Origin of the sequence: Kamptonema sp. UHCC 0994, from assembly GCF_029167235.1 — a bacterium.
GTDB lineage: Bacteria > Cyanobacteriota > Cyanobacteriia > Cyanobacteriales > Microcoleaceae > Kamptonema.
Genome location: NZ_JARFTR010000078.1, coordinates 1 through 57671, shown reverse-complemented (window position 1 = coordinate 57671; position 57671 = coordinate 1). Strand labels below are relative to the sequence as shown.

The 57671-nt window shown below is 42.8% G+C and carries 58 protein-coding genes, 1 tRNA gene and 1 pseudogene (1 of these 60 running past the window's edge); 29 read left to right on the top strand and 31 right to left on the bottom strand.

Annotated features, from left to right (window positions below):
* On the bottom strand, positions 1-943 hold the 5' portion of the coding sequence (locus PY364_RS07760) for a DUF1565 domain-containing protein (RefSeq protein WP_275521667.1). The gene continues 587 nt to the left of window position 1, outside the view; 943 of the gene's 1530 nt are visible here — the first part of the coding sequence; its start codon is at positions 941-943; its stop codon lies off the left edge, out of view.
* 35 nt (positions 944-978) lie between these two features.
* Between PY364_RS07760 and PY364_RS07755 the strand changes: the two genes are divergently transcribed.
* Positions 979-1179, top strand: a complete 201-nt coding sequence (locus PY364_RS07755; protein WP_275521666.1) for a hypothetical protein — start codon at positions 979-981, stop codon at positions 1177-1179.
* Between the two features lie 303 nt (positions 1180-1482).
* On the opposite strand, the gene PY364_RS07750 is transcribed toward PY364_RS07755, so the two are convergent.
* Positions 1483-1611, bottom strand: coding sequence for a hypothetical protein (locus tag PY364_RS07750; protein WP_275521665.1), 129 nt, complete (start codon positions 1609-1611; stop codon positions 1483-1485).
* A gap of 65 nt (positions 1612-1676) precedes the next feature.
* On the bottom strand, positions 1677-2291 hold the full coding sequence (locus tag PY364_RS07745; protein ID WP_275521664.1) for a hypothetical protein: 615 nt from the start codon (positions 2289-2291) through the stop codon (positions 1677-1679).
* Between the two features lie 280 nt (positions 2292-2571).
* Between PY364_RS07745 and PY364_RS07740 the strand changes: the two genes are divergently transcribed.
* The 9 genes from PY364_RS07740 (at position 2572) to PY364_RS07700 (ending at position 12071) form a co-directional block, all read left to right on the top strand.
* Positions 2572-3714, top strand: coding sequence for an ABC transporter ATP-binding protein (locus PY364_RS07740; protein WP_275521663.1), 1143 nt, complete (start codon positions 2572-2574; stop codon positions 3712-3714).
* Complete coding sequence (locus PY364_RS07735) at positions 3704-3874, top strand: hypothetical protein (protein WP_275521662.1); 171 nt, start codon at positions 3704-3706, stop codon at positions 3872-3874. Before PY364_RS07740 ends, PY364_RS07735 begins: the two co-directional genes overlap by 11 nt.
* A 45-nt stretch (positions 3875-3919) precedes the next feature.
* The gene (locus PY364_RS07730; RefSeq protein WP_275521661.1) at positions 3920-4717 is read left to right on the top strand and encodes an ABC transporter permease; all 798 of its coding nucleotides are present in this window, start codon (positions 3920-3922) and stop codon (positions 4715-4717) included.
* 122 nt (positions 4718-4839) lie between these two features.
* A complete protein-coding gene (locus PY364_RS07725; RefSeq protein WP_275521660.1) occupies positions 4840-6663 on the top strand; it encodes a Gldg family protein in 1824 nt (607 codons plus the stop codon).
* Positions 6664-6774: 111 nt separating this feature from the next.
* Entirely contained in the window at positions 6775-7398 is a 624-nt protein-coding gene (locus PY364_RS07720; protein WP_275521659.1) for a DUF4340 domain-containing protein, read from the top strand.
* A 174-nt stretch (positions 7399-7572) separates the two neighbouring features.
* On the top strand, positions 7573-8703 hold the full coding sequence (locus PY364_RS07715; protein ID WP_275521658.1) for an ABC transporter ATP-binding protein: 1131 nt from the start codon (positions 7573-7575) through the stop codon (positions 8701-8703).
* A 104-nt stretch (positions 8704-8807) separates the two neighbouring features.
* Positions 8808-9938 carry a spermidine/putrescine ABC transporter substrate-binding protein gene (locus tag PY364_RS07710; protein ID WP_275521657.1) on the top strand — a complete coding sequence of 377 codons (1131 nt, stop codon included), beginning with the start codon at positions 8808-8810 and terminating at the stop codon, positions 9936-9938.
* Between the two features lie 280 nt (positions 9939-10218).
* Positions 10219-11154 (top strand): ABC transporter permease, encoded by a 936-nt coding sequence (locus PY364_RS07705; protein ID WP_275521656.1) that lies wholly within the window; start codon positions 10219-10221, stop codon positions 11152-11154.
* 68 nt (positions 11155-11222) lie between these two features.
* The gene (locus PY364_RS07700; RefSeq protein WP_275521655.1) at positions 11223-12071 is read left to right on the top strand and encodes an ABC transporter permease; all 849 of its coding nucleotides are present in this window, start codon (positions 11223-11225) and stop codon (positions 12069-12071) included.
* Between the two features lie 65 nt (positions 12072-12136).
* On the opposite strand, the gene PY364_RS07695 is transcribed toward PY364_RS07700, so the two are convergent.
* Positions 12137-12316 carry a hypothetical protein gene (locus PY364_RS07695; RefSeq protein WP_275521654.1) on the bottom strand — a complete coding sequence of 60 codons (180 nt, stop codon included), beginning with the start codon at positions 12314-12316 and terminating at the stop codon, positions 12137-12139.
* A gap of 304 nt (positions 12317-12620) precedes the next feature.
* Here PY364_RS07695 and tkt point away from each other — a divergent pair, with 304 nt between their 5' ends.
* From tkt to PY364_RS07665, 6 genes are all read left to right on the top strand, one after another.
* The gene (tkt, locus tag PY364_RS07690; RefSeq protein ID WP_275521653.1) at positions 12621-14630 is read left to right on the top strand and encodes a transketolase; all 2010 of its coding nucleotides are present in this window, start codon (positions 12621-12623) and stop codon (positions 14628-14630) included.
* A 406-nt stretch (positions 14631-15036) separates the two neighbouring features.
* A complete protein-coding gene (locus tag PY364_RS07685; protein WP_275521652.1) occupies positions 15037-16401 on the top strand; it encodes a protein kinase in 1365 nt (454 codons plus the stop codon).
* Positions 16402-16573: 172 nt separating this feature from the next.
* On the top strand, positions 16574-16897 hold the full coding sequence (locus tag PY364_RS07680) for a hypothetical protein (protein ID WP_275521651.1): 324 nt from the start codon (positions 16574-16576) through the stop codon (positions 16895-16897).
* Entirely contained in the window at positions 16894-17259 is a 366-nt protein-coding gene (locus PY364_RS07675; RefSeq protein WP_275521650.1) for an aspartyl protease, read from the top strand. Before PY364_RS07680 ends, PY364_RS07675 begins: the two co-directional genes overlap by 4 nt.
* 115 nt (positions 17260-17374) lie before the next feature.
* Positions 17375-17599: a hypothetical protein gene (locus PY364_RS07670; protein WP_275521649.1), complete on the top strand. Its 225-nt coding sequence runs from the start codon at positions 17375-17377 to the stop codon at positions 17597-17599.
* Between the two features lie 12 nt (positions 17600-17611).
* On the top strand, positions 17612-17854 hold the full coding sequence (locus tag PY364_RS07665; RefSeq protein WP_275521648.1) for a YgiT-type zinc finger protein: 243 nt from the start codon (positions 17612-17614) through the stop codon (positions 17852-17854).
* An 80-nt stretch (positions 17855-17934) separates the two neighbouring features.
* Here PY364_RS07665 and PY364_RS07660 read toward each other — a convergent pair.
* Positions 17935-18006 (bottom strand) — tRNA-Gly (locus PY364_RS07660).
* A gap of 220 nt (positions 18007-18226) precedes the next feature.
* On the opposite strand from PY364_RS07660, the gene PY364_RS07655 reads away from it, so the two are divergent.
* Positions 18227-18511: a hypothetical protein gene (locus tag PY364_RS07655; RefSeq protein ID WP_275521647.1), complete on the top strand. Its 285-nt coding sequence runs from the start codon at positions 18227-18229 to the stop codon at positions 18509-18511.
* 388 nt (positions 18512-18899) lie between these two features.
* Here PY364_RS07655 and PY364_RS07650 read toward each other — a convergent pair whose 3' ends face one another.
* Positions 18900-19226 carry a transcriptional regulator gene (locus PY364_RS07650; RefSeq protein WP_275521646.1) on the bottom strand — a complete coding sequence of 109 codons (327 nt, stop codon included), beginning with the start codon at positions 19224-19226 and terminating at the stop codon, positions 18900-18902.
* Positions 19198-19542 carry a type II toxin-antitoxin system RelE/ParE family toxin gene (locus PY364_RS07645; protein ID WP_275521645.1) on the bottom strand — a complete coding sequence of 115 codons (345 nt, stop codon included), beginning with the start codon at positions 19540-19542 and terminating at the stop codon, positions 19198-19200. The genes PY364_RS07650 and PY364_RS07645 overlap by 29 nt, the downstream gene beginning before the upstream one ends.
* Positions 19543-19682: 140 nt before the next feature.
* Here PY364_RS07645 and PY364_RS07640 point away from each other — a divergent pair, with 140 nt between their 5' ends.
* The 4 genes from PY364_RS07640 to PY364_RS07625 all read left to right on the top strand — a co-directional run bounded on the left by PY364_RS07640 (position 19683) and on the right by PY364_RS07625 (position 25104).
* Positions 19683-19910 (top strand): type II toxin-antitoxin system HicA family toxin, encoded by a 228-nt coding sequence (locus tag PY364_RS07640; RefSeq protein WP_275521644.1) that lies wholly within the window; start codon positions 19683-19685, stop codon positions 19908-19910.
* A gap of 222 nt (positions 19911-20132) precedes the next feature.
* A complete protein-coding gene (locus PY364_RS07635; protein ID WP_275521643.1) occupies positions 20133-21821 on the top strand; it encodes an NAD-binding protein in 1689 nt (562 codons plus the stop codon).
* A 200-nt stretch (positions 21822-22021) separates the two neighbouring features.
* Entirely contained in the window at positions 22022-23800 is a 1779-nt protein-coding gene (locus PY364_RS07630) for an N-acetylmuramoyl-L-alanine amidase (protein WP_275521642.1), read from the top strand.
* Between the two features lie 116 nt (positions 23801-23916).
* Entirely contained in the window at positions 23917-25104 is a 1188-nt protein-coding gene (locus tag PY364_RS07625; protein ID WP_275521641.1) for a CapA family protein, read from the top strand.
* 3 nt (positions 25105-25107) lie between these two features.
* On the opposite strand, the gene PY364_RS07620 is transcribed toward PY364_RS07625, so the two are convergent.
* From PY364_RS07620 to PY364_RS07595, 6 genes are all read right to left on the bottom strand, one after another.
* Positions 25108-25623, bottom strand: coding sequence for a DUF29 family protein (locus PY364_RS07620; RefSeq protein ID WP_275521640.1), 516 nt, complete (start codon positions 25621-25623; stop codon positions 25108-25110).
* Between the two features lie 63 nt (positions 25624-25686).
* Positions 25687-25911, bottom strand: a complete 225-nt coding sequence (locus PY364_RS07615) for a hypothetical protein (protein ID WP_275521639.1) — start codon at positions 25909-25911, stop codon at positions 25687-25689.
* Positions 25904-26098, bottom strand: a complete 195-nt coding sequence (locus tag PY364_RS07610; RefSeq protein WP_275521638.1) for a hypothetical protein — start codon at positions 26096-26098, stop codon at positions 25904-25906. The genes PY364_RS07615 and PY364_RS07610 overlap by 8 nt, the downstream gene beginning before the upstream one ends.
* Before the next feature lie 68 nt (positions 26099-26166).
* The gene (locus PY364_RS07605) at positions 26167-26391 is read right to left on the bottom strand and encodes a hypothetical protein (RefSeq protein WP_272037210.1); all 225 of its coding nucleotides are present in this window, start codon (positions 26389-26391) and stop codon (positions 26167-26169) included.
* Positions 26384-26578, bottom strand: coding sequence for a hypothetical protein (locus PY364_RS07600; RefSeq protein ID WP_275521637.1), 195 nt, complete (start codon positions 26576-26578; stop codon positions 26384-26386). The genes PY364_RS07605 and PY364_RS07600 overlap by 8 nt, the downstream gene beginning before the upstream one ends.
* Before the next feature lie 72 nt (positions 26579-26650).
* Positions 26651-28765 (bottom strand): TIGR00300 family protein, encoded by a 2115-nt coding sequence (locus PY364_RS07595; protein WP_275521636.1) that lies wholly within the window; start codon positions 28763-28765, stop codon positions 26651-26653.
* A gap of 610 nt (positions 28766-29375) precedes the next feature.
* Here PY364_RS07595 and PY364_RS07590 point away from each other — a divergent pair.
* A complete protein-coding gene (locus tag PY364_RS07590; protein ID WP_275521635.1) occupies positions 29376-30083 on the top strand; it encodes a transposase in 708 nt (235 codons plus the stop codon).
* A 119-nt stretch (positions 30084-30202) separates the two neighbouring features.
* On the opposite strand, the gene PY364_RS07585 is transcribed toward PY364_RS07590, so the two are convergent.
* The 6 genes and pseudogenes from PY364_RS07585 to PY364_RS07560 form a co-directional block, all read right to left on the bottom strand.
* On the bottom strand, positions 30203-32416 hold the full coding sequence (locus tag PY364_RS07585) for a nitrate reductase (RefSeq protein WP_275521634.1): 2214 nt from the start codon (positions 32414-32416) through the stop codon (positions 30203-30205).
* A gap of 1315 nt (positions 32417-33731) precedes the next feature.
* A pseudogene (locus PY364_RS28815) lies at positions 33732-34562 on the bottom strand (nitrate ABC transporter ATP-binding protein); the annotation flags it as partial.
* A gap of 143 nt (positions 34563-34705) precedes the next feature.
* Positions 34706-36727 (bottom strand): nitrate ABC transporter ATP-binding protein, encoded by a 2022-nt coding sequence (locus PY364_RS07575; protein ID WP_275521632.1) that lies wholly within the window; start codon positions 36725-36727, stop codon positions 34706-34708.
* Between the two features lie 202 nt (positions 36728-36929).
* A complete protein-coding gene (ntrB, locus tag PY364_RS07570; protein ID WP_275521631.1) occupies positions 36930-37802 on the bottom strand; it encodes a nitrate ABC transporter permease in 873 nt (290 codons plus the stop codon).
* A 65-nt stretch (positions 37803-37867) separates the two neighbouring features.
* On the bottom strand, positions 37868-39193 hold the full coding sequence (locus tag PY364_RS07565; protein WP_275521630.1) for a CmpA/NrtA family ABC transporter substrate-binding protein: 1326 nt from the start codon (positions 39191-39193) through the stop codon (positions 37868-37870).
* A 57-nt stretch (positions 39194-39250) separates the two neighbouring features.
* The gene (locus tag PY364_RS07560) at positions 39251-40804 is read right to left on the bottom strand and encodes a ferredoxin--nitrite reductase (RefSeq protein ID WP_275521629.1); all 1554 of its coding nucleotides are present in this window, start codon (positions 40802-40804) and stop codon (positions 39251-39253) included.
* A gap of 594 nt (positions 40805-41398) precedes the next feature.
* Between PY364_RS07560 and PY364_RS07555 the strand changes: the two genes are divergently transcribed.
* On the top strand, positions 41399-41641 hold the full coding sequence (locus PY364_RS07555; protein WP_275521628.1) for a hypothetical protein: 243 nt from the start codon (positions 41399-41401) through the stop codon (positions 41639-41641).
* Between the two features lie 99 nt (positions 41642-41740).
* Here PY364_RS07555 and fmt read toward each other — a convergent pair whose 3' ends face one another.
* Positions 41741-42742 (bottom strand): methionyl-tRNA formyltransferase, encoded by a 1002-nt coding sequence (gene fmt / locus PY364_RS07550; RefSeq protein WP_275521627.1) that lies wholly within the window; start codon positions 42740-42742, stop codon positions 41741-41743.
* A gap of 291 nt (positions 42743-43033) precedes the next feature.
* Positions 43034-43978, bottom strand: coding sequence for an OmpA family protein (locus PY364_RS07545; RefSeq protein WP_275521626.1), 945 nt, complete (start codon positions 43976-43978; stop codon positions 43034-43036).
* A gap of 316 nt (positions 43979-44294) precedes the next feature.
* On the opposite strand from PY364_RS07545, the gene PY364_RS07540 reads away from it, so the two are divergent.
* Positions 44295-44984 (top strand): hypothetical protein, encoded by a 690-nt coding sequence (locus tag PY364_RS07540; RefSeq protein WP_275521625.1) that lies wholly within the window; start codon positions 44295-44297, stop codon positions 44982-44984.
* Between the two features lie 67 nt (positions 44985-45051).
* Entirely contained in the window at positions 45052-46272 is a 1221-nt protein-coding gene (locus PY364_RS07535; protein WP_275521624.1) for a class I SAM-dependent methyltransferase, read from the top strand.
* Positions 46273-46304: 32 nt separating this feature from the next.
* Here PY364_RS07535 and PY364_RS07530 read toward each other — a convergent pair whose 3' ends face one another.
* The 6 genes from PY364_RS07530 to PY364_RS07505 form a co-directional block, all read right to left on the bottom strand.
* Positions 46305-46649 (bottom strand): hypothetical protein, encoded by a 345-nt coding sequence (locus tag PY364_RS07530; RefSeq protein ID WP_275521623.1) that lies wholly within the window; start codon positions 46647-46649, stop codon positions 46305-46307.
* Positions 46650-46734: 85 nt separating this feature from the next.
* The gene (locus PY364_RS07525; protein WP_275521622.1) at positions 46735-47325 is read right to left on the bottom strand and encodes a Uma2 family endonuclease; all 591 of its coding nucleotides are present in this window, start codon (positions 47323-47325) and stop codon (positions 46735-46737) included.
* A 13-nt stretch (positions 47326-47338) separates the two neighbouring features.
* The gene (gene hisS / locus PY364_RS07520) at positions 47339-48622 is read right to left on the bottom strand and encodes a histidine--tRNA ligase (protein WP_275521621.1); all 1284 of its coding nucleotides are present in this window, start codon (positions 48620-48622) and stop codon (positions 47339-47341) included.
* Positions 48623-48870: 248 nt separating this feature from the next.
* Complete coding sequence (locus tag PY364_RS07515; protein ID WP_275521689.1) at positions 48871-49176, bottom strand: hypothetical protein; 306 nt, start codon at positions 49174-49176, stop codon at positions 48871-48873.
* Between the two features lie 28 nt (positions 49177-49204).
* Positions 49205-49480 (bottom strand): helix-turn-helix transcriptional regulator, encoded by a 276-nt coding sequence (locus tag PY364_RS07510; protein WP_275521620.1) that lies wholly within the window; start codon positions 49478-49480, stop codon positions 49205-49207.
* 39 nt (positions 49481-49519) lie between these two features.
* Positions 49520-49663, bottom strand: coding sequence for a hypothetical protein (locus PY364_RS07505; protein WP_275521619.1), 144 nt, complete (start codon positions 49661-49663; stop codon positions 49520-49522).
* Positions 49664-49668: 5 nt separating this feature from the next.
* On the opposite strand from PY364_RS07505, the gene PY364_RS07500 reads away from it, so the two are divergent.
* Positions 49669-50649, top strand: a complete 981-nt coding sequence (locus PY364_RS07500) for a carbohydrate kinase (RefSeq protein ID WP_275521618.1) — start codon at positions 49669-49671, stop codon at positions 50647-50649.
* 243 nt (positions 50650-50892) lie between these two features.
* Here PY364_RS07500 and PY364_RS07495 read toward each other — a convergent pair whose 3' ends face one another.
* Positions 50893-52212 carry a 3-isopropylmalate dehydratase large subunit gene (locus tag PY364_RS07495; RefSeq protein ID WP_275521617.1) on the bottom strand — a complete coding sequence of 440 codons (1320 nt, stop codon included), beginning with the start codon at positions 52210-52212 and terminating at the stop codon, positions 50893-50895.
* Positions 52213-52485: 273 nt separating this feature from the next.
* Between PY364_RS07495 and PY364_RS07490 the strand changes: the two genes are divergently transcribed.
* Positions 52486-53286 (top strand): hypothetical protein, encoded by an 801-nt coding sequence (locus tag PY364_RS07490; protein WP_275521616.1) that lies wholly within the window; start codon positions 52486-52488, stop codon positions 53284-53286.
* A 72-nt stretch (positions 53287-53358) separates the two neighbouring features.
* Here PY364_RS07490 and PY364_RS07485 read toward each other — a convergent pair whose 3' ends face one another.
* Positions 53359-53601, bottom strand: coding sequence for a type II toxin-antitoxin system HicB family antitoxin (locus tag PY364_RS07485; RefSeq protein ID WP_275521615.1), 243 nt, complete (start codon positions 53599-53601; stop codon positions 53359-53361).
* A gap of 101 nt (positions 53602-53702) precedes the next feature.
* Positions 53703-53894, bottom strand: a complete 192-nt coding sequence (locus tag PY364_RS07480) for a hypothetical protein (protein ID WP_275521614.1) — start codon at positions 53892-53894, stop codon at positions 53703-53705.
* Positions 53895-54350: 456 nt separating this feature from the next.
* Here PY364_RS07480 and PY364_RS07475 point away from each other — a divergent pair, with 456 nt between their 5' ends.
* Together PY364_RS07475 and PY364_RS07470 are read left to right on the top strand one after the other, a co-directional pair.
* Positions 54351-55568, top strand: coding sequence for an NB-ARC domain-containing protein (locus PY364_RS07475; protein ID WP_275521613.1), 1218 nt, complete (start codon positions 54351-54353; stop codon positions 55566-55568).
* A 55-nt stretch (positions 55569-55623) separates the two neighbouring features.
* On the top strand, positions 55624-56691 hold the full coding sequence (locus PY364_RS07470) for a serine/threonine-protein kinase (protein WP_275521612.1): 1068 nt from the start codon (positions 55624-55626) through the stop codon (positions 56689-56691).
* A 106-nt stretch (positions 56692-56797) separates the two neighbouring features.
* On the opposite strand, the gene sfsA is transcribed toward PY364_RS07470, so the two are convergent.
* Entirely contained in the window at positions 56798-57517 is a 720-nt protein-coding gene (gene sfsA, locus PY364_RS07465) for a DNA/RNA nuclease SfsA (protein ID WP_275521611.1), read from the bottom strand.
* Positions 57518-57671 lie beyond the last annotated feature (154 nt).

Sequence of the window (57671 nt, the reverse complement as noted above, 5' to 3'; positions counted from 1 at the left end):
GGGTTGGTGTTGGACTTGGCGTTGGTGTTGGTGTTGGACTTGGAGTTGGCGTTGGTGTTGGACTTGGGGTTGGAGTAGCTGTACCGCTAAAATCCACTAAACCCTTAACCCGCGTTGCCGTTAGCTGGTTTCCTACCGAAAGGATCTTAAACGAAGTAGCATTTTGCAAGTCAAACTGACCATTATCTAGCCAGATATTACCGCCAGCATCTTGACCAGTACCGATATCTGGCAGTGATTTAACTGTCACCGTCAGACCGTCTTGTACATTCTTCTCAATCCGGTTTTTACGCAAAATCGGTCGCGAATCGCCAGAAAGGACAATTCCTGAGCGATTTTCCAAAATTTGGTTCTCAGCAATTAAAGGTGCTGCATTATCTTGGATGGCAATACCGTAACCTGTGTTTTGAAACTTGTTGCGGCGAATTTCCCCTTTAGCGCTACCTGCCATTGCCAAACCGTTACCGACATTTTCGATAAACACGCTATCGAAAATTGCTGGTTTAGCGCTACCAGTGGCAAACACTCCCTCCCGCTTGGATTTGGAGAGAGTGCAGTTAGCGACTGTGGCGGCTACTGATTCTATCCAAACTCCCGTACCTCTGGTGTCGCCATTGGTGACAGTTGCACCGCGCAGTTCCGCACCTTCTGCCAGTAAGACTGTAACGTTTTGACCCGCTGCGGTGGGACTGACAAATTTGCCGCTACCTTGAATCAGAACGGTGCTGCCTTTGTTAGTTTCGCTGCCTATGACTTTCACTCCGGCAGGAATTTGTAAGGGGAAGGCTTCGCCGGAAGCAGCGCTGTAAGTTCCCGCCGCTAGCTGAATTATGGTTCCCGATGGAGCTTGCTGTAGAGCGCGGCTGACGGTTTTGAATGGGGCCGATTGGCTGCCGGAGGCTGAATCGCTGCCTGTACCCGGATTGACGTAAAGTGTTGCCATGATTTTGTTTGCTAGAGATTTTTTCTTAAGGCTACGTGCAATCTGAATCTTTTGCAGCCGCTAAGGGTATTACTTTGCACATTGCCTCATTAGTACAGTTTCACTTTGCCTTTGAGGTGAACCGGATTAAGTTCAATTTTAATCCTGGAAGTGCAGTTATAGTTTGTTGGACATCATGTTTGCGATCGCCTCAAAAATTTTTCTTCCAGAATTTACTCAAATCTATATACATATAAATAGTATTTTGTCAATGACGCTTTACAAATGCTTAACACTTCGCTGCAAAAATATATTTTTTTAAGTTGATAGAAAAATTTTTTACCTTTGTGAAGCTTGGGTACGGCACGGTAAATATGGATTTCAGGCTATTTTTTGCAATTTGTCAAACGTCGCCAAGATTATGAAAATCATACCATAGCCTTCAAATGACGTAAAGTGGTAAAATAAATGAGAATAGTGTCAATAAACAGACAATTGTAAAGGTCATGTTTACAAGCAAATGTTTTAATATTTAAAACTGTCTGCTCAAATAAATTAATTTAGTTTATCTGAGATGTCAAAATTAACCTACTTTCTGCGGCAGCGAAGAGTTGTAAGTTGTGATAAATTGAGTTGCTGCATAACTGCGATCGCCAAGCTGCAATCAAATTCTTAATTGGTGAAACCACTGCTTTTATTGCATTTTCTCTCTTTCTTCTTTCCTCTTCTTTCTTCCTTAGTAAGGAAATTTTATTTAGCCATCTTTTTCCAGGCTAAATTCCACGAAAGGCAAGCGCACTTTCCCAGTCCATATATTCTCTATTTGCTTGTTTTCTATAAGTTGGGGCATATTTCTTCCACTCTTGGAATAATTGACTTCAGCTTTGTCGATCTCATTTTCATACTCAAACCGAATTCGATATTTTTTGAGTGGGCGTAAACCAAAGAGTCCACTAAATATCCAATAACTACCATCTCCAAATGGGATCTTCAAGTCAAATATTTCCCCTTTGACTGTCGTAATAAGTGCATCGGTTAAAAAAGTAACAGTTTCTCCAGGCTGTGCCAATAAAAAATCATTATCGAAAAGCTCCCATCGACACCAATCTGACCATCGACCAGTCAACCTGAAAATTTGCTGGTCTATCATTAGTTCTGGAGTAAGCGAACTAAAAAAGCAGAAGTTAAAAGGATTAGATGTATTGTTAGTAATCTGAATTCCTAACTCCACATCGATCATTGTTCCTAGTTGTTCTGCGGGTACCTGCAAAATTCGTTTCGGCATAAAAACTTTAAACTGGACACCATCGACTTCAATGGCATCGTCTTCATTAATTGAGTGGTAATCTTCTTGTATAACATAAGCCATTATTTACGTGACATTCCTAATTTTTGACGATTTCCCGAACCTTGCAGGAAAGATGTAGGCGGTTAGGTCACAGATACAGAGCATAGAATTTAAAGACCTAACAACTTATCTAATTTAATCCTAAGCCACAACTACGGCTTGGGGTCGCAACGAGTTGCAACTTGTGATACATTAGGTGGTTGCAAGGCTACCCACCCAAAGGCTAACATTACTCTACCGTTGGGTTTGTTCAATCCTGAGCCAAAATCCACCCATCCAAAGGACTTATCAGTTCTGACCAATGATTGAAGTAGAACACTTAAGCAAAAACTACGGTTCCACAACCGCGATCGCGGATGTCTCCTTTAAAGTGGAACCGGGAGAAATTATGGGATTTTTGGGGCCCAATGGTGCCGGCAAAACCACAACAATGCGGATTTTATCGGGTTATTTACCCGCTTCTGGAGGTACGGCCCGCATTGCAGGTTACGATGTCCATGAAAACTTAATGGCAGTACGGCAAAAAATTGGCTATTTGCCAGAAACACCGCCGCTATATCCAGATATGACGGTTGAGGGTTTTTTGTACTTTGTTTCCCGAATTAAGTTAGTGCCGGCTGGCGATCGCACTCGTCAAGTAGAATCGGCAATGCAGCGTACCAGTTTAGTAGACAAACGCAAAGTTTTAATCCGTAAACTTTCTAAAGGATTTAGACAACGAGTTGGCATTGCACAGGCGATCGTTCACGACCCACCAGTGATTATTTTAGATGAACCGACTGTTGGTTTAGACCCCCGACAAATCATCGAAGTTAGGAATTTAATTAAAAGCCTTGCAGGTCAGCATACTATTATTTTGTCTACCCACATTTTGCCTGAAGTTAGCATGACTTGCAGCCGCGTAACGATCGTCAATCGCGGTCAAGTTGTGGCGACGGGTAGTCCTGATAACTTGATGGGACAGTTTCAAGAAGGCTACGAATTGGAAGTTGAAGGGGATACGGAGGCTTTTGAGAGGTTAGTACCAAATCTGGAAAATGTGGTGGGTGTGCGATCGCTAGAATTGATGTCAATGGTAGAGTCAGAAAATCGCCGCCGAGTCCGAGTGGCCTGTGAATCAGCAACGGAACCAGGCCGAGAAATTGCCGCTGCGATCGTCTCTTCTGGGTTGGGGTTGTATGAAATGCGCCGCACTCGCGCTACTCTGGAAGATGTGTTTTTAGAGTTGACAAGAGCCGAAAAGAAAGGGGAAGGGGAAGGGGAAGGGGAAGGGGAAGCGATCGATCGGATAAAGGAAGTAGAGCAAGAACAGGAACAGCAAGGGGAACAGCAAGGGGAACAGCAAGGGGAACAGCAAGGGGAAGCGATCGCACAAAAGGAAGAAGAATCAGAGGTAATAACTGAAACTCAAGAGGAAGAAACTTTAAAAAACAATGAACAGTAAAATTTTAGCCGTTAGCAATTTAAACACGGATTTAACTAATTGCACCGTTTTTACAGATTTAAGTTTTAGGTCTTATGCAAAACCATCCGTAACGCCGCCATCTTGGCGGTATTATTACTTCCAAGATGGCGGCGTTACCTCAAGCGTGCATAAATTCTGACTTACTTACCAATTAGCCATCAGCCATTAGCCATTAGCAACTACTATGTTAATAACAATTAGTAATATTATAGCCATCTACCGCAAAGAATTACAGAGTTATTTTGCCTCACCATTAGCTTATGCGATCGCCGCCATCTTCTGGTTCGTGACAGGATTATTTTTAGTCGCAATTCTCCTATCACCAGACGGTTTAATTCCCCAAGTTGCCAGACTAGATCAACAAGGAATTAGCGAAACGATAGACGTTCCCTACGAATTTTTACAAGCCTTCTTAGGACTGATGGGTTCAATATCCCTATTCATCCTACCCATGTTATCAATGGGACTGTATGCAGAAGAACGCAAACGCGGTACATTAGAATTATTAGCAACATCACCCCTCACAAACTGGGCAGTTGCCGTCGGCAAACTGCTAGGAGTATTGACATTTTACACCACAATGCTCATACCATTAATCGCCTGCGAACTCATCGCCCTTAGTGCATCAAGTCCCCCTCTACCTCCCGCAGTATTTTTGTTAGGACACGCCGGATTAATCTTATTAGCAGCCTCAGTTTTATCATTAGGAATGTTTATCTCTTCTCTCACAGAAAGTACAATTTTATCCGCTATACTCACCTTCGCTTTAGTGCTATTCCTGTGGATAATTAAAGTAGCATCTAGCAGTATCAGCGGCCCTGTAGGGAAAGCAATAGGTCATCTTTCTCTGCTAACACATTACACTAATCTTGTCAAGGGAATAGTTGATACAAGCAGTCTAGCAATGTTTGCTACCTACATTTTTTTGGGAGTATTTTTAACCGCTCAATTTATTGATGTCTTGCGTTTCCAACGCTCTTGATTTATTAATAGAAATTACCATCGTTGTACCGCCGCCCTCTGGGCGGTATCATTATTAAGCATTCTTCATTACTTCTTCCCTCTTCCTTCTTCCTTCTTCCTTCTTCCTTCTTCCTTCAACTCATGAAAATCGTTAAAAAGAATTGGAAATACATCTTTTTGCTAGGCCCAGCCTTAATCGTTGCCGGGATTACAGCGGGTTTTGTAGCCGGTAGTTGGGAACCCATACCTTTAGGAATTATTATCGCCGGATTTGTGATAATAGGGTTGTGGTTGCTTTATGCTGCTTATCAACAAAATTTTTGGGGACGGCGATCTACTCAAGTTAGTAGCAACGCGATCGCAGCGACCCTATCTATATTATTAATTCTGGCCCTAATAAATTTTCTGGCCGCACGCTATGCCACTCGTTTAGATGTAACTGAAAGCCAACAATTCACCTTAGCACCCCAGACGCAGCAAGTATTAAGAAATTTGCCGCAACCTGTGAAACTTTGGGTATTTGACCCTACCCAAAATCCCAGAGTCAGAGAATTTTTAGAGAATTATCAAAAAGAATCCAGAGGCAAGTTTACTTTTGAGTTTGTTGACCCGCTAACAGAACCAGGAAAAGCTCAAGAATATGCTATTAACGGCCTTGGAGAATATCAATTAGAATCTGGTTCTAAGCGGCTATTGATTCAAAAAGGTGTAGTAGTTGGCTTTAACCCTAGTCAGATACCGACAGAAGCGAAGCTAACAAATGGCTTAGAAGAGATTTTGAGTACGCGATCGCCAAAAGTTTATTTTCTTCAAGGTAACGGCGAACGTGCAATCCAGGAAGGTCAAGGAGGGCTATTTGAAGCTGAAAAATCCCTTAAAGACAAAAATTATACCACCGCAGTAATCAACCTGAAAGAAAGCATAAATGTCCCCCAAGATGCCGATGCTGTAATAGTTGCAGGCCCACAAAAGGCATTTTCCGAGGAGGAAGTTAAAGCATTAACCGCTTATCTCGATCGCGGCGGTAGTTTGATGCTAATGCTAGACCTCACCCCTAATAATGCAAATACAGGATTAGACAGTTTGCTTAAAGATTGGGGCGTTACCTTAGACAAACGCCTAGCCATAGATCCTTCTGGCGACGGTCAAAGATATGGTCTGGGTGCGACTGTTCCACTAGCCAAGCGTTACGGCGACCATCCTATTACCCAAAGTTTCGGTAGCGCTACTTCATTTTATCCCCTTGCGCGTCCCTTAGAGACAACTGCGGTGACTGGAATTGACCAAAAACCTCTCGTTTGGACAAGCGATCAAAGTTGGGCTGAAAGTGATTTGAGTAACAGCAGATTGGAGTTCGATCCAAAGAGCGATCGGCAAGGGCCGTTATTATTAGGTGTAGCTTTAACTCGTTCTGCGGCTACAACTACCCAAGCAACGCCAACACCATCACCGACAAGTTTTCCAAGTGCATCGCCAACAAGTTCTCCTACTACATCACCAACAAGTTCTCCTACTACATCACCAACAAGTTCTCCAACTACATCACCAACAAGTTCTCCTACTACATCACCGACAAGTTCTCCAACTGTATCACCAACCAGTTCTCCAACTACATCACCGACAAGTTCTCCAACTGTATCACCAACCAGTTCTCCTATTACTCCTTCCCCTTCCCCTTCCCCTTCCCCTTCTTCCACCAAAGAATCTCGTATGGTTGTGTTAGGAAATTCTCAATTTGCTACTAATGGCTGGTTTGAACAACAACTTAACGGAGATGTCTTTATTAACTCAGTTAGTTGGTTAAGTAAGCCAGATCAGAAAACACTTTCTATCAGTCCTAAAAAAGTGACAAATCGCCGCATCAATATGACTCTTGTACAAGCAGCAGTATTAGTTATTACATGGCTAGTCTGGCCTTTAATTGGATTAGCAATTGCCGCGTTTTTATGGTGGCGGCGGCGGTAGGGAGATGGGAGCAGGGGAGCAGAGGAGCGGGGGAGATGGGGAGATGAGGAGGCTTTTTTTTCAATTAGCAATTAGCCATTAGCAATTAGCCATTAGCAATTAGCAATTAACATGAAATTCAAGAATAATACTTTAGCATTGATAGTCATAGCTTTGAGCTTAACAGGGTTTGTTTACTTCTATGAAATTAAAGGAAAACCAGAGAGAGAAGCGGCTAAGGCGAAACAAGAGCAAATCTTTGATTTCAAAACTGAGCAGGTAAAATCTTTTACCTTGACAGTTAAAGAAAAAGTATTGACAATTGAGCGAAACAATGATATAAAAAATCAGAAAAGTAAATGGCAAATAAAAGTACCAGTTCAAAAAGCAGCTAGTCAAGCATCCGTAGACTTCTTGCTGGACAGACTGACAACAGGGAAAAGCGATCGCACCTTTAGTATTCCTGCTGCGACGATCTCGGAATTCGGCCTCGACCAACCCCAAGCTAAAGTTGAGATTAACCTAGACAATAAACAAAGTCATCATTTAATTCTAGGAAAACCAGAATTTAGCAATCGTTTTTTATACGCTCAAGTCGATCCGCCATCGCCGCCACCTCAAAATTTATCTGTTATCCTAGTGCCCATAGACTTTAAAACGGCTGTAGATCGCCCATTACCAGAATGGCAAGAGCAAGACAAACAGGAGACCCCAACTGCAACCCCAACTGCAACCCCAACTCCCAAGGATAACTAATCCAGCTCATCAGAGGCTTATGCACCGTCCCTGCGGAGCAGTAGAAAAATCAAAATCGGAGGTAAAGGAAAACTCTTTACACTGATTTATCGTTACACACCTCCCCTAAAATACAGAAAAGTCTAAACTAAATTGTATTGAACTAGCGTGCATTACCGTCAGGAAAAGCCACTTATGTTTCAGACTGCACTCAACCAAGGTACAACAGTAGCGGAAACTGGATTCGACGTTGAACTCCGCAAAGTGTTCAAAGTGTTTAACGGCGAGACGGCAGTACGAGGAGTTGACCTCGATATCCGTCAGGGAGAGTTTTTCAGTATTCTGGGGCCTTCCGGCTGCGGTAAAACTACGACGCTGCGGTTAATGGCCGGATTTGAGACTCCCTCGGCTGGCGACGTGATGATTCGGGGTCAGTCGATGACCAATACTCCCCCCTACCGCCGCCCAGTAAATACAGTGTTTCAAAGTTATGCTCTATTTGGCCACATGAGCGTATGGGAAAATATCGCTTTTGGCTTGCGAATTAAGCGACAGAGTAAAGCCGAGGTTGAGGAAGGAGTGCGAGAAGCCTTGAGGCTGGTGAAAATGGAATCTTTTGCTAACCGCTTCCCGGCTCAACTTTCAGGAGGTCAGCAGCAGCGGGTAGCTTTAGCAAGGGCCCTCGTAAATCGCCCAGCGGTGTTGTTGTTAGATGAACCCCTAGGTGCTCTAGATTTGAAGTTGCGAAAACAGATGCAGGTAGAATTGTCTAATTTGCATCAAGACTTGGGCTTGACTTTCGTGATGGTAACGCATGACCAAGAAGAGGCAATGAGCCTTTCCGATCGCATCGCCGTGATGCACGAGGGTCGAATCGAACAAATTGGTTCTCCAGAGGAAATTTACGAGTGTCCTCAGACGGCCTTTGTGGCAGATTTTATCGGGGATACGAATTTATTTCCGGGGAGAGTAGAAGCAAGCGATCGCTCAACTCTGACTATTAGGACTAAGAGTAATCTTAAAATAGTGGTACAGCAGTCGGATATGTGGAATGGCGGGACGGGCGAATCAGCAGTGGTAAGCGTGCGCCCTGAGAAAGTATATCTAAATCTTTATCAGCCTGATGTATCGGTAAATTGTTTTGAGGGACGGCTGAAACACACAATGTATATGGGGACTCACGTTCACTACGTAGTCGAGTTGCTTTCTGGCGATCGCATTACAGTCCGTCAGCCAAATACAGGCGGCTCGTTTCCCGATGCTCACACACCCATCTATGCTTATTGGGGAACCACCGATTGCCTTGCTTTAAGCGATCAAAGGTAATCGCCACAGTTAACAATTAACAGTTAACAGTTAACAATTACCAGTTAACAGTTAACAGTTAACAGTTAACAGTTAACAGTTAACAATTACCAATCTTTCAATCTGTGCCTCCGACTAATTTACCCACTTATAGGCTCAACAGCACAAGCTCAACTCGGCGTAAATTCCTACAAACGTCAGCAGCGGCATTGTCAGGATTGACGCTTTCTAGCTGCGGCTGGCGGCTGGCAGACGTGCAATCTGCTCCCATTGTTAAGAGTGCTTCTAACAAACTCTATATCTACACTTGGTCTGGCTACACAGATGAGGCTCTAATCAATCGTTTTGCCGAGAAAACTGGTATCCAAGTAATTGCAGACGTATTCGATTCCAATGAAGGAATGCTAGCTCGAATTCAAGCCGGTGGCGGCGGGGCTTACAGCATCATTTACCCGTCTGACTACATGGTGCTCCAAATGAGCAAACTGGGCTTGCTAACTGAACTCGATCACTCACTTTTAGCAGGTTTAGATCGACTTATAAAGAAATTCCAAAGTCCTGTTTATGACCCCGGAAACCGCTATAGTGTACCTTTTGCATGGGGAACTACTGGGTTAATTTACAACACAGAACAAATTAACGGTAAGATAGAGGATTGGGATTATCTCTGGAATAATCAGAAGAAATTATCTAAGCGAATGACGCTGCTCAACGATCTCCGAGAAGTAATGGGGGTTTCGCTACGGATGCTGGGCTACTCTCTGAATACCACGAATGCTGATGAAATAAAAAAAGCTTATGAAAAATTAGCACAATTAAAACCAGACCTTGCTTCTTTTAATACAGATGCTTGGCGACCTCAGATATTAGCTGGGGATCTAAAGGTGGCAATGTGTTTTTCGTCAGATGCTAATGAGGTGATTCCAGAAAATAATAAATTACAGTATGTTGTACCTAAAAGTGGTTCTTCCCTGTGGACTGACACGCTGGTAATTCCCAAATCTGCTCCCAATCCCGAAGCTGCTTATAAATGGATAAACTTTATGCTGCAAGGGGATATAGCAGCATCTATAATAGAGCGGCTGAGCTTTGCGACTCCTTCGCAAGAAGCTTTTGAGTTGTTACCACCAGAAGTCCGCGAAAATGAGATTTTGTTTCCCTCTGAAGAAACTTTGAAAACGTGCGAAAGCATCGCTCCAGTAGGGAAATTTACTGCAATTTATGATCGATATTGGACTAAACTTACAAGTGAATAGTTAGTGGTTAGTGGTTAGTGGTTAGTGGTTAGTGGTTAGTGGTTAGTTGTTAGTTGTTCGTTGTTAGTTGTTAGTTGTTAGTAAAAAAACACAACACAACAACCAACAGCTAATCATTACAAATCATCAATTACCAATTGCCAATTACCAATTACCAATTACCAATTACCAACTATTAATTACCAATTACCAATTAACCACTAACCACTAACCACTAACCACTAACCACTAACCAATTAACCACTAACCACTAACCACTAACCACTAACCACTAACAATTATGGCTGTATCGACTAAAAATTCTCCGCAATCTGCTTCAGGATTTAAAACTATTGCTGGTCAAATTTGGTCAAAATTAATAGGGCCTTTCACATTGCTAGGCCCTTCTGGCTTATGGTTAGCTCTATTGTTGGTGTTACCAACTCTGGTGATCTTAGAATTAAGTTTAGTACCCAATATTAAACCGGGAGAATTGGTAAATCCTTCTGGGATTGAGAACTATTGTCGGGTTTTTGGCTTTGATAAATGCCAGTTATCTAGATTCTCTTGGACAAACTTAAGAGTAATCGGTAGATCGTTGTCTTTCGCAACTGGTACGACTTTTTTCTGTTTGCTGTTGGGATTTCCAGTTGCTTACTGGATTGCCATCAATGTCTCGAAGCGGTGGCGAAATTTGATTTTGCTAGGCTTTGTGCTGCCGCTGTGGACTTCTTCTCTGCTACGCTCTTATGCCTGGATTACAATACTGCGACCTACGGGTGTTCTCAATACTATACTGACAGTTGTAGGACTCCCCGCTGTGGAGTTGCTTAACCGCAGTCCCGCTGTTTTGATTGGCATGACTTATAGCTATCTGCCCTATATTGTTACAATTCTCTACGCTTCTCTGGAAAAACTAGATAGACGGTTGTTGGAGGCATCTGCTGATTTGGGTGCGAATCCTGTAGAAACTTTCTGGAAAGTTACTGTACCGCAAACAATGCCTGGAATTGCGGCTGGTTCTTTGCTAGTATTTATCAGTTGTTTGGGAGATTTTGTCGATCCAGAGTTGTTGGGGGGTGCTTCTAGCATGACTTCGGCTAGATTGATTTATAATCAATTTTTGGGAGCGACTCAAAATTGGGGTCTTGGCTCTGCGATGAGTATGGTGTTAATTTTTGCTGTAAGTATCGCGATCGCGCTTTTGCTGAAGTATGGCGATCGCAAAGCAATCTAAATCTGTTAACGGTTAACTGTTAACGGTTAACTGTTAACTGTTAACTGTTAGAAATTTAAAATCACTTGATGGGAGAAGCTGTGAGCAATCAAGAGGAGGAATTACCATTAGATATGTTGCACCCCAAACCTAAATTTCGGGTTTCTTGGCAGGTTGTATTTGCAGTTTTGATGTTTTTCTATATGTACCTGCCAATCTTTGTGCTGACTTTTTATAGTTTTAATAAGTCTGCATTTAGTGCGGGTTGGAAAGGATTTACATTAAACTGGTACGTCAAATTATTTAGCGATAGTCGGATTTTAAGTGCTTTGCAAAATAGCTTAATTGTGGCTTTTTGTGCTGTGGGAATTTCGGCAGTTTTTGGTACTCTAATGGCGGTAGGTTTGGCTCGTTACAAGTTTCCAGGTAAGAGTTTGTATCAGGGGGTTTCCTACTTGCCTTTGATTATTCCCGATATCGCGATCGCAGTTGCTACTCTAGTATTTTTAGCCGCAGTGGCTATTCCTCTCAGTTTGTGGACAATTGTAGCGGCTCATGTAGTATTTTGCCTCGCTTATGTTGGGTTAGTTGTCTCTACGAGGTTAGCAGACCTTAATCCCTATTTAGAAGAAGCTGCTCTTGATTTAGGAGCAACTCCTGTGGAAGCTTTTGTCAAAGTTTTGTTGCCGCAATTAATGCCTGGAATTATATCTGGATGCTTGTTGTCTTTTGTGCTCAGTATGGATGACTTTTTGATTGCCAGTTTTACCGCAGGAAGCGGTTCAACAACTCTACCGCTAGAAATTTTTAGCCGGATTCGGACTGGAGTTAAACCTGATATTAATGCTTTGAGTGTAATCTTGATGGTAGTATCGGGAGGCATGGCTCTGATCGCGGAATTTCTGAGGATGCGAAGCGAACAGAGACGAGCCAAGTAAAACAACTGAAACCTTTGCTATAATTCTCTCTGCCTTCTGCCTCCTACGTCCTCCTATAATTTAATTTAAACATGAGAGAGAGATGGTTCTAATTGCCGATCTACCCACTTCTCAGTACGGTGTAAAATATCCGTACTTTGTTTGATGGTGATGCAGACTTCTAGACTCAATTTCAGAGTATTTGGGGAAGGAGATAAACTTCTTAGCGGTGCTATTTCGGTGGGAGAACAGCCTAACATTTCCATATAAAATTTTATAGCCTTCAAGCTAAAAGGTTAGCTTATTTTCGATGGCGATCGCACCTTGCCTCCTTACCGGCGAAGCGCTTTTATCTCCAAATCGCACTTAACCTTCATACTGCCAGACATTTATCCCCTCGATCGAAGGATAACAAGCCCTGAAATCATCTTGCTTGGCTGTCCAACTGGTGGGATGATCTGTAATGCAGCCTCACGGCGATTCCAGAGCAACTGAAACTGTAGAGACGCAAATTAAACAATCTCTACTATCGGACACTCACACACACACTCGGCATATATAAAGACAACTATGGCTGTTGCAACCCAAGTATCACTCGAAACACTCTGCATCAACTCGATCCGCTTTCTAGCCATCGACGCTGTAGAAAAGGCAAAATCTGGCCACCCCGGACTACCGATGGGCGCAGCGCCTATGGCGTTTGTGCTCTGGGATCGCTTTATGCGGTTTAATCCCAAAAATCCTAAGTGGTTCAATCGCGATCGCTTCGTGCTCTCGGCGGGTCATGGCTGTATGCTTCAGTATGCCCTACTGCACTTAACTGGCTACGATAGCGTCACTATTGATGACATTAAGCAATTCCGTCAGTTGGAGTCCAGAACCCCCGGCCACCCAGAAAACTTTATGACTTCTGGGGTGGAAGTCACCACTGGCCCTCTGGGACAAGGAATTTGTAATGGTGTAGGTTTAGCGATCGCAGAAGCTCACTTAGCTGCTAGGTTTAACAAGCCTGATGCCACAATTGTAGATCACTACACCTACGTCATCCTGGGCGATGGCTGTAACATGGAAGGCGTTTCTGGTGAAGCTTGTTCCTTTGCGGGACACCAGGGATTAGGCAAATTGATTGCCCTTTATGACGATAACCACATCTCTATTGATGGTTCTACCGATATCGCCTTTACTGAAGATGTCAGCAAGCGGTTTGAAGCTTACGGCTGGCACGTTCTGCACGTAACTGAAGGTAACACGGATTTAGAAGCAATTGCTAAGGCGATCGCAGAGGCAAAGGCTGTCACCGATAAACCATCGATGATTAAGGTGACAACAACTATCGGTTATGGTTCTCCTAATAAACAGAATACCGCCGATGCTCACGGCGCGGCTTTAGGCACAGACGAAGTGAAACTTACCCGCGATAAATTGGGCTGGGAATACGAACCCTTTGTTATACCTGAAAATGCCTTAAATCACTTCCGCAAAGCAGTCGATCGCGGTGCAGCAGCAGAGGCAGAATGGAATCAAGCTTTAGCTCAATATAAGGCTAAATATCCCGCAGAAGCCGCTGAATTTGAGCGGATGAGTAGCGGTAAATTGCCTGAAGGTTGGCAGAAGGCTTTGCCTGTTTATACCCCCGCTGATAAGGCTTTGGCAACTCGGAAGCATTCAGAAATTACGCTGAATGCGATCGCGAAAGTTATACCAGAATTAATCGGTGGTTCTGCTGACCTTACCCACTCTAACTATACAGAGTTAAAAGGAATCGGTAACTTCCAAAAAGGACATTACGAAAACCGTAACATCCACTTTGGAGTCCGCGAACATGGCATGGGCGCGATTTGTAATGGCATTGTCCTCGACAACTCAGGATTAATCCCTTATTGCGCTACCTTCTTAGTATTTGCTGACTATATGCGGGCAGCAATTCGCCTCTCTGCATTATCGGAAGCTGGCGTGATTTATGTAATGACTCACGACTCCGTTGCATTAGGTGAAGATGGCCCCACTCACCAACCAGTTGAAACAGTTGCTTCTTTGCGGGTAATTCCGAATTTGTTAGTAATTCGTCCTGCTGATGGCAATGAAACATCAGGCGCTTATAAGATCGCAATTGAAAATCGTCATCGTCCAACTTTGATGGCTTTCTCTCGTCAAAACTTGCCTAACTTGGCTGGTGCTTCGATTGAAGGTGTTGCTAAGGGAGCCTACATTTTATCAGATGATGGTGGTACTCCTGACATCATTTTAATCGGTACTGGTGGCGAAACTCACCTCTGCGTAGATGCGGCTGAAAAGTTACGTGCAGCAGGTAAGAAAGTGCGCGTTGTTTCCTTCCCTTGCTGGGAATTATTCGAGGAACAAGATGCTGCTTATCGCGAATCTGTGTTACCAAAAGCTGTGAAGAAGCGCTTAGTAGTTGAAGCTGGCGTTAGCTTCGGTTGGGAGCGTTATTTTGGCTCTGAAGGTGCGATGCTTAGCATTGAACGTTTTGGTGTTTCTGCACCTGGTAATGTGGCCTTGGAGAAGTTTGGTTACACGGTTGATAATGTGGTAGCTAAGGCTAAAGAAGTTCTAGGTTAATTTTAACCGATCGTACCAAATCTGGGTTAAATATTCTCTCGATCGAAGATCCAGCAGTAGTAGCAGCAGCAACAGTAGTTCGGCGGTTGAAACCGCGACTACACAAACGAAGTCCGCCTACGCGGACTAAGAAATAACGGGGATATTTAACTCGGATTTGGTCTAAATTTCTTATGGGGTGGGTATTTTACCTACCCCATTTTTGTTGTGCGATAATGGTAAGAAATCGCCAGGAAAGTAGGTTGGGTGTAATACCAAATCTGGCTTAAATACCTCCTTTATTCTTTAGTCCGCGTAGGCGGACTTTGTTTGTGTAGATGCGATTTCAATCGCCGAACGCTCGAAACTGTTAAAATACAGGCTAATAAGCTGAGCTCAACATTAATATTGGCTGGCGGTGAGGGGAATGGTTTGGGTACCAGGGCAGAGGTTATACGGCGATCGCTATACTATTAAGCACAAGATAGGCGAGGGCGGCTTTGGGGTTACTTACCTAGCGAAGAAGGCGCAAAGCGAGCAGCGGGTTGTCATCAAAACGCTGAAAGATGAATTATTGAGCGCTCCAAATTTTACCCAGTGTCGGGACAACTTCCTGAAAGAGGCGCTAACGCTATCTTTATGCAGACATCCCAATATTGTACAAATAGACAACTATTTCACTGAGGGTAATTTGCCTTGCATTGCGATGGAATATGTGGCAGGGGAAAATTTGTGGAATTGGGTAGAAAAGCGCGGTATTCTGTCGGAAATAGAAGCTTTAAGCTACATCTGTAAAGTGGGAGAAGCACTGATTGTTGTTCACGAAAAAGGTTTGCTGCATCGGGATATTAAGCCACAAAACATTATGGTGCGCGATAATCACGATGCAGTTTTGATTGACTTTGGTTTGGCACGGGGTTTTATTCCAGATCGCACTCAGCAAATCACTTTTGGGCTAACACATGGTTTTGCTCCTCCCGAACAGTACCGCGAAATTGGCAGATTTGGTGACTACACAGATGTTTATGCTCTGGCAGCAACGCTTTATTATATGCTCACAAAGAAACCACCAACTGCTGCATCTTTGAGAGCTTTAAATCATCCTTTAAAGCCGCCGTTTCAGCTCAATCCTAATATTAGCGATGCTGTACAGCGAGCAATTATGAAAGGGATAGAAATGGAGGCAACAAAGCGTCCTCAATCGGTTGAAAAATGGTTGGCTATGCTTCCCCAAGCTTCCCTTCGCAATACAGGAAGGGTTATTCCACCAAAGATTTTTAGCCCGCAGCTACAGCCACAACCTGTAAAATTGATTTCAGCAAAAGGAGTCGATTATAATCAACTCGATCGGCTATTGGCTAGCAGAAAATGGAAAGAGGCGGATGAGGAAACGGGTAAAAAAATGCTGGAAGTAGCAGGGAGAACCAGCGAAAAAAACTGGGAATTTCTGCTACAGAAAGAGGGCGATCGCCGCTGGTTTCCTCTGGAATCGGGCGATGTGGAAATTATAGAAGGCCGCTACCGCGTTGTGGCCTGTTCTATGCTTGCCAATGCGGAGATGGAAGTTCGCATTACTCATCAGCTTACGGATGAAGTACCTTCCCAGCGACGAGTCCAGAAGCGTTCGACTCGGACTAACCCCGAAGGGTTAATGGTTGTCATTCCTTACACTAGCCTTAAACCTGGGATTTGGGAACTATGCTGTTTAGCAAATTTAGAGGCAGATTCAGGGGCAACTAGCCAGCATACGGTTCAGTTGCAAGTTTTGCCAGTCGAGACTTGTAAAGTTTAACATCTAAGCGTTTCGGGCTTTCATTAAGATTTATACAGAGGCTTTCACCACCAACCACGCCAATTCTACAATACTTCGTTACGGCCTGCGGATTCGCCAAAAAACCTCGGTTTCTGGGCCCCAGGAGATATAAATTTTTGCTAAAATGGAGATATACCCACTACAAATACCTATGATCGCAGCACCTCCTGGATGGAAACCCCGCCGCATCCCCAAACAATACATAAAACCCCCAATTTCTCCCGAAGAAAAAGCCAAGCAAAAAGCAGAAAGTCAAGCGCGGTGGCAGCGATGTCGCCCTATTTTTGAACGAGTCCGCGACGAACTGATGCCAACTCACTACAATTGGTATATTGTTATCGACCCGGATAGCGGTGAATACTTTATTGAGAAAGATCAACTCGTTGCTTTTCAAAAGCTACTGGCAAATCCTCCTCAAAAACTTATGGTTGTACGCCGCTTGAATGAAAGCGGAGTTTGTGGCAGCATCTTATGATTCAAGGGAGGTTTGATGAGGATACAAATCAACTATTTTTTGAAATAGGCTTGGTATCTGCTGATGGCGAAGTTATGTTTTTAGACGCGCTACTAGATACAGGTTTTACAGGTTGGTTAGCGATCAATAGCCAGGATTTAGATTTTGGCTGGATGTTTGTAGATGATGAGTATCCCATGAAAACTGCACAGGGAGAAAGTGATTTTAATATTTATATCGGCACTGTACAAATTGATGGCCAAGAATTTAATGTCCCTGTTGTAGCAGGAGACGGTATCCCAGAAGTTCTCATCGGGATGGAGTGGCTGAAAACTAAACGGTTGCTGATAGATTTGCCTGCGGGAGTGCTGAATTTGGGGTAAAGTTGGAACTTAAAAACGCTGAAAGATGAATTATGGGGTAATAAACATTTTGCGGAGTTTTGAGATAGGTTCCTGAAAGATGCAACTGCTTCTGAACTGACTACTTTAGGCAAATATGTTGAAGTTTAACTTAGAAACTAGATTTGTAGTTTGCATTAACAATCAAGAATATCAAGCATCCTTGGAAGTGCGAAAAATCTATCAAATAATACCAGATAATCGCGCTGCGGAACATCAATTTATCCGAGTTATTGATGAATCAGGCGAAGATTATTTGTATCCAGTTGCATATTTTGTACCGATTGAATTGCCGAAAGCTGTAGAAGTCGTATTTGCATAAGAGAAATTAAATATGCTATCTGTAGAAAAATGCCCAATTTGCGGCGGTGAAATGGTGACAAAAGAAGTCGATAAACTTTTACGAGGTGGCAATCATACAGCTATCTTAAAAGTATCCGCTGAAGTTTGCCTAAGCTGTGGAGAACGCTTATATCCCGTGGAAACAGTTAGGAAATTTGCCAAAATTAGACAGAAATTACAGCGGGAAGAAACTCAAGAATTTCAAGCGATGGGGCAATCTTTTCGTGTTGGGTAGATGCTATCTGTCATTGCGAACGAAGTGAAGCAATCGCATTGAGGTATTTCTACCAAAATTAATATTAAGTATACGATTAAAGCGGACGATGGGACTCGAACCCACGACGTTCAGCATGGGAAGCTGACATTCTACCACTGAATTACATCCGCGCTAACTTTTCGATTATTCAATTTTACCTTTTGCCTGAATGGAATGCAAGTAGATTAAAAAATATCATGCTTTCCCTCTAATTTCATGCTGAAAACTTATATTACACTAGATTCCACACTTACAGCGGTTCCCGCTGTAATGTGATACACTAAAATAACAAATAGCAAAAACATTATTTCTAAATGAAACCATTTTCAATCTTATCTACGAAAAAAAATAGTGCTCGCACATCTTGTGGAAAATATATCCATTAGAAAAGTGGCAGCTAAATTCTCTGTTAGTAAAAGTTTAGTCCAAAAACTGGTAAAACAACAACGAGTTGATGGAAATTTACAACCTAAACAACGAGGGAAGCCCCAGTTCAGCCACCTCAAAAATTCTGAAGCAGATTTAAGGATAATGGTAGCAGAAAATCCTGATGCAACTTTACTAGAATTTTGTGAATTATTTGCGGCACATACTGGGAATTGGGTAAGTCGAAGTGCCATATTCTCCAGATTTTAACCCCATTGAATTATGGTGGTCTCAACTTAAGTGTTTTTTACGAAGCTTTTCTCCAACTACAACAGAAATGGTTGATACTATAATTGCAGTTGCACTTAAATTAATGAATCCTCAACATTTAAGAAATTGGTTTGCTAATTGCTGCTACTGTACCTCATAACAGCGGGAACCGCTGTATGGTGGTCTCAACTTAAGTCTTTTTTACGAAGCTTTTCTCCAACTACAACAGAAATGGTTGATACTATAATTGCAGTTGCACTCAAATTAATAAATCCTCAACATTTAAGAAATTGGTTTACTAATTGCTGCTACTGTACCTCATAACAGCGGGAACCGCTGTATAGGGCGTAGGCGTAGCCAGCCGCAGGCATCGCCCCTAAATCCTTTATTAGTTAACCTCTTTTACAGTGACAGCTAACTGTAACCCCAGTTTATCTAGTAAAGCGATCAAAGTATAAATTTCCTCACCCCCACTTTCAGACAACATCCGATCTAGTTTCTCATAAATCAGTTTACCTTCCACCGATAACTTATTCATCTGTAAATAAGCATCCACCACATCTTTAAATCCTGCTCGCAGCAATTCAGGCTCAGGCCCTTCTGACTCCAATTCCAACATAACCTCGATATAGCCAGCAGCACTTTCTGGGGTTTTCAAAGAAGAAATTAAGTATTCATGGTAGCTTCTACTTGTTGGCACTTTGAGTTCTTTCATAATCTCTCCAGTATTTTTTAGCTTGGCTAATATCTTGCTCTTGAGTGCTTTTATCACCGCCACATAGCAACAACACAATTGTTAATCCGATTTGTCCAAAATAAACTCGATAGCCAGGGCCATAATCAATTTTAAGTTCATAAACTCCCTCTCCTACTGACTGATAATCTCCCAGATTGCCAAGCTCAACTCGCCGCAGTCGCTTCTTGATTTTAGATACAGTTTTAGTATCTTGAAGGGAATCAAGCCATCCTTGAAAGGGACTTGTCCCATCGGTTTTTAGGTAGTTATGTAATTCTCGTGGTTGAACTTCCATAATTTTAACATAGGCAATCAGGATTTGAAGATGAGAGGTAGCTGATCGCTACTCTTAGCAAGACTATCTTAGCCTGATTAAAGAAGAGTGTCCCTTACCCGAAATAAGTCCCAGGTTTGTCACTAGCATAGAGGTTATCTATGCCTAGATTACCCAGAATATCAAGCCTAGAAGCAATTCGTGTATTAGAACGTTTAGACTTTTATGAAGCTAGACAAACGGGTAGCCATGTTGTCCTTAAAAAACCTCTCCCAGACGGAGAAATTGTTTGCATTGTACCAATCCACCGCGAATTAAAAATTGGGACACTCAGCGGTGTTCTAAAGCAAGCAAAAGTCACACCTGATGAGTTTATCGCGAATTTATAAATACCAATAACCCAGTTTCTCCGATCCGCGATCGCGCCGCCAAACTTTTAGCCAAAAACTACTTAAAATCATCACTTGAAATCCTATTAAAATCAGACCACAGGAATTTTAAATCAAAATGTCCAATAGTATTTTTAGCTACAATCTTCCAAGTACCAGCACTGGATAATAGTAAATTGCACAATCTAGGCAACTCCTAGATTGTATTGCAACTAACTTTCTATGAAACCTCGAATCATAGTTTGCGGCTTAGGTCGCACAGGGTACAAGATTTTCTGTTTGTTAAGACAGCAAGGCGCGATCGTTGTTGGTATCAGCGATCGCCCTTTAAGATGTGAAGGTTCCGATGTCGTAGTAGGCAACTTGCAAGCAGCCTCAAGTTTATTGGCTGCCGGCATTCAAAACGCTCACACCCTCGTCTTAGCGGGAGATGACGATGCCGTAAACTTGGCAATTTTGATGCAAGCAAGGATTCTCAATCCTAAAATTCGCATCATTAACCGCCTCTTCAATACCAGCCTTGGCGATCGCCTAGATCATACCCTGCCGGAGCATACCACAATGAGCGTTTCCTCCTTAGCCGCTCCCGTGTTTTCCTTTGCAGCTCTTGGCAATCAAGCCATTGGACAGTTGCGCCTATTTAACCAGACTTGGCCGATTCACGAAGAATATATCGATGAAAATCATCCCTGGAAAGGTCGAAAACTGAGAGATTTGTGGGAGGAGCGCTCCCGAATGCTAATCTATTATCTGCCAGCGGATAATAAAATTGACCTGATATCAGCCGTATTATCTCATGGATATTTGCAGGCAGGCGATCGCTTGATTATTGCTACTCAACCCAGCGTGCGATCGCGCCGCAAAACTTTTAGCCAAAAACTACTTAAAATCATCACTAATTTACGGCGACTTCAGCAGCAAACTAAATCAGCCGTCAGCGTTAGCCTCACTCTTTTACTAATAATTCTAGCAGCCACATTCACATATACAACTGTAAATTTTCATATCTCTCTAGTTGATTCTTTCTATTTTTCAGTCGGCATGATTACCGGAGCTGGAGGCAACGATAAAGTAGTAGAAAATGCTCCTGATAGTATTAAAATATTCACAGTTATTATGATGTTAGTTGGGGCCGGAATGATCGGCCTATTCTACGCACTTCTCAACGATTTTATATTAGGAACCCGCCTAAGAGAATATTGGGATGCTGCACGAATTCCCCAGCGAAATCACTATATAATTTGTGGTCTAGGAGGCATAGGAGTACAGATTGCCAAACAACTCCAAGCCAACGGCCATGAAGTTGCAGTCATAGACAGCGACTCTAACAATCGATTCCTCAGCACCGCTCGCTCCTTAAAAATTCCCGTAATTAAAGGAGATGCAAGTTTATCTTCAATCCTAGAAGAAGCTAATATTAAACAAGCCGAAGCGCTATTAGCAGTTACTAGCAGCGATATGTCAAATTTAGAAATTGCCTTAAGCGCTAAAGGATTAGCTCCCAAACTGCCAGTTATTGTTCGCAATCAAGACCCACATTTTGCACTCATGGTGCAGCAAGTTTTTGAATTTGAAGCCGTATTAAGTCCGACAGAAATAGCCGCTCCTGCCTTCGCTGCGGCAGCAATTGGAGGGCGAATTTTTGGTAATGGAATGACATTAGATAGCCTTTGGGTTGCCTTGGCAACATTAATTACACCAGGACATCCCTTTTGCGGCCAGCGCATTCAAGATGCTGCTATGTCTGCTGACTTTGTACCTTTATACGCCGAAACTAATTGCCAAACAATTCACGGCTGGGATTTGCTAAACTTTTCCCTTAGTGCTGGGGATATCTTGTATTTGACTATGCCAGCGAATAGACTAGAGCAATTATGGAGAGCAGTATCTACGGAATTAATTAGAAATTGAAAAGGGAAGGGGAAAAAATAGGGTATTGTAGTAGGGATTACACAAAGAAAATGGGTTTCTGTGAAAAATCCTTGGTTTCTTAACGAGAGATTTACAAAGAAACCGGGTTTCTGACCTCGATGTGCGTAAGTCTTGTGTAGAATTCTATGATATGTGGGGAAAATAGAGCAGTTCCCACTTCCATTTCAGGCGGATTTACAATGAGAAAAATTTTAGGATTATTGGTATTAGGAATAATTGTGGCGATCGCATCCGTAGCCGTAGCAGCTCAACCTTTATTTGTTGCCTATCCTCCTGCTAATCACGAAACGACTACCGATCGCATTTTCTTAATCGGCACTGCACCCGCACAAGGACAGGTTTTTGTCAATGATAAACCCATTGAAAACCGCAGTCCAGCAGGACATTTTGCTCCGACTTTCCCCTTGCAGCTAGGAGAAAATAGCTTTAGTTTGCGCTATGAAAATCAGGAAGTAAAAATTAAGGTAACGCGCAAGTCAAATCAGCCAGAAGTGCCTGTGGGTGCGACGTTTGCCAAAGCTTCGCTGATGCCATCACAGGATATAGCGAGAATGCCTGGAGAGTTAATTTGCTTCAGCGCGATCGCACCTCCTGACGCGCAGGTTTCAGTAAAATTGGCGGGTGAGACGATTCCTTTAATGGCGCGATCGCAAGTCGATTTGCCAGACAATAAGGCTGTATTAGTTGGAGGAAATTCCCCTGAGAAAAGCGCGATCGGACAGTACCAAGGTTGCGCTCAAATATCCTTAGAAACGGGAGAAAAAGCTAAACTAGATTTAGGATTACCCCAATTTCAACTAACAGTAAACGGTCAAACTGTGACTCAACAAGGTACTGGCAAGATTACAATTTTGTCTCCGACTCAATTTGAAGTAGCGGAAGTAACCGCAGATGCGGGTGTTGCTAGAACGGGCCCCAGTACGGATTTCTCGCGCTTGACACCCCTCCCAAAGGGAACTAGGGCCGCGATCGTATCCCGCGAGGGAGAGTGGCTAAGATTGGATTATGGAGCCTGGATTAAAGCCTCAGAAGTGCGGATTATCAAAGATGCAGTGCCAGTGCGATCGCTAATTCGCAGTGCCAGTGCGCGTCAAGTTGGCGAGTGGACAGAGGTACGATTTCCCTTAGAAGTAGCAGTTCCAGTAGCCGTACAGCAGGGAGAACGAACCTTTATTCTAACATTATATAATACCACTGCTCAAACTGACATTATTCGCCTCGATGATGACCCAGTAATTTCGCGTTTAGACTGGCAACAAATATCTCCTCAACAAGTGCAATATACTTTCAATCTCAAATCCGCTCAACATTGGGGTTATAAGTTGAGATATGAGGGGACAACTTTAATCCTATCTCTGAAACATCCACCTCTAGGGGCGAAAATTAGTACAACAGAAAAGCCATTAGCAGGAATTAAAATACTCCTCGATCCGGGACATGGTGGCCCACAGGATACGGGGGGTATCGGGCCAACAGGTTATCGTGAAAAAAGTGTGGCTTTGATTATCTCAAAGTTGGTACGAGAACAATTAGTAAATCGGGGTGCAAATGTGATTATGACACGCGAGGAAGATATTGATTTAGATTTGCCGCCAAGGGTAGAAATGATTAATAAACAGGAACCTGCAATCGCCATTTCTTTGCATTACAATGCTTTACCCGATAACGGCGATGCGATTAAGACTAAAGGAATTGGAGCTTTTTGGTTTCATCCTCAAGCGCACAGTTTAGCAATGTTTTTGCACAATTATTTAGTTGAAAAATTAGATCGCCCGACCTACGGCGTATTCTGGAATAATTTAGCAATGACTCGTCCCGCTGTAGCTCCATCTGTATTAATGGAATTAGGATTTATGATTAATCCAGTAGAGTTTGAATGGATTGTAAACCCGACAGAACAGAAAAGGTTAGCAAATGCGATCGCGCAAGGAATTACTGAATGGTTTGCTACCCGATAAAAAATAGGAATTATGCAAGCTTTACGTAACGCCGCCCTCTGGGCGGTTATTTTACCACGATTTTTCCTAACTGTCTTGGCGATTGCTATACAGTGCCTAAAACTGCTAAAAATAAGATGAAAATCAGACATTTATTATTAATAATTACCATTCTTTTTCTTTCAGGATGCAATGTCCCCAAAAATCCCAATCGCAGGCCAATATCAGACAATAGTTCACCTTCTAAACCTTCCATTCCCGTCAAACTGCAATCTTACACAAAAGAAGCCAAACTAATTGCTGTTGGCGACATTATGATGCACAAAAGTCAAACGCAATCGGGTTATGACTCGCAGAATAAAACTTATAAATTCGATAGCTTTTTCACAGAAGTTAAGCCAATTCTATTAACTGGAGATTGGGTAATTGGCAATTTAGAGACAACCTTAGCGGGTGAAGATGCAGGAGGATATACGGGATATCCACTGTTTAATGCACCAGCAGAATTAGCAAATGCTGTTAAAGGTGCGGGATTTAATATTTTAACAACGGCTAATAATCATTCCTTAGATCGAGGAGAAAAGGGGATAATTAATACTATTAAAAATGTGCGCGATCGCGAACTTGCTTCAACAGGTACAGCCACATCTGCCAAGGAAGCAGAGAAAATTTTAATAGTTACTAAAAATAATATTTCAATGGCAATATTAGCCTATACTTACGGAACTAATGGCATCGCTATTCCCAAAGGTAAAAACTATCTTGTCTCTCTAATTGATGAACATAAAATAGTTAAAGATATTGCCAAAGCGCGAAAGCAGGGAGCCGATTTAGTGACAATTAGTCTGCATTTTGGCGAAGAGTATCAGCGTCAACCAAATACTCAACAAAAAAAACTCGTTGATAGCTTAGTCAAAGCAGGTGCGGATATTATTCTCGGTAGTCATCCCCACGTTGTGCAGCCTTATAAAATCTTTGAATTGCCACGAAAAGATGGTAGTATTAGAAAAGCAGTGGTGATTTATTCAATGGGTAATTTTATTTCTGGTCAAATTGGGAATTATAAAGACTTGGGAGTTATTTTTACCGTAAATGTCCGCAAAAAATTCCCAGAAAAAACCATAGAAATTGGGAAAGTGGAAGCAATTCCTACTTGGGTACATCGTTACAGCCAGAATGGTAAATTTAATTATCGAGTTTTGCCATTAGAAGCTATTGTGAATAACAAGAATGATAAACTTCTTGCAAAGACAGAGTATGCGGCTTTAGAGAAAAATTTGCGAGCAATGAATAGTCACCTTGAGTCTGGGAGTAGCAAAAAATAATTCTTAACTCTCTAAATTCCAATCTTCACCCCCAGGCAAACGCGACAAATATTCATCGATCGCATCTTCCAATTCCTGTCTAGAATAAGAGTAGGTCAAATAAAGAAACTTATTAGCAATCAAAATAATTTGCCCTCTATCAACTCTTTGAGAAAGTTGAACGCGGCTTAATTTTCCTTCTAGCACTTCCCTACTAGCCTCGCGAATTGCGGCTTCTAATTCATCTTCTAGAAAAGGCTCCCACTCATCCACGTTGATGTAGTAAGATGTTTTATTATCCTTAAGATTTAGCTTTTTAATACCTCTAACAGAATTAGCAATAGAAGCAGCCCAAGAATTTGTTAACCGTTGTTCAACTTGGTTCTTAATTAAATGAATTAGTAAAATTAGTAAAAAAGACCCAATATTCCGCAAAGTTGCCTGTTTACTCATTCCCTCTAACTCATCAACAATTGCTAAAGCATCGTCATAGCGACTTTCTAAAATACAATTTCTGAGGTCTATTAATTCCTGTACCATTATTTTTTAGCCTCAATATTTCTAGTGATTTTGTAAGGTGGAAACAATCCACCTTACTCTTACTTATTGTTTTGCTTTATCCATTATCTGAGCCAACTTCACTTTCAAGTTTTTAAATTCTCCTGCTGGATCTCTTAATGTGTTTGGATCGTCTTTAATTCTCTCATAGTGTTCCATCATAGCTAAGTGCCTTACATATTCATTTTCTTCACCCAAATGTTCTAGGGCAAAATCAATCAATTCATCATTTGTTAGCTGTTTTAGTTGTTCTTTAATATCTTCAGACATATTCTATATCTCCATTAGGATCGATGTAAACAATCATACGTTGGTCTGCGAATTGCCGGGGTTGAATCACCATGTACAATTTTCCATTGGGGAATATGTCAACTAACCGAATAAAGCATTTTAGCTGTGCAGTTAATTGGTGTGTAGTCACATATAGTGTGCGAAGTTGTTCTGGTGTTGGCTCCATTATAATCAAGTTGATTTCAAAAAGGCAATATTGTTAGTATAATGTGGTAATTCACACCTTACTTTTACTTATTGCCTTGCCTTATCCATTATCTGAGCCAACTTCAATCGCAAACCTTTATCTTCTCCAGGCAGATCCGTTATTGTGTTTGGATCATTTTTAGCTCTCTCATGGTGTTCCATTAAGGCTAAGTGCCGAACATATTCATTTTCTTCCCCTAAATGTTCTAGGGCAAAATCAATTAATTCATCATTCGTTAGCTGTTTGAGTTGTTCTTTGATATCTTCAGACATATCGCTTACCTCCATTGGGATAAATGTAAAAAATTATACGTTGATCGGGGAATTGTCTGGGTTGAATAACAATGCACAAGTCCCCATTGGGGAAAATGTCAATTAACCTAATTAAGCATTTGAGTTCTGCTGTTAATTGTCGTCCAGTCACATATAGTGTGCGAAGTTGTTCTGGTGTTGGCTCCATTATAATGCAGTCGATTTCAAAAAGACAATATCACGAGTGTAAGGTGGGTAATTCCCACCTTACTAACTCAATCTACACAGTTTCCGCTACATTATAACGACTGGTCAATTTATCCAATTGATTCAACAACAAACTGAGAAATAATCCCACATCCGTAACCACACCAATTGACTCAATGGAACCGCGATCGCTTAATTTCGTCACCACCGCCGGGTTAATATCAACACACACCATCTTCACGCCTGCTGGTGTCATATTCCCCACACCAATTGAGTGCAACATTGACGACAACATCAAAATCATGTCCGCACCTTCCAACAACTTAGCATATTCTTCCTGAGCCTTAATTAAGTCCATTTGAGTATCAGGAAGTGGCCCATCATCACGAATAGAACCTGCTAGAGAAAATGGCACATTATTCTTGATACATTCGTACATCACACCGCTAGTAATAAATCCGGCTTCAACAGCTTTGGCAATACTGCCATAACGCCGGATCGAATTAATTAGTTTCAGGTGGTGTCTGTGTCCGCCACGAACAGCAACGCCGCGCTTCATATCAACACCTAAAGATGTACCCATTGTGGATTGTTCCATGTCGTGAACTGCGATCGCATTTCCACCTAACAATGCTTGCACATAACCTTCGCGAATTAAATGTGTCAAGTGTTCGCTACCACCAGTGTGAATTACCACCGGCCCTGCTGTCACCACAACTTTACCGCCGCGATCGCGAATTTGCCGCAATTCCCACGCTACTTGTTCCACTACCAATTCTACGCGGCGTTCGCTAGAAACGCTGCCTGACATAAAGCTAAATTCTTGAGAATTTCGTTGTTCCCGCGATTCAGCTTTGCGGATTGTGCGGATACCAACAACATCAACAACTACTTTTTCACCTACTTTTAAATCCCGCAAAATTTTACACTTTGCAGTAATTCCATCTGGGGTTTCAGTAATGGCAATTGCGCCATCCATCCGCTGATTTCCAACTCTGATCCACTCACCGTTTACCCGCACTTCAGTCGGATAAATTGTACTAACATAAAAGTCATCTGGGCCTACGCCATCTTGGATAACAGGCTCTAAATTGGCATCGCAAACTTCTTGCGGTGGTGGTACTGCACCCAAGTCAATTAATAGGCTGATAATTTCTTCCATCACCTCATGGGAAGGAGCAGAAACTTTAACGTCAGCCGATGAAGTGCTTTGACGTTGCTCTCCCAGATTGAAATTCAGCACTTGGAAACTGCCGCCATTTTCGACAACTAAATCTAAGGCTTGGCTAATTAATCCAGAGTCTAGTAAGTGACCTTCCATGCGAATTGTGCGGCTTTCTACCATCACATTTGCGGAGCGGTCTTCCTGTACTGGTTCTGTTACCCGTAGTGTCAAGCACTTAGCAGCACCGCCAGCTTTTAGAAATTCTGTCAAGGGGGTTTCAATTACTTTAAAACCTGCATTTCCGAGGCGGGTTTTTAGAGATTCACTCACCTTATTCATTACTACAACCTTGTCAATATTGACAGCATTGCAAGCAAAATTAATCGCATCTCCTTCTTGAATAGCAATCAGCTTTTCCGGTGCTACCCGCATTTCAATTACTTTATTAGAGTAAGAATCAAATGCAGGTGGGTAGTAAAGTAAATAGCCACCACTAAGGGGACAAAAACAGGTATCTAAGTGATAGAATCTTTCATCACTTAAACGCAGTGAAATTACTTCGATGTTCAGCCATTTTGCCAAGTAGGGATGGGAGTCGAGCTCGGAACGGAAGCCGTATCCGGCCCACAGCCAGCGGCCTTCGCGATCGAGTAAAGCGTCGCCAGCGCCTTCAAAAGGTAGGTCTTTGGGGAGTTCGTGGACGGTATAACCTTTGTTTTCAAACCATGCTTTGAAGTAGGGTTCTTCGCCTTGGCGTTCCTTGTGGTAGAAGCGGCTGAGGACGAATGTATCACCTAAGACGAGGCCGGCGTTGGCGGTGAAGACCATATCGGGCCAACCTTTTTGGGGCGTTACGAGGTCTACGATCGCATTTTCTTTGAGAATGTGGTACAGTTTTTCCCACTGCTCAACGGCGCGATCGCGCGATGATTTATGGACGTTCCCCTCCATCCAAGGGTTAATCACATAATCCACGTCGTAGTGGTCGGGGGCGCACATGAGGAAACGAATTGAATCTGTCATAATCTGGTTAAGGTGAGGTAGACGCTACAGACGGATGTTGGCAGAACTTTGTATAAAGACTACACGCATCACTCCTAGTTTTGGGAGTGGAAAGTCTGGCGGCAGAAAGGCTAACTTTCTACTATATCATGCAACAGGATCGTGGTACAAGATGCCTTCTTATCGATCGAGCCTTTTAGGACACGGCAAGGCTCAAGTCCCTACCCTGCTTTATACAGCGGTTCCCGCTGTTATGAGGTACAGTAGCAGCAATTAGCAAACCAATTTCTTAAATGTTGAGGATTCATTAATTTAAGGGTCTTGGCAACTTTTGGTGATCCGAACCAATGGCGAATGGCAATCGCAGTTTTTCAAACTGCTTCTAGGGAGATAAAAACCCTTTACATCTTGATTAAAAATCGGCGACTTAATAAATCAATACTGGCCAGACCATACATTTGTCGTTTCAGCATTTTTAATCGATTAATATGTCCTTCAACCGGGCCATTACTTATCCCTCTTTTGTCACTACAGGGAGAGTAAAATAAAAGATAAAATTCCCAAAGCCTTTGAAAACAATGGTTACAGCACCTCGTCCCGCTACACCGACAGTAAAGTTCATAGATGGCTATTGCCAAAACTATCAACACCTGTTTTCAGATGTCAGAAATATAGAAATAATCCAAGAACTCAAAATCTATCTCACCGTCAATCAGAACCGAGATTTATACGAGAAATTATTTTTGGCAAACGCCGTCGAATCCGCTACTACCAAATCACCAAAGGGGATACTCCTGACCCCAATGGTGATAACAGCTGGTACATTATGACGAATCTTGAAGGTAAGATTCAACTGGTGGTTGCTCAACTTTATAGCTTAAGAAATTGGATTGAATATGGCTTTAAACAAGTCAAAAACGAATTGGGATGGTCGGATTATCGTTTGACTAACTATAGCAGTATTGAACGGTGGTGGGAAATCGTTTTTAGCGCTTACCTACTTGTCAGTCTTCAAGCTAGTAATTTTCAACTCCTGGCTGCTGGATCAGTTAAATCTCAACCGCAGCATCCGGCGGCTCCATCTCCCTTAGAGCCATCTCCATTAACTTTACCTTGGAAACAACATCCTTGGTGGGAGAATGGCACGACTTGGAAAAGTTCTCTCAACAATTTAAGATTGCTCATTCAACCCTACATTTTTTACTGTTTAATCTCTCCTTGGTTAGAGGTGTTTCCCATTCCTGGCTTGCGACGAAAATTCTGTGAATTAATCCAATTAATGGATAATTTTCCTACTCTCATCCTACCTTTTTCTGTTCCGAGTTTGTTGAGTGCCTAAGTTTTTCTCTCCCTATAGTGACAAAAGAGGGATAAGGTGGGAATCCCCACCTTACTCTAAATTCTTGAATACTACTTAACTCCTGTAGGCCGCCGCAACACTTCCAAAAGATTATATTTCTAATCACTAACCATTAACAACGATTTCTCTCCCACAACTTCAACCGGAATTGGCACTAAATTCACCGCACAAGCCTTTAATTCAGGCTGTCGAGAATCGGGACAACTCTCATGATGAGTTAATATATTGGCCTCCGCACCATCGGCCCACAAACTCCCCCAGTGCATCGGTACAAACACCGTCCCAGGCGCGATCGCCTTCGTAATCTTAGCAGGAAACCGACAAACTCCTCGGCGCGATCGCACTTCCACCATCACCCCATTCTCAATCCCCAATTCCTCCGCATCCCTGGGATGAATCTCAATAAACGGATCGGGGTGCATTTGATTAATCTTCTCCGTTCTACCCGTCCGCGTCAATGTGTGCCAATGTCCATAAAGTCGGCCCGTAGTTAACACCAAAGGATAATTTGGATCGGGTGGTTCCGCCAACCCCCGCGAATGACAAGCCGCAAATCTCGCCTTCCCATCAGGTGTATGAAACTTCCAATCTGTATAAAGTCTCTCACTTGCAGCTAACTTGCGATCGCTATCTTCTTTCCCTTCTTCCTTCTCCCCTCTTCCTTCTTCCTTCTTACTTCTTCCTTCTTCCTTGTCAGAAAGCGGCCACTGCATCGGCCCTTCCGCACGTAGGCGATCGTGACTCATTCCAGACATATCGCAAGGCTGCCCCCGCGTCAACTGCACAAACTCACTATGTACCTCAGCCGAAGTCTGGAAAGTAAACTGATCGCCAAAACCCAACCGACGGCCCACCTCAGCAAAAATCTCCCAATCCTGTAAAGCTTCCCCCTGCGGCTGCTGGAAAGCAGGACACAATGTCACCCTGCGTTCGGAATTAGTCATTATTCCCGTCTTCTCACTCCACTGGGTCGCTGGTAACAGTATGTGAGCAAAAGGTGCTGTTTCTGTCGGATAATAAGCCTCTTGATACACCGTAAAAGGCGATCGCCTCAAAGCCGCCTTAGTTCGCTCCAAATCAGGCATACTCACCGCCGGATTAGTGGCTGCAATCCATAGAAACTCAACTTCCCCCGTTTCCAAACCCACGATCGTATCCCACACTGTACGCCCCGGAATCGGTGAAATACTCCCCGCCGGCAACCCCCAAAACTGCTCAACTTCTGCGCGATCTGTCTCACTTTTCACCGAACGATAACCAGGTAGTATGTGAGAAAGTCCTCCTGCTTCCCGTCCTCCCATCGCATTCGGTTGACCAGTAAGAGAAAAAGGGCCGCATCCCGGTTTACCAATTTGACCAGTCATCAAGTGCAAATTAATTAGCGATCGCACCTTCGCCGTCCCCTCAGAAGACTGATTCATTCCCATCGACCACAGCGATAAAATTCGCTTGGAATCTTGCCAATAGCGGGCCGCCGTCTTTAAATCATCAACAGAAATGCCGCATCTATCAGCTACAAATTGCGGCGGATAATATTGAATTACCTCTGTAAAAGCTGCAAAATTATTAGTACATTCATCAATAAACGGAGCGTGAACATCACCCCATTGTAGTAATATATAAGCAATCCCATTCAGCAAATCAATATCCGTTCCCGGTTTAATTGCTAAGTGCAAATCAGCCGCTTCAGCGGTAGGAGTCCGCCTCGGATCGACTACAATCATTTTAACATCGGCATTTTTCTTATGGTATTTTGCCAGTCGGTTAAAAATAATTGGATGACATTCTGCGGTATTGCTACCAATAATAAAAGCACAATCAGTTAACTCTAAATCATCATAGCAACAAGGCGGGCCATCAGCACCAAAACTCTGTATATAACCCGAAACCGCCGAAGACATACAAAGGCGAGAATTGGCATCAAAATTATTAGTTCCCAGACAACCTTTAATTAGTTTCTGAGCAACATAATAGTCCTCAGTTACAAATTGACCGGAACCGTACATACAAATAGCATCTGGCCCGCTAGTAGCGCGTACAGTTTGAATGCGGTTAACAATTGCATTTAAAGCCTCATCCCAACTAGCGCGGCGGAAAGGTTCATCTAGGGAGTCGCGCATCATTGGGTAAAGCAGGCGATCGCGCTGAATTGACTCTGTAACTGTTGCTCCTTTGACGCAAACCATACCCATACTAGAGGGATGTTCGCGATCGCCTTTCACCTTCCAACTCTGACCTGGTTTTGTCGGCGACGACACCTCTAAACCACAGCCTACGCCACAAAAGGGACATAGAGTTTTAATACTTTCCATATTCTAATTTGGTAATTGGTAATTGGTAATTGGTAATCCGGTTAATCTCACATCATGCACCATTATCAATAAAGGACTTAATCGCGGGGTGGGGGCGGGTTTTTTAGCCTTTGCAGTACCGTTAAAGCTGTTGGCTAACCCGCCCCTACAGCTATATTTATAAAAGTGGGACGCTCCCGGAGTTTCAACCCCTAGCGGTTATTGCAATTGGTGCAAGATGTCAAGTTAATTAGACATAATTCCCGTAGGGGCGGGTTCGCCAATATCTGTAATATCAAGCGAGAAATCCCAAAAACCCGCCCCGGCTTTTAGCAATCCCGAAACAATTTTCATCTTTGGGATTGCTTCGCTACTCGCAATGACCTCAACGAACAACTAACTACTAACAACCAACCACTAACTATTCCCAAGGCTTAACATCTAGAGCACCACCATTAGTAGTGCTAAAAGTCACTCGAAATTCTGCTGTTTTTTCAGCATTTCCCGATGCAGGACTGACCGATTTTTGCACCGACGCTAGAGGAGTTTCTTGAACGAAATCTTTAGCTGCTTTATTAGTAGCTTCATACCCCAAGATTGTGCCATCTTGCTTGACTTTGACCTTGTAAACTAAATCTTCGGTAAAAGTCGGGGTTGTTTTCCAAGCCGTGTCAATTTGAGTGTAAAGCTTTTGCTTGAGAGCGTCTATTTCAGCCTTGTCTGTAATACCAACCGCAGAAGTAGCATCAGCAGTTGCGGGTACAGAATTGGTGCTAGCACTCGCACTCGCGGGTGCTGCACTCATCGCACTCGCGGGTGCTGCACTCATCGCACTCGCAGAACTAGAAGGATCGCTCGCGGGTGCTACACTCGCAGGAGCACTCATAGGTGTTGCACTCATCGCACTCACAGGACTAGATGCAACGATCGCGCTTGCAGGTGCAGGACTAGCGATCGAATCTGGACTGGCTGAGACAGCGGTTGCTTCCGTTTTCGCCGCCTCTTTTTGCATATTAGCAACTGAACCGACACTCACGATAGTTAGTCCGATAATTGTAGCCAACCATGCGGCTCCAAAAGCGATACTTTTTCCCGCTGACGGCTCTGAAGATTTCGAGGAATGAGAGGAACTGATCTCCGATGACATATTTGCCTCATTTGTACCTTTTGAGGCATTAAAAGGCATTGTGGCAACAGGTTTTGTAGCAGATGCAGCAGATTTAGCAACGGATTTTGTAGCAGGTGCGTTTTCTATTTTTTCTTTGGCTGTCAAAGCTTCCGATTGCGGAACACTGCTGTTTGTAGTGCTTGGCGCTGTACTCGCCTCCTCTTCTACCTCCGAATGAGCGAAACGACGAAATAGGAAATCTAGAGCGAAATTACGCAATTCATAGTAATGGGGATCTTCCATAATTCTTGCTCGATTGCGAGGGCGAGAAAAAGGAATTTTCAAGTCTTCACCAATATGAGCAGAGGGGCCATTTGTCATCATCACGACGCGATCGGCTAAGAATAAAGCCTCATCAATATCGTGAGTAATCATAATCACCGTTACCTTATGTTCGTGCCAAATTTTGAGCAATTCCTCTTGCAATTCTTCGCGGGTAATCGGGTCTAATGCTCCAAAAGGCTCATCTAAAATCAACACTTGAGGGCTAGTAGCAAGAGCTCGCGCGATCGCCACCCTTTGTTTCATCCCCCCAGATAATTGACCAGGCCTTTTGTGAGCAGCTTCAGTAAGTCCAACTAACTCCAAATGTTCATTGACAATCTGCATCTGATCGGAATGAGATTTGTCAGCAAAAACCGTTCCTACTCCCAGGTGGATGTTTTCTGTAGCACTCAACCAAGGCAATAAAGAATAGTTTTGAAACACCATCATTCTGTCTGGCCCCGGCTCCTCAATCCACTTGCCTTTAAGCTTCAAATTCCCAGCCGTAGGTTGATTGAATCCTGCCACCATATTCAGCAAAGTAGATTTGCCACAGCCGGAGTGACCAATCAGGCAAATAAATTCCCCTTCATTAATAGTGAGGTTAACACCATCAAGAACAGTGTAGGGCCCTTTGGGAGTTTCATAAACTTTTGATACACCTTCAATCGTCAGAAAAGGTTCTGACTTTAAAGATTCGATTTGAGTTTTCTTTGTACTGTCTAGAGTTTGCATAGCGGAGGAATTAGGAATTAATAATTCGGAATTGACTGTGGATAATTGGGAAGGGAAAAGTTTTCCCTCTTCCTCATTTTTACTCATCTTTCTTTCCTCTGGAATCTCTCACCATGCCTGTACTTAGGTCGGTGATGGGGAGTTTATACTGGCAACCTAATAGAACACTGAGAACCGACAGGATCGATTAGGATTTCTTCAATGCGAATAGCGCGTTTAATTTTGACATTTTGCAAATACTCGATAGGGTCATCGGCATTAAATACAGTGCCGTCAAATAACTCAATATTGCGGCGAGCGCTCCCAACATCGGGCATACCTAATTGCCGGACTGCTTCTCCAAATACATCAGGTAACAAAACTCGCTCTAAAATTTCTACCCAATTTTTCGGGAAAGGCACAATGCCCCAACGAGCCATCTGAGCCATCACCCACAGCATCTCAGTACGGTCTGGAAAATTAGTTTTGTCAACGTAGAATTGGTTGAAATTCAACAACATTTCTGGTTCATCTTCCGTGCCAGAATCATAGGCATCAATAAAGCCAGGGCGAATATGTTCTACTGTAGAACCAACGTATTGTTCTTGGGAAAGCAATTCTAAAATCTCTTCACGGTTGCGTTTATCATCGCAATATTCGCAGGCTTCTAAAAGTGCTTTAACTAGAGCAATATGAGTTTGTGGATACTTGTTTGCCCACTCTTCCGTCACGCCCAAAACTTTCTCAATATGTCCCGGCAAAATATCTAAAGAACGGGCCATGACAAAGCCAATATCTTCATTAACAGCGTGGGAGTTCCAGGGTTCTCCGACGCAATAACCGTCAATATTTCCTGCTTTCAAATTGGCTAACATTTGCGGCGGCGGAATCACTGTTAAACCCACATCGAGATCGGGGTCGATATCACTGGAAGCTAGCCAGTAACGCAGTAGCAGGTTGTGCATGGAACTGGAATGCACTGTAGCCAAGGTGTGAACTTTGTCGGGAGTTTGTGCGATCGCTTCCTTGAAATCAGCTAAATTTCTAATTCCCTGACTATATAAATGCTTACCGAAGGTAATCGCATTGCCGTTGCGAGATAGAGTTAAAGCTGTACTTACGGGGGTTGGTGGGTTATCGTCTAAACCCAGAGTCATTGCGATCGGCATTCCTGCAACCATTTGGGCTGCATCTAAACGGCCGGCTGCAACTCCTTTCGCGATCGCTTTCCAACTAGGTTCCCGCGAAAGAGTAACTTCTTCTAAACCGTGCGCTGCAAAGAAACCTTTCTCTTTTGCTACTACTAAAGGAGCGCAATCTGTGAGAGGAATAAACCCGATTTCTAGGTTCACTTTTTCTAAGCCATTCTTAGCAATAACTGCCGGCTTGCTAACCTTACGCTGCTTCACTCGTTTCTGCTGGTTTAAGAAATAAATCATTTCATTTCGCAAAGCGTAGTAACTGGGATGATTTACTACTTCCATCCGGTGACGAGGACGCGGAATTGGCACTTCTAAAATCTGCCCGATTTGTGCTTCAGGGCCAGTAGTAAGCATGACGATCCGATCTGATAGCAATAACGCCTCATCAACGTCGTGTGTCACCATGATCGCAGTAACGCTGCTTTCTTCACAAATTTTCATCAATTGCTCTTGCAAACCGCCGCGAGTTAAGGCATCCAAAGCACCGAATGGTTCATCTAGCAGTAGCAATTTAGGGCGGATGGCGAGAGCTCGCGCGATCGCAACTCTCTGTTTCATTCCCCCAGAAATTTCTCCCGGTCGCTTATCAGCAGCGTGTCGCAATCCCACTAAATTAATGTGGTGTTCGATAATGCTTTTGCGTTCGCCTTTGGGCTGATTTTTGTAAACTTCATCGACAGCTAGAGCGATATTTTCTCGCACTGTCAGCCAAGGTAACAGGGAGTAATTTTGAAATACTACCATTCTATCTGGCCCCGGTTCTCGCACTTCGCGGCCTTCTAAAATTACGCCTCCCTGACTGGGTTTGTCTAAGCCGGCGATGATATTCAGCAAGGTAGATTTGCCACAGCCAGAGTGTCCGATTAAGGAGACAAATTCTCCTTGTTTAATCTTGATATCAATGTTTTTGAGAGCAATGTATTTTCCCCCGTTAGGCAGGTCAAATACGCGGTCAACGTGGTCTACTTCAACAAATACTGACATAATTGGTAATTGGTAATTGGTAATTGGTAATTGGTAATGGCTAATGGCTAATTGCTAATGGCTAACTTGCTAATTGCTGATTGCTAATTGCTGATTGCTAATTTGGTAATTTGGAGTTGTGAAATTAAATATTTAACTCAAAACTCTTTTTTGTCCATTAGCCATTAGCCATTAGCCATTAGCCATTAGCCATTAGCCCGTCTTATTTGTGTTCTTCAGGCACAACTTTGGAAGCGATGAAACCAACCAATCTATCTAGTAATAAACCAACAATACCCACATAAATCACTGCTAGAATAACGTGGCTGAGACGCGAACTGTTGTAAGAGTCCCAGATAAAGAAGCCAATACCCACACCGCCAACTAGCATTTCAGCAGCAATAATTGCCAACCAAGATAAGCCAATTCCAATCCTCAATCCAGTGAAAATATACGGCACCGCAGAGGGGAATAGAATTTTTAAGAAATACTTTTGACGGGGTAGTCGTAGCACTCTGGCAACGTTTATGTAATCTTGAGGTATCTGCTGTACACCCACAGTTGTATTGATAATAATTGGCCAAATTGCCGTAATTAAAATCACAAACAAGGCCGAAACTTCACTGGTTGTAACCCCCATGCCTTCAAAGGGATTAAATTGTTGAAATGCCCCCAGAGAAATAGGCAACCAAGCTAAAGGTGGAATCGTTCTCAACACCTGAAAAATCGGGTCTAAAGCGTCAAACATTAAAGAATTAGTGCCGATTAGTATTCCCAGTGCTATGCCTAGAATTGCTGCTAAAGTAAAGCCGATGGCTACCCGCTGCAAGCTGGCTAAAAGTTGCCAGAATAAACCTTTGTCAGTACCGCCATTATCAAAGAAAGGATTAAGGATGAGATTCCCACTTTCTGAGATCATTTTAATCGGCCCTGGCAAAGTAGAATTGGGGTCGTGACAGACGATTTGCCAGATTACCAGAATAACTGCGAGGGCCACCAGCGGTCTAATTATTTTTCTGCGGTTATTCTGAACAAAAGAAATAATAGCATTTACTGGGTTATTGCCTTTTGAAATTCGCTCAATGTTTGTTGCCATACTTGGTTAGTGGTTAGTGGTTAGTGGTTAGTTGTTGCTAATGGTTAACTGTTAACTGTTAACAATTACGCTTTCTTAATTGCCAGACTCTTTAAATATTCTTCCGGCTTTTCTGGGTCAAACTTAATGCCATCGAAGAAGGTTTCTACACCGCGAGAAGTGGTTGTAGGAATCTCTGCTGCGGGAACTCCCAATGCTTTCGCTGCTTCTTTCCAAATATCTTCGCGATTTACTTTGTCAACTATCGCCTTGAGGTCTGTATTAGCAGGAATATTACCCCAGCGAATATTCTCAGTCAAAAACCAAGTATCGTGGCTCTTGTAGGGATAAGAAGCATTATCTGCCCAGAATTTCATTAATAATGGACTGTTTGCTTCTACTCGCCCAGTACCGTAGTCAATCTGACCTTTAATGCGACCTACAATATCTTGATTGGCAACTTTTAACCACTTATCTTCGGAGATAATCTTGCTCATCTCTTCTTTATTTTCTGGTTTCTCGCACCACTGCTGAGCCTCTAAAACTGCCATTGTAATTGCCTTGGCAGCTTTGGGATTTTTATCTACCCAATCTGCTCTTAAACCCAGCGCTTTTTCTGGGTGATCTTTCCAGAGTTCACCTGTGATTAAAGCTGAATAACCAACCTTCTGAGTAACCAATTGAGCATTCCAAGGTTCCCCGACACAAAAAGCTTCCAGGTTGTTGACTTTCATATTAGCAACCATTTGTGGCGGTGGCACAGGAACTACTGAAACGTCGTTATCTGGATCGATACCACCAGCAGCTAACCAATAGCGCATCCAGAGGTCGTGAGTACCACCTGGAAAGGTAGTACCAAACTTCGAGTCCTTAGTTAAGGATGATTTCAGCGCTTTGCTGTCAGTACCTATCTTTAAATCTAGGTATTTTTTGGAAAGGGAAATTCCCTGACCGTTAGTATTTAACCGCGCCAGAATATACATCGGGATTGGCTGATTTCCTTTAGTGATTGTCCCTAAAGACATCATGTAAGGCATGGGCGATAAAATGTGCGCTCCATCAATTCCACCGCCACTAGAACCTAGTTCTAAGTTATCGCGAGTTACGGGCCAAGATGCTTGTTTAGCTACTTGCACATCTTTCATGCCGTACTTTTCAAACAAACCTTTTTCTTTGGCAATAATTAGCGGTGCTGAGTCAGTTAGGGCAATGAATCCTAATTTAGCTGTTGTAACTTCTGGAGCATCTGCGGGGTTGATGTTAGCGGCGGGTACGGCTGAAGGAGAGGTACTTGCAGCGGGACTGCTGGAAGCATTTGTAGAACTATTAGAACCACAACCATGAACGAGTAGAGTAGCTGCGGCGGTTGTTCCAGCGGTGACGATAAATTTGCGGCGGGAAAGTTTGCTCATTATTTTTGTTAGTTGTTAGTTGTTAGTTGTTGCTTGTTAACGGTTAACTGTTAACTGTTAACTGTTAACTGTTAGTACAGCAATTTGCTGGGCATTGAAATGTTCGATTAATAGTTGCCGCAAAACTGGTTTTAGGTCTTCGCAAGGAATACCTTTTTGCACACAACTACCGAGATGGGCATCTTTGCCAACTGTGCCACCCATATAGATGTCAACTCCTTCTAATGTTTTGCCGTTTTTGCGGACTTTTGTACCGAGTAAGCCAATGTCTGCAACTTGCGGTTGAGCACAGGAATTAGGGCAACCAGTCCAGTGAATTCTTACTGGTTTGGGGAATGATAATTCTGCTTCTAATTCTTTAATCATTGCTAAGGCGCGATTTTTGGTTTCAATTAATGCGAAGTTGCAAAATTGTGCGCCGGTGCAAGAAACTAATGCTCTAGTTAAAGGGTCAGGATTGACGGAGAAACGCTGGAGTAATGGTTCTTGGAGGAAGGTTTCTACTCGTGAATTGGGTACGTTGGGAACGATCGCATTTTGCTCAACCGTAAGTCTGATTTCGCCGCTACCGTAAACATCGGCCATCCTGGCTAAGTCAAACATATCTGCTGCGTACAGCCGCCCGACGGGAATATGGAGGCCGACGTAATTTAATCCGGGCTGTTTTTGCGCGTACACGCCGATGTGATCGCGCTTATCCCAGAGGATTTCATCTTTGGCTGCGGCTGTTTGCAGGGTGCGATCGAGTTGTTTTTCGACTTCGGCGCGGAATCCATCGAGTCCTAATTCGTCAATTAGCCACATCAGGCGGGACTTTTGGCGGTTGGCTCTCAGTCCGCGATCGCGATATACGATTAATATAGCTTCGCAAAGATCGACGACATCGCTGGGTTCAACCCAAGCATTGAGGGGAATGGCCGCGTCGCAGCGTTTGGCGGAGAAAAAGCCGCCGACTAAAACATTGAAGCCGAAAGTGCCGTCTTTAAAAGCAGGGATGAAAGCGATATCGTTGATTTCCGCGTGTACCGAGTTATCGCGACAACCTGCGATCGCAATGTTAAATTTTCTCGGCAAGTTAGTAAAGGCTGGATTGCCTTCGCCGCCGTTGGTGATCTTATCTTGAACTTGGCGGCACAACTCCCGCGTGTCGTACAACTCATCACCATCTAATCCTGCCACTGGTGAACCAGTGATGTTGCGAACATTATCCATCCCTGACTGAATGCTAGTCATCCCAGCCTCTTTGAGGCGACGGAAGATGTCTGGCACGTCTTCGATGCGAATGCCTCGCAGTTGGAGGTTTTGTCTAGTAGTGATGTCTGCGTTGCCGTCGTCGCCGTACCGCTGCACGATTTCACCTAAAACTCCCATTTGATTGCTAGTAATGATGCCGTTTGGCAACCGCAACCGCATCATAAATTTGCCAGGAGTTACTGGCCGAAAGAATATCCCTAACCATTTGAGGCGATGATCGCGATCGGTTTCGTTCATTGCTTCCCAGCCGATCTCAGCGAAGTGAGCGAGTTCGGCTTTGAGCGCCAGACCATCTTTCTCTGCTTTTAATTTTTCAAATTTGTTAACACCTGCTTGCGGTTCTGCTGTCTGTGTCACTGGTGTACCCTCGTTGGTTACTTGGTGGGGAGCTATTTTGGGGATGTAAAGGCGGGTTTTTGTGCTAACCTTAGTGGTTATACTTAATTAAAACCGTATATTTAGTTACTCAACTTCAATTTCTTTGGGGTTGAGAAATCCTTAATGTACATGGGTTTGGTCAAGGTTACGGAGAAGTATTAGTCAGTAGAAAGTATCAATTACTACCGTTTTGTTGCTCTCTGTTAACTCTTGTTACGCAACACTGTAGGGTGCAGATCGAGAGTTGTTCGTAGCTAATGTTACAGAATATGGAGTTTTATGAAGTTTTCGGATAATTGCGATGCACTTTCTGCATGGACAGGCCTAGTAGTGAGGACTGAGTGCGATCGCGGCCTGAATACACAGTTAAATTGGTAATTGGTAATTGGTAATTGGTAATTGGTAATTGGTAATTGGTAATTGGTAATTGGTAATTGGTAATTGCTAATTGCTAATTGCTAATTGCTAATGGCTAATTGCTAATTGCTAATGGCTAATGGCAGTACCTACGCAATTGAAAACTGCTATAAAATTGAAGGGAATTTAAAAAGCAAAGTAACGGAGAAAAATCTTATGACTACAGAGCGCTGGGATGATGATAGACTAGACCGCTTAGCTAGCATAGTAGACAGTAATGCTCGCGTCATTCAAGCTCTAGCAAATGTGTCAGCAGAGGCAAGGGAAGAACGGCAGCAGTTATTTCAAAGGATGGATCAACAGCAAACAATTATTGTTCAACAACAAGAGGAGATTCGTGGACTCCAAACTGAGAATCGTCGCATTCTTGACATCCTCCTAAATCAGCATAATCTCTGAGTGCGATCGCGCCTGGTTTTGACAGAGGAACAGCGACAATACCTTTACCGGCAAAGTCTCCGATATCCATAAGCGATCGCACAGTTAAATTACTAAGGATTATTTATCACCAAAAACCTCACCCACCGCCAACCGAGTGCCATTGGCAAAATCCCATCCAGACTGAACTTTTTTCCCCGCTAACTGCACCTCGCGCAACAGCAATAAACCTTCCCCTGTTTGCACAATTGGCCCCAAATTTTTGATAACTTTTACAACTTCTCCATACTTCCCAGAAAGCTCAGATAAAGTTGACCAATCTTGCTCTAAACGCCGCAAATCGGGCGGCAATTTTAACCAATATTCAGGGCCAAGAGGTGCAGTAGCACTGATTTTTGCAGAATTACCGCGAAAACTGGTAACACAGTCGGGGAAAAATCCTCTAATTTGATCGTGAAGCGCGATCGCACTCTTTGACCAATCAATCACATAATCAGGATTTTTAATCAGCGGCGCATAAGTTGCCTCAGACGCATCTTGAGGAATCGCTTCTACTTCCCCTTTCGCTAATTTTAACACAGTTTCTACTAATAAGTCAGCTCCCAATTCCGACAATCTTTCTGCTAGTGTGGCAGCATTATCCAAAAGAGTAATTCCTGCAAAAGCTTTCAATAACATTGCCCCAGTATCCATACCAGCATCCATTAACATTGTGGTAATTCCTGTTTCCTTTTCGCCGTGATACAGACACCACTGAATCGGTGCAGCACCCCGATATTGAGGCAATATTGAGCCATGAACGTTGATGCAGCCTAACTGAGGCATATCCAGAATTTCTTGAGAAAGGATTTGGCCGTAAGCTACGACGACAAAAATATCTGCTTCGGTTTGTTTTAGTAAAGATAGTGTCTCCGTATCTTTCTTAATCCGCTGAGGTTGCCAAACTGGGAGATTGTGAGCCACAGCAGTTATTTTAACAGGAGAAGGTATTAATTGATTACCCCGTCCTCGGCGTTTATCTGGCTGAGTAACAACCGCCACAACCTGAAAATCTGGATGATTTAGCAAATTTTCTAAACTGGGAACTGCAAACTGGGGAGTGCCAAAAAAGACAATTTTCATGATAATTGTTAATGGTTAGTTGTTAGTTGTTAGTTGTTAAGGGTTAGTTGTTAAGGGTTAGTTGTTAAGGGTTAGTTATTAATGGTTAGTTATTAATGGTTAGTTGTTAGTAGTAGGGTGGGCGCTGCCCCAGAAACCGGGTTTTTGAGAGAATCTGTGGGTCAAAACAAAGTATTTTCGTAAAAAACCCGGCTTCTTTGTTTAGGTGCGTAAGTCCCGTATTAGCCATTAGCAATTAGCAGTTAACAGTTAACAGTTAACAGTTAACAGTTAACAGTTAACAGTTAACAGTTAACGCAGAGGAGCGATCGCAATTTCAATCCGGCGGTTACGCTGACGATTTGCATCCGTTGTATTTTCCACCGACGGGCGACTTTCTCCATAGCCAATCGCCACCCAGTGATACTTATCCCCAAGAGTCTTAGATAAATACTGCCCCACTGCTTGAGCTCTGGCAAACGACAGATTTTGATTGTCCTTAGCTTCCCCAGTATCGTCAGTGTGGCCAGCAATGCGAACAGTAGCACCCTCATAGTTTTGCAAATCTGCGATCAAATTATCCAAAATTACGTTCGTTCCGGGACGCAGGGCGCTACTACCAGCCTCAAACAAAACATCGCTGGGGAGTGTCACCATCAGTGCATCCCCACTAAATACAGAACTGTTCTCAGCACTAGATTCATCAGCATTATTAGCTTTATTACCCGGAATTGGACTACTATCCTTACCAATAGCAGGCAAAGCAGGACTCGGTACTGCGGCAGATGCCGATGTCCCTAACTCCTGCGACATCAATTCCAACCGCTTTTCCAGAGTTTCCGTAGGCTTACTACTGCCTAATTGCGTCTCCAGTGCGGCCGTGCGACCGATCAGTGCATTTAACTCCCCTTGCAACTGTTTCAAGTCTGCTTGCAGTTTTTGCCTTTGTGTAGGGCTCAATTGCGAACTCGAAGCTGTTGAGATTGGTGAGGGAAGAATCGGACTGGGAGTTCGAGATGGGCGTTTCGGGCCCCCAGCGAGATTCTGAAATTGGCGCAACAATTTTTCACTTAGAGGTATTTCAGTTCCCGCAGATGGGTAGATTTGCGCGGCCCCTACCCCCAAAGCCCACGCAAAACCGCTCCCTACCCCCAGCAGCAGTAGTCGAAATATCAACGATAGTACAAACAAGCCTGTTCCCGGCGACTTAGGGGCGGGACTCCGGGCGGCTGAAAATTTCTTTGGTGAAGATTTCACGGTTTTTCCCTTTCCGTCCACGTACCATTTCAATCTGCTATATACATAAGGATAATGGATTGCACGCTTGGGAGCCTCAAAGTTAAAATGTGCTGTCTCAAAACTGAATAGCTCAATGGTCGCAGAACTCACCTGCTCAGAACATTTGAGCATTTAACTACATTGATTTCGGCTTTATTACTACTTTAGTTGTTGCTTGCGAGATTCCCAGCGTGTTATTCCTGCGCTTTTGCCGATATAACATCTAAGATTATCTACCCCCCCACCTTCAGCATCGGCTCCAAGTGTTAACAAACATTTTCTCGGTGAACCTACCATGATTGAACCAACGGTGCAGATCGACCCTTTAAATAGCCCTCATCCCATCCCTTGGGAATGGATTGTGGCTACCCACGCTGAAGTTAGCTCAACAGTGGGATCTGGTGTACGCTACTATCGCAGCCCCTCATTAATTTCTAGTAATGGCGAGTATGCCGCGTACAGCCGGATTCAAATGCAAGTGCAGCGAGAGTTCTACCGCTGTCGCGCTAGCACTGTTATGTTTGTGGAAAATCTGCGGACAGGGGAGTTACAAACGGTGATGCCTTCTTCGCCGTTGGCAGATCATCAGTTTTGCGCTCCTGAAGAGTCGGATCTGCCGGGGGCGATGGCGATTTTGATTCCGGTTTCTTGGAATAAAACTGGCGATCGCATTTTGGCACGGGAATTTGAAGCTATCTTTAGCGCATCGGATATGTCGGACTACGCGGTAGTCTGGGACAGCAATCAGAATCGCACCCATACTATTGCCCCTGCCGGGAGTTTGTACACTCATGCCGTACTCTTGGGTTGGAGTCAATCTTATCCCGATGAAGTGCTTTTCCGCGCTGGTAATCTTGGCGATCGCTCTTGGCCTGTTTGGGCTGTTGATTTGGGGGGGCGAACTGTCGCTGCTAACCACGATCAACCTCAAGTTTTCCACAGTCAAGTTAGCAATGCCTGGGCCGGGCCGCAGTTGCATTTTTAGATTTTAGGTTAACGGTTAACTGTTAACTGTTAACGGTTAACTGTTAACTATTTTAATTTTGTGACTTATGACTGTTCAACAATTAGATATTAACGACTCTAATCTGGAACTTTGCGATCTAATTTTCCAGCGAATTGCTACAAGTTCCGATCGGCAAATTACTTTTGCTGAATATATGGATTTAGCACTCTATCATCCGCAGCATGGTTACTACACTACTAATGAAGTAAATATCGGCAAACACGGCGACTTTTTTACCTCGCCTCACTTGGGTTCTGACTTTGGGGAAGTATTGGCAGAGCAGTTTGTCCAAATGTGGGAGATTTTAGCCAAACCTAACTCTTTTATTATTGTAGAAATGGGGGCAGGTCAAGGGATTTTAGCTGCTGATATTTTAGCATATCTGCAACGACAATATCCAGATTTTTTCCAAGTATTAGAATATTTGATAATTGAGAAATCAGCGGTACTCAAAGCAGAACAGCAACAAAGATTAACTGAGATAAAATCTGTCAGGTGGTGCAATTGGGATGAAATACCTACTGGTTCGATTGCTGGTTGTTTTTTCTCTAATGAGTTAGTGGATGCGCTACCTATCCATCAAATTGTTGTTGAGAAAGGTCAAGTCAAGGAAGTTTATGTTACTGCTGAGACTCAGGTACAAGAAGATGGAAAAATAGAAAGAAAGTTTGCTGAAGTTATCGGTGAAGTTTCTACAACTAAAATTAGTGAATATTTTAATTTAGTAGGAATAGATTTATCTGCAAGTGCCTACACTGATGGTTATCGCAGTGAGGTTAATTTGGCAGCTTTGGATTGGATTGCTACTGTTGCTGAAAAATTGCAACGAGGGTATTTGTTAACGATTGATTACGGTTATCCAGCTCACCGCTATTATAATCCAAATCGTCGAGAAGGAACGCTACAATGCTATTATCACCATCAACATCACAATCATCCTTACCTATACGTGGGGAAGCAAGATTTAACATCTCATGTTGATTTTACGGCCTTGGAACAACAGGGAGAATTGTACGGATTGGAGTTAGTAGGATTGACTCAGCAAGGTTTGTTTTTAATGGCTTTGGGTTTGGGGGATCGTATTGCGGCTCTTTCTTCAAATGATGCACAGGTGTTAGATTTGGCAGCATTTTTGCGGCGGCGGGAGGCGTTACATCAATTGATCGATCCGATGGGGTTGGGGGGGTTTGGGGTTTTGGTGCAGTCTAAGGGTTTGAGTGAGGAGGAAAGGGGATGTAAACTTAAGGGTTTTATTGTGCCGGAGTAGTGATTATGATTAGTTAATCCCAGATGGTTAGCTTAATTACTAGGATTATCCCCGCGATCGCGATCGTTGAGAAGGATATCGAGAATACGAATAGTCTCTGTTCTCAAACCCACAATCTCTGCCTGTTGTTGAGCAATTATTTCTTGCTGTTGGGCCATTGATTGAAATAACTGCTGCCGTTCTTCTCTTGCTTCTGTTGCTACATTAGCTAGAGCTTGAATGACACGACTATTACTTTCTATGAGGCGATCGTGACGTTCTAAAATTTGTTCGTGGCTCTCGATCGCACGAGAGTGAATTTCTGCCGTACTTGCCAAACTGTCTATCTTGGTGGCCAAACGGTCTAGCATTTCATCATTCCAGCGTTGCGTACTCATAGTTTTCGATTTTTAATACTTATTCTTCATATTAACAAAAACTTTGAGCGATAAAAAGATATCCACCAAATTTTCAAGATAAAATTTAACGCAGAGCATTGCGAAACTCTACTACAGCATCGTGTTGATCGGGAATATTAGCACAGCGAACTAATAAATCAATATCTAAATTTGGCAAGAATCTGCTACCTTCAATTCGCTCATAATTATCCCCGTGTAAATAGTAGAACGAAAGCCTACTTTTTTCCCAAATCCATACTTCAGGAACTCCTAAACCCCGGTAAACCTCCAGTTTATCGATACCGCCACTGGTAAGATTAACTTCAATGGCAAAGTCAGGAAACTCTTTAACACTACCTACGCAGTAACACTCATCTGGTTCTAATGCCCGTTCTTTGGCTTGTTTTCGATAGGTAGTAGAACCATAGCCATAGATCCTGGTATTTGTTTCTAGCGAGTAGAGTTCAATCAAACGGGCGATAACTTTTTTGATTAATTCATGTTCCTGTGATGGCATAAAAAACTCCAGAGTTCCTTCTAGATAAGTCATTCTCAATCCGGCACAATCATCTAAATTTGTGCGGACAATTTCGTACTGTTCCCAGGTAACTCCGTATAAAGTTATACGCTGTTCAACAACTTGACTAACAGTTTTTTCAATGACTTCTAAGTTCATAACTAATCTCCTTTCAGGTATTTTTGATACTATCAATCTGACAACGCAACTCTTCTGCTTTTTCCAATAAGTTTGATTGTCCGATCGCACTCTGTTCCTTAGTTGCCATCCACTTTAATTTTACCTCTTGACTTTCTGCCTCTTCATCACCTATAATTAAACAAGCAACAGCACCACTGCGATCGGCTCGTGCAAATTGTTTCTTAAAAGCACTACCGCTCAAATCTATCTCGACGCTAAACCCTAAATTCCGCATTTTTTGAGCTAATAAAACTGCTTGAATCTCAGCGCGATTGCCCCTTGAAACTATATAGAAATCTAACGCATTAGTAGGTGCAGGTTGCAACTGCTGTAACAGTAAAATTAACCGTTCTAAACCCATTGCCCAACCCACCGCAGGCGTATCTGGGCCCCCTAATTCTTTTACTAAACCGTCGTAGCGACCACCACCGCACACTGTTGCTTGCGCTCCTAAATCATCGGATATAATTTCAAAAGCCGTGTAGGTATAGTAATCTAAACCTCTCACTAATCGCGGATTTAACTGATATTTAATCCCCAAATCGGTTAACATTTGCTGCACTTTTTCAAAGTGGCGGCGGGAGGTTTCCCCTAAATAATCTAGAATGCTTGGTGCATCTGCTGTAATTTCCTGGGTGCGAGGATTTTTACTGTCTAAAATCCGTAGGGGATTGCGAGTTAAACGGTCTTGCGAATCTTGGTCTAATTCTTCTTTATAAGGTGTTAAATAATCTATCAAAGCTTGACGATAACTCTGCCGATCTTCCTTATTTCCTACTGAGTTTAAATCCAGCCGTAAGTTCGTTAATCCGATAGTTTTAAGGATATCAGAAGCAATCGCAATTACCTCTACATCCGCCCTCGGATCGGCACTTCCTAACACTTCAACTCCAATTTGATTAAATTGCCTCTGTCTTCCTGCTTGCGTGCGTTCGTAACGAAACATTGGGCCCGTATACCAAAGGCGCTGCACGTCACCTTGAGCGTATAAACTATTTTCAATAAAAGCTCGTACTACTCCGGCTGTCCCTTCTGGACGTAGCGTAGTTGAGCGATCGCCCTTATCCTTAAAAGTGTACATTTCTTTGCCGACGACATCCGTAGCTTCGCCAATACCGCGCTCAAATAAAGATGTCTGCTCAAAAATCGGTGTCCGAATTTCTCGATAAGCAGCTTTTGCCAGAATCTCTCTAGCAATTGCTTCTAAACGCTGCCAATATCCAATTTCAGGGGATAAAATATCCCGCGTTCCGGGTAAAGTTTTAATTGTACTCATTTTGCAATTTTTAGATTTTCAGGACTAAACGTAACGCCGCCTTCTAGGCGGTAAAATAACCGCCTAGAAGGCGGCGTTACAAAGTTATTTTAGAAGTTCTTGAGTTATAAGTTTTTAGTGTTAATTATAAATTTAACTCTAAATTGTGTGAGGGCGGGTTTTGTACAAATATTGTTCGCTTGTGGCAAGATTTACTGCTAAACTCGCTCCTACAACTAACTCCCTACAACTCAGAACTTAACACTTAATTAAGCTTCGCTGCTGTCTGCGAGAGTATCATTTCGCTCCCACAGACCAAAGCGATCGCTATAGTAAGTTAATATTCGATCTATTTGCTGGCGAACCCCTGGTTCGACATCTTCAGAATACTGTATCCACAACCCCGCTACTTGGCTTTGACTGTAATCAAACTGCTGTGACTGTTGCGGAATTAAACCAGTTTCTACCCCTTCTACTTGACGCAGATGGGCCGCGACCTCTCGATATATTGCCAGCGGTAATTTTGGGCAACAAATTTTATACCGCAACTTTTTTTCCTGTGCCGTCTGTATCATCCCTTTGCCTGTGTTCAACCTTCGCTGTCTAGAATACTCCTTTATCGACCGGCGCTGGTAGAACGCAGCAATTGATATTATCGAAACATACCTTTCCCCACTCCATAGCCCAGCGCACGAGTGCTACTCTGTTGCCAGTGGCCGTTTTGGTGAGGATATTGCTCATGTGGTTATCGACTGTACGCTTGCTAATGTCCAACTTGTCAGCTATTTCTTGATTAGTCAATCCAGCAGCCACTAATTCTACTACTTGTAGTTCTCTGTCCGAAAGGGTGACAGAAGTGTGAGACACGCCAATAGCCATAATTTTTTTCTATCTCTGCATATTTACCTATCTATAATTTTAAGGGTATATCGGTACAACACCCCCTGTTGTAGTAACAATACTTAGCGATCGCACAATTTTGGGAGCCCTAAGTCGGTTTGGGCGATCGCAGATATCAGTAACTCTGATAAGATAGCGATCGGTGCTTAAAAAAGCTGGCAAAAAAAGTGACTTATCCTCGCGTTCTGTGCCTCGGTGAAGTTTTGTTTGATTGTCTAGCGGATCAGCCTGGGCGATCGCTAGAACAGGTAGAATCTTGGACACCCTATCCTGGCGGCGCTATTGCTAATGTGGCCTGTGCTTTAGTTAAATTGGGGACTAAGGCGGGATTTATCGGCGCTGTGGGCGCAGATGAACTGGGCAACTCCCTGGTAGAATTGTTGGCAGAGGTTGGTGTTGATACAGCGGGAGTACAGCGACACCCGACAGCACCGACACGGGAAGTTTATGTGGTACGCTCGGAGTCGGGCGATCGCGAGTTTGCTGGTTTTGGTAAATTGAACGCCGCAGAATTTGCCGATACTCGCCTCCAAGCAGCACAAATACCGGAAGTGTTGTTTGAAAATGCTGAGTTTTTAGTCTTAGGAACTTTAGAACTAGCTTATCCTGACAGTCGCGCCGCGATCGCGCGAGCGATTAAATTGGCAGAACAATATGATGTTAAAATTGTTCTTGACATCAATTGGCGTTCCGTATTTTGGCCAAACCCCGAACAAGCTAAACCTCTAATTAAAGAACTATTAAAAAAAGTCGATTTTCTCAAACTTTCAGAAGAAGAAGCTCAATGGTTATTTGACACTACCGATGCGGGTGCAATTACTTACCGTCTCGACTCAGTGGAAGGGGTAATTGTAACTGCTGGCGAAGCTGGTTGTGGCTATTGCATTTCTCAAAATGAAGGCAAACTTCCGGCTTTTAATGTAGACGTTGAGGATACTACTGGTGCTGGCGATGGCTTTGTTGCAGGCTTTGTTCACCAGTTATGCCAGCATGGAATTCACAGCTTAGAAAAATCAGAAATTGTGAAAAAAATTGTTACCTATTCGAGTGCAGTGGGTGCAATGGTAGCAATGAAACCAGGCGCGATCGCATCTCAACCTAACGCCGCAGAAGTAGAAGCCTTTTTGTATTTACATAAAAGCCTTTAATATCATGTCCGGTTAAATACTTGTCATTGCGAGTTCCGCGAAGCAATCACAGAGACTAGGCGATTGCTTCGGGATTGCTTCGTACCCTCAGATTGCTTCGTACCTCGCAATGACAGATAGTAAGTAATTTGCCGGACATGATATAACTCTTAATATTACCATATTTCTCGTAAGGTGGGCGCTGCCTTTAATTTATGGCTAATACTAAAGACCTATAAAAGCAGCGCCCCTCCTACATTAACTCTACATGAACTCACGGGGGTCAGTTACATAGCCAGTCAGCGCAGATGCGGCCGCTGTATAAGGTGAAGCTAGATAAACTTGCGCTTCTTTATTCCCCATCCGGCCAGGGAAATTTCGATTAGTTGTAGAAACACAAATTTCTGGTTCATTCAACCGCCCAAAAGTATCTTTTGGCCCGCCTAAACAAGCTGCACAAGAAGGTGCTGCGGGTTCGATACAACCAGCAGCTAAGAAGATTTCCGATAAGGTTTGACCTTCATGTTTAATGGTAAACAAATCTTCGTAAACCTTCTGAGTTGCTGGCACTAAATAAGTGGGAACTTTGACTTGATTTCCTTTAATAAGTTTAGCCGCATGGAGGAAATCGGAAGTTTTGCCGCCAGTACAGGAACCGATATAAACACGGTCAATTTTTACATCGCGGCAATTTCTGGCTAAGTCGCGGTTGTCGGGAGAATGGGGTTTAGCAACTACTGGTTCTAATTGGCTGACATCGTAAGTGCGATCGCTATAAAATTTAGCATCGCCATCGGTGTAAACTGCCTCAAAAGGTTTCGATGTCCGCGCGCGAACGTATTCAAATGTTGTCTCATCTGGGGCAACTGTACCATTTTTACCGCCAGCTTCGATCGCCATATTGCACAGCGTCATCCGTTCTTCCATTGTCAAACGTTCCACTGCTTCGCCCGCAAATTCCATCGTCCGGTAATTCGCACCAGCAACGCCAATATCGCCAATTATTTGCAAAATTAGGTCTTTTGCTAACAAATAATCGGGCATTTCGCCATTGAGGACGAAGCGCATAGTCGCGGGTACTTTAATTAGCAGTTTACCCGTACCCAGAATAAAAGCAGCGTCAGTGTTGCCGATACCGGTGGCAAATTGTCCGAAAGCGCCGGCGTTACAGGTGTGGGAGTCCGTACCAAAGAGGACTTCGCCGGGGCGAGTGTGGCCTTCTTGGGCGAGGGCGACGTGACAAACGCCTTTGTAGTCGGGATTTGCCTTAAAATTGGAGCGATCTGTGATGTCGTAGAAGTATTTAATGCCTTGTTCGCTGGCAAATTCGCGGAGAATATCGACGTTACGGTTAGCGCGTTCGTCGTTGGTGAAGATATAGTGGTCGGGAATTAGAACGATTTTTTCAGTGTCCCAGACTTTGGCATCTGCACCAAATTCTCGTTTGAATACGCCGATGGTACCGGGGCCGCAGACATCGTGGGTCATTAGCAGGTCTACGTCAACCCAGATGTTTTCTCCTGGTTCTACACTAGGCCGCTGAGATGCTTTGGCTAAGATTTTTTCCGTGAGGGTCATTCCCATATCGCGATCGCTCTTTTTTGATACTGGCTATCTGTATTGTACGAAAGATATTCAGATTATAGAATCTAAAGAGTTTCTCTAAATTTCTGAGAAATTCAAAAGGGCAACGGCGAGATGAGCGATCGCACAGAAGCAAGTCTAAGTCAGGTTAAGGGTTGAAACTGAAGAGCCGATGTTGTAAGCTGTCGGCTATATAAGCGTTTGGTTGCAGAATTGGAATAGCGATCGTTTTAGCTAGCTATGTGCTAAACCATCTCATTCTGGAGGAAAACAATGTTTTTGCAAATCTTGCCAATCTTGCCGATTGTGTTTATTGGACTTTGTTTTGTATGCTTCGTCATCCCTCGTCGTGCAAAAGCTGAAATTAAGAATTTTCTGGATAGAAATACGACAATTGCCGATGAAAAAGCTTTGAATGAATATAAGTATCTTGTACGAGAGCTTATGCACCTAACTCTTACCATGATTGGAGTTATTTGTAGTCTTCTGTTTGTATTTGCTATCCTCGTTTGGTTCAAGGGTATGTTAGCTGTTCCTTTAATTTCATTTTTTGGACTTGCTATTGCTTTTAGTTCATCCAAAGAGATGGGTAAGCTTGAGAAGCAGGTACAATCGCTTAGCTGTGCAAACCGCAATCTTCAGAATCGTTACCAGAAAATCACTAAAAGTTGGATTAACGACACTCTGCCTAACTTTAAAATATCAGGTGATTCAAAGCTATTATCTCAGAAAAAATTAGCTGCTGCTTACCGCGCTGTATATGCCGTTGGAGTTCTAAGCATTTTTCTAGGATTAGTGGCAATCTTTTTCAGAGAAAAGGTTCCAGAAGGAATAGTCGTAGCAATCTTCTTTTTCGCTTTCGGTGCATTGTATATACTTCTAGGCTTTTTTGTACAGCGCAAGTCGATTATCGCTTTGGGTATCGCAGTAGCGTTTATGGTAATGAACGCCGCCACTGGGATCTATAATTTGTTTCAAACAGGCGATGTGAGAGGTTTAATTATTCCTGTTGTTTTCTTCACCCAGACATGGCAAGGGTTTAAAGCTATCCAAGAACTGAAGCGACATACCTAACGCAGTAGTTAAGTTAACCTATGCGGTACTTTAAGATTTTATGGCTAATATTCAAGGCCGATAACATAGGCATTATGCAACTTCCTTGATTGATAATTCTATGCCATCGACAACAGGTAAAGGCAACTTTTGGGAAATCCGCAACAAAATCCAATCTTCTAGAACCTCTCCCAATTCTTCTCTACAAGTTTCTAGTGTATCTGCTAATGCCCATACGCCTTGAAATCCGGGAATTTCCCCGAAAAAAGTACCGTCATCTGCCAAAATCTTGTACTTACCTTTATGCAGAGCGGCTTGGATATATTTTGTCAACATAACAAGTATTTTTTAGTTCCATGAAAATAGTATAGCTGAATTTCTGAAATGAAAAAAGCGATCGCCCATCTTTCAATAAAGAGCGATCGCGATTCCATAACCTACTGACCGCAGCAATATTTACCATTTGAGTCATAGCAAGTCTTCGGGCAAGTAGTAGAACTTAATAGCATTTTTTTTACTTCATTTCCACCACACCCTGAAGTACGACTGGCAGCTACAGACAACAGTGAATTAGACGCAAATGCGAGAATTGCTACTAACAAGAATTCTGAAATAATAATGCGTTGCATTGCTTTGCTCGTTTCTCCTTGAGTTTTAGTTGCTTAATAAAGGAAGAAGCGAGCCGGCCGACTCTTTTTGCGCTATCTAGAATTTCAACCTCCACATTTCAATCATGCGGGAAGTACCAAGGCTTAAAAGCTCAATCTATGGTTCAGTATTTATTCAGGATTTGGTTCAGTTGCGTCTCTAGCAACGATCTCAACGGTTCACTGTTTGGCTCACCACTCAGGTCATCGCCTTTTGAAAATATCTGCTACATATTGAAAATTTATTCAACAATACAAAATCGCTAAGTGCCATGAAAAACAAGCACTTAGCGAATTACTAACTACGGATTGGTAAAATTATGAGTAGCATTTATATAGGAAAATGCTGAGATGTAAAGATATAAGCGATCGCATAGATCGCTGAGACTCAAAATCGGTTAAAATGCTGAGTAAAAAGAACTCTGGCAGAGGAAAACAATGGTAAGTTCACTTAGGGTGTCCAAAGAAGGCCTAGAAATCGTTGAGCAAGCCAGAAAAAAGAAAGGCTGGACAAAAACCGCTGCTGCTTGGTGTCAAGCAGCTTTCACTACCGAAGCGACATTGAAGCGGTTTTGGCGGCAAGTACCCATTCAGCAAGATAGTTTTATTAAAATTTGCGAAGCAGTAGGCGTAAACTGGGAAGATGTACTTGACAAAACTCTGTCCCCCGGAACCCTGCGCGTAGACTGGGAAGAGCCAATTGATGTATCAGTTTTCTACGGCCGGACTAAAGAACTTGCAGACCTAGAAAACTCAATTTTGAAAAATCGGCTGGCCGTACTGACAGGGATGGGGGGAATCGGGAAAACGGCTTTAGTTGGCAAGGTTTGGGAAAAACAGATAAAAGGTAAGTTTGACTACACAATCCAGCGATCGCTCTCTACTTCCCCTCTCCTACCAGAACTCCTCAAGGATATTGTTGAATTTCTCTCAGATGGCGAACAGCAAGAAGGCGGAATTTCTCAACTAATGGAATATTTACGAAAGCAACGCTGTCTGCTGATACTCGATAATGTAGAAACAATTATGAGTATAGGCACAAATGCTGGAAACTTTTGCCCAGAGTTTCAGGATTATTCCGAGCTAATTAAACGAGTGAAATCTGAGCAACATAAAAGTTGTTTGCTAGTTATGAGTCGCGAGCGACCACAAGATGCAATCTGGCTTAGAGGAGAAAAAGTTGGCTTCTTAGCACTGTGTGGTTTGAAGAAAGAAGCACAAGAATTACTGAAAGAACAAGGTTTATCAGGTAGTGAGAAAGATTTGGAAACACTTAATACACTTTACGGCGGAAACCCTGGCTCGTTAAAGCTAATTTCTTCACTAATTCAAGAATTATTTAATGGGATAGTTCTGAACTATCTAAAATCTGGTACTATTGTTGTTGTTCTTAAAGAAATTTTAGAACAGCACTTTTCGCGCCTGTCAGACTTGGAAACACAGATTATGGTTAAGTTAGCAGTTAATAGCGATCCTAGTTCGCTATCACTCTTGGTAGAGGAGATATCGCCGCTATCAACAGCAGAATTAATGCAGGCTGTGAAATCTTTAATTGACAGAGCGCTGATTGAAAAAAGTTGCACAGAGGTTGACGACGTTACGTTTACACTCCAGCCGGAAGTCAGGAAGTACGTTAAAAGAAAGTTTGTTAAATAGATTTCGATCTCCAATATCTGACAGCAGTTACAGCTACAATCAGGGTGTATAAATTATGAGCTACTGCATTAATCCTAACTGTTGTAAACGTCAAAACGATGAATCAGCGCTAGAGTGTGCTGCTTGCGGAAATCCAATGATACTATATAATGAAGGTAGATATCGTTTGACTAAACCTCTAGGAAATGTAGATAGAACACACGCTTATGAAGTATTTGAAGCTAAGCACTTACACCGCAATACATTAATAATAATAAAAGTTTTAAAGAGTGAAGAACCTGAGTGGATCAAACGGTTTGAACAAGAAAAAAGTATCCTTAGCGATTTTAAAAATTTAGGGCTTCCCAAAATTGAAAAACAATTTAATGTGACGCTCAAAAACGGTCATGTTTTACGCTGCTTAGCTATGGAAAAAGTTAATGGTGATAACTTGGAGGAATGGTTACAGAAAAAAAAGAAAAAGAATAATAAATTTCAAATTACCGAAAGAGAAGCAATTTCTTGGCTGAAACAAATGGCTGAAATTCTTGATAAATTACATCAAAGGAGTTTTTTTCACAGAGATATTAAGCCCAGCAATATTATGGTCAAAAAAATTAGCAATCAAGTGGTTTTAATTGACTTTGGTGATGCTAGAATGGTGACAGGGACGGTTGTTGATCCTAATAAAGATGTAACATCAGTTTATTCACATGGTTATACTGCCCCAGAACAAATGAAAAGGCGAGCTGTTCCGCAGTCAGATTTCTTTTCCTTGGGGCGTACATTTGCTCATTTACTGACTGGCATACATCCTGATGAACTTCCCACCTCTTCAAGGAATGAAGATAAACTGATCTGGCGAGACAAAGCTCCTCAAGTTGTCTCAAAAGAATTGGTAAAATTAATTGATGACTTGATGGAGCCTTTAGTTAATAAGCGACCTAAAAACACTCAAGAAATTTTACAGCGCATTAATGAAATTCAATATCGACCTATACCAAAATCTGTTTTAATCGGTGCAGGTTTTGGTATAGGTGTTTTAATCGGGATTTTAATAGGCGCAGCGGGAATGTATTGGTATTTAAGCTTGAGGATTGACGAAAGCTTGAGACAACCCGAATCTAAAGTTTTTGTTCAATAAAGTTGCAGTGTTAAATAATAAAGTTACAGAAATTACGTACTTTAACGGTGTAGCAAGGTTTGGGGTTTGCTTCACTATGTTCGCAATGACACAATTACGTTATCGGTCAATAGTCGTGATTAGCTAATCCTAAATATTTAATACCTTCTGGCGTGACTTCAAACCGACAAGGTAAAACCTCCACACCCTCCAGAATTGCCTGTCTTAATAACTCGCCATAAACGCGATCGCAACTATCCCCAGGCGCAAAGTCAGTACAGTCCCCGCGATTAATAAAATACAGCATTACCGCTCTCGCACCCTGTCGCACTACCTCCATTAATTCTCTCAAATGCTTTTGTCCTCTCTCTGTTACTGTATCAGGAAATAAAGCCAATTCTCCTTGGGCAAAAGTAGTATTTTTTACTTCTAAGTAAATCGGAAAATCACCGCCAGTAAGCAAAAAATCTATCCGACTTTTTTTATCTTTACCATAAGCCACTTCTGGCAAGATTACGCTATAATTGTCTAATGGTAATAATTGTGATTCTAAAGCTAATTTGACAACTCGATTTGGTAAGGCAGTATTAATTCCAACCCAAGTTGGAACAGTATCGCATACTTGAATTAATTCCCAAGTATATGCTAATTTGCGTTTAGGATTGTCGCTGTGGGATACTAGCACGGGATTATTAGGAATACAAACTCCTGTCATTGGGCCAGTATTCGGACAGTGTGCGGTGATTATTTCTCCAGAAGCTAGTTCAATGTCAGCGAAAAATCGCTTGTAACGCTTGATTAAAATGCCGGGATATAAAACGGGATATTTATAAATAAAATTTGTCATTGGTAATTGATAATTGGTAATTGGTAATATTAGCCTATTAATATTGTTTTTGGTTTGTCATTGCGAGCAAAGCGAAGCAATCGCATAGGCTACTATTTTTGTGGGTCATTGTTCACTATGCCAGGACTTACCCACGATTACGTAACGCCGCCAT

Excerpts from the sequence above, each read along its gene's own strand:
- PY364_RS07470 (WP_275521612.1), top strand. The coding sequence starts at position 55,624 with ATGAGCTACTGCATTAATCCTAACTGTTGTAAACGTCAAAACGATGAA.
- PY364_RS07575 (WP_275521632.1), bottom strand. The coding sequence starts at position 36,727 with ATGTCAGTATTTGTTGAAGTAGACCACGTTGACCGCGTATTTGACCTG.
- ntrB (WP_275521631.1), bottom strand. The coding sequence starts at position 37,802 with ATGGCAACAAACATTGAGCGAATTTCAAAAGGCAATAACCCAGTAAAT.
- PY364_RS07705 (WP_275521656.1), top strand. The coding sequence starts at position 10,219 with ATGGCTGTATCGACTAAAAATTCTCCGCAATCTGCTTCAGGATTTAAA.
- PY364_RS07675 (WP_275521650.1), top strand. The coding sequence starts at position 16,894 with ATGATTCAAGGGAGGTTTGATGAGGATACAAATCAACTATTTTTTGAA.
- PY364_RS07730 (WP_275521661.1), top strand. The coding sequence starts at position 3,920 with ATGTTAATAACAATTAGTAATATTATAGCCATCTACCGCAAAGAATTA.
- PY364_RS07605 (WP_272037210.1), bottom strand. The coding sequence starts at position 26,391 with ATGTCTGAAGATATCAAAGAACAACTCAAACAGCTAACGAATGATGAA.
- PY364_RS07600 (WP_275521637.1), bottom strand. The coding sequence starts at position 26,578 with ATGGAGCCAACACCAGAACAACTTCGCACACTATATGTGACTGGACGA.
- PY364_RS07585 (WP_275521634.1), bottom strand. The coding sequence starts at position 32,416 with ATGGAAAGTATTAAAACTCTATGTCCCTTTTGTGGCGTAGGCTGTGGT.
- PY364_RS07535 (WP_275521624.1), top strand. The coding sequence starts at position 45,052 with ATGACTGTTCAACAATTAGATATTAACGACTCTAATCTGGAACTTTGC.
- PY364_RS07640 (WP_275521644.1), top strand. The coding sequence starts at position 19,683 with ATGCCTAGATTACCCAGAATATCAAGCCTAGAAGCAATTCGTGTATTA.
- PY364_RS07525 (WP_275521622.1), bottom strand. The coding sequence starts at position 47,325 with ATGAACTTAGAAGTCATTGAAAAAACTGTTAGTCAAGTTGTTGAACAG.
- PY364_RS07700 (WP_275521655.1), top strand. The coding sequence starts at position 11,223 with ATGGGAGAAGCTGTGAGCAATCAAGAGGAGGAATTACCATTAGATATG.
- tkt (WP_275521653.1), top strand. The coding sequence starts at position 12,621 with ATGGCTGTTGCAACCCAAGTATCACTCGAAACACTCTGCATCAACTCG.
- PY364_RS07485 (WP_275521615.1), bottom strand. The coding sequence starts at position 53,601 with ATGTTGACAAAATATATCCAAGCCGCTCTGCATAAAGGTAAGTACAAG.
- PY364_RS07685 (WP_275521652.1), top strand. The coding sequence starts at position 15,037 with ATGGTTTGGGTACCAGGGCAGAGGTTATACGGCGATCGCTATACTATT.
- PY364_RS07515 (WP_275521689.1), bottom strand. The coding sequence starts at position 49,176 with ATGATACAGACGGCACAGGAAAAAAAGTTGCGGTATAAAATTTGTTGC.
- PY364_RS07720 (WP_275521659.1), top strand. The coding sequence starts at position 6,775 with ATGAAATTCAAGAATAATACTTTAGCATTGATAGTCATAGCTTTGAGC.
- PY364_RS07565 (WP_275521630.1), bottom strand. The coding sequence starts at position 39,193 with ATGAGCAAACTTTCCCGCCGCAAATTTATCGTCACCGCTGGAACAACC.
- PY364_RS07540 (WP_275521625.1), top strand. The coding sequence starts at position 44,295 with ATGATTGAACCAACGGTGCAGATCGACCCTTTAAATAGCCCTCATCCC.
- PY364_RS07625 (WP_275521641.1), top strand. The coding sequence starts at position 23,917 with ATGAAAATCAGACATTTATTATTAATAATTACCATTCTTTTTCTTTCA.
- hisS (WP_275521621.1), bottom strand. The coding sequence starts at position 48,622 with ATGAGTACAATTAAAACTTTACCCGGAACGCGGGATATTTTATCCCCT.
- PY364_RS07650 (WP_275521646.1), bottom strand. The coding sequence starts at position 19,226 with ATGAAAGAACTCAAAGTGCCAACAAGTAGAAGCTACCATGAATACTTA.
- PY364_RS07680 (WP_275521651.1), top strand. The coding sequence starts at position 16,574 with ATGATCGCAGCACCTCCTGGATGGAAACCCCGCCGCATCCCCAAACAA.
- PY364_RS07635 (WP_275521643.1), top strand. The coding sequence starts at position 20,133 with ATGAAACCTCGAATCATAGTTTGCGGCTTAGGTCGCACAGGGTACAAG.
- PY364_RS07645 (WP_275521645.1), bottom strand. The coding sequence starts at position 19,542 with ATGGAAGTTCAACCACGAGAATTACATAACTACCTAAAAACCGATGGG.
- PY364_RS07475 (WP_275521613.1), top strand. The coding sequence starts at position 54,351 with ATGGTAAGTTCACTTAGGGTGTCCAAAGAAGGCCTAGAAATCGTTGAG.
- PY364_RS07715 (WP_275521658.1), top strand. The coding sequence starts at position 7,573 with ATGTTTCAGACTGCACTCAACCAAGGTACAACAGTAGCGGAAACTGGA.
- PY364_RS07695 (WP_275521654.1), bottom strand. The coding sequence starts at position 12,316 with ATGGAAATGTTAGGCTGTTCTCCCACCGAAATAGCACCGCTAAGAAGT.
- PY364_RS07480 (WP_275521614.1), bottom strand. The coding sequence starts at position 53,894 with ATGCAACGCATTATTATTTCAGAATTCTTGTTAGTAGCAATTCTCGCA.
- PY364_RS07595 (WP_275521636.1), bottom strand. The coding sequence starts at position 28,765 with ATGACAGATTCAATTCGTTTCCTCATGTGCGCCCCCGACCACTACGAC.
- PY364_RS07740 (WP_275521663.1), top strand. The coding sequence starts at position 2,572 with ATGATTGAAGTAGAACACTTAAGCAAAAACTACGGTTCCACAACCGCG.
- PY364_RS07615 (WP_275521639.1), bottom strand. The coding sequence starts at position 25,911 with ATGTCTGAAGATATTAAAGAACAACTAAAACAGCTAACAAATGATGAA.
- PY364_RS07725 (WP_275521660.1), top strand. The coding sequence starts at position 4,840 with ATGAAAATCGTTAAAAAGAATTGGAAATACATCTTTTTGCTAGGCCCA.
- PY364_RS07495 (WP_275521617.1), bottom strand. The coding sequence starts at position 52,212 with ATGGGAATGACCCTCACGGAAAAAATCTTAGCCAAAGCATCTCAGCGG.
- PY364_RS07610 (WP_275521638.1), bottom strand. The coding sequence starts at position 26,098 with ATGGAGCCAACACCAGAACAACTTCGCACACTATATGTGACTACACAC.
- PY364_RS07490 (WP_275521616.1), top strand. The coding sequence starts at position 52,486 with ATGTTTTTGCAAATCTTGCCAATCTTGCCGATTGTGTTTATTGGACTT.
- PY364_RS07665 (WP_275521648.1), top strand. The coding sequence starts at position 17,612 with ATGCTATCTGTAGAAAAATGCCCAATTTGCGGCGGTGAAATGGTGACA.
- PY364_RS07745 (WP_275521664.1), bottom strand. The coding sequence starts at position 2,291 with ATGGCTTATGTTATACAAGAAGATTACCACTCAATTAATGAAGACGAT.
- PY364_RS07670 (WP_275521649.1), top strand. The coding sequence starts at position 17,375 with ATGTTGAAGTTTAACTTAGAAACTAGATTTGTAGTTTGCATTAACAAT.
- PY364_RS07510 (WP_275521620.1), bottom strand. The coding sequence starts at position 49,480 with ATGGCTATTGGCGTGTCTCACACTTCTGTCACCCTTTCGGACAGAGAA.
- PY364_RS07530 (WP_275521623.1), bottom strand. The coding sequence starts at position 46,649 with ATGAGTACGCAACGCTGGAATGATGAAATGCTAGACCGTTTGGCCACC.
- PY364_RS07735 (WP_275521662.1), top strand. The coding sequence starts at position 3,704 with ATGAACAGTAAAATTTTAGCCGTTAGCAATTTAAACACGGATTTAACT.
- sfsA (WP_275521611.1), bottom strand. The coding sequence starts at position 57,517 with ATGACAAATTTTATTTATAAATATCCCGTTTTATATCCCGGCATTTTA.
- PY364_RS07620 (WP_275521640.1), bottom strand. The coding sequence starts at position 25,623 with ATGGTACAGGAATTAATAGACCTCAGAAATTGTATTTTAGAAAGTCGC.
- fmt (WP_275521627.1), bottom strand. The coding sequence starts at position 42,742 with ATGAAAATTGTCTTTTTTGGCACTCCCCAGTTTGCAGTTCCCAGTTTA.
- PY364_RS07630 (WP_275521642.1), top strand. The coding sequence starts at position 22,022 with ATGAGAAAAATTTTAGGATTATTGGTATTAGGAATAATTGTGGCGATC.
- PY364_RS07555 (WP_275521628.1), top strand. The coding sequence starts at position 41,399 with ATGACTACAGAGCGCTGGGATGATGATAGACTAGACCGCTTAGCTAGC.